General features: G+C 36.5%; 51 protein-coding genes and 1 tRNA gene (1 of these 52 cut by a window edge). 43 read left to right on the top strand and 9 right to left on the bottom strand.

Annotation, left to right across the window (positions count from 1 at the left end; translation table 11 throughout):
* Together metH and metF are read left to right on the top strand one after the other, a co-directional pair.
* Positions 1–469: the 3' end of a methionine synthase gene (metH, locus tag EV197_RS13865; protein ID WP_130287394.1), read on the top strand. 2,225 nt of this gene lie to the left of the window's left edge; only the last 469 of its 2,694 coding nucleotides appear in the window; the start codon falls outside the window, past its left edge; the stop codon is at positions 467–469.
* Positions 470–506: 37 nt separating this feature from the next.
* Positions 507–1,460: a methylenetetrahydrofolate reductase [NAD(P)H] gene (metF, locus tag EV197_RS13860; protein ID WP_130287393.1), complete on the top strand. Its 954-nt coding sequence runs from the start codon at positions 507–509 to the stop codon at positions 1,458–1,460.
* Positions 1,461–1,518: 58 nt separating this feature from the next.
* Here metF and EV197_RS13855 read toward each other — a convergent pair whose 3' ends face one another.
* Both EV197_RS13855 and EV197_RS13850 read right to left on the bottom strand, forming a co-directional pair.
* Positions 1,519–4,476: a G8 domain-containing protein gene (locus tag EV197_RS13855; RefSeq protein WP_130287392.1), complete on the bottom strand. Its 2,958-nt coding sequence runs from the start codon at positions 4,474–4,476 to the stop codon at positions 1,519–1,521.
* 17 nt (positions 4,477–4,493) lie between these two features.
* Entirely contained in the window at positions 4,494–4,913 is a 420-nt protein-coding gene (locus tag EV197_RS13850) for a T9SS type A sorting domain-containing protein (protein ID WP_130287391.1), read from the bottom strand.
* A 281-nt stretch (positions 4,914–5,194) separates the two neighbouring features.
* Between EV197_RS13850 and EV197_RS13845 the strand changes: the two genes are divergently transcribed.
* Together EV197_RS13845 and EV197_RS13840 are read left to right on the top strand one after the other, a co-directional pair.
* Positions 5,195–6,292, top strand: coding sequence for an acyloxyacyl hydrolase (locus EV197_RS13845; RefSeq protein ID WP_130287390.1), 1,098 nt, complete (start codon positions 5,195–5,197; stop codon positions 6,290–6,292).
* Entirely contained in the window at positions 6,289–7,035 is a 747-nt protein-coding gene (locus EV197_RS13840) for a head GIN domain-containing protein (protein WP_130287389.1), read from the top strand. Before EV197_RS13845 ends, EV197_RS13840 begins: the two co-directional genes overlap by 4 nt.
* 4 nt (positions 7,036–7,039) lie before the next feature.
* Here the strand turns inward: EV197_RS13840 and gldA are convergent, their stop codons facing one another.
* Positions 7,040–7,936, bottom strand: coding sequence for a gliding motility-associated ABC transporter ATP-binding subunit GldA (gene gldA, locus EV197_RS13835; protein ID WP_130287388.1), 897 nt, complete (start codon positions 7,934–7,936; stop codon positions 7,040–7,042).
* Positions 7,937–8,006: 70 nt separating this feature from the next.
* Positions 8,007–8,468 carry an Lrp/AsnC family transcriptional regulator gene (locus EV197_RS13830; RefSeq protein ID WP_130287387.1) on the bottom strand — a complete coding sequence of 154 codons (462 nt, stop codon included), beginning with the start codon at positions 8,466–8,468 and terminating at the stop codon, positions 8,007–8,009.
* A gap of 172 nt (positions 8,469–8,640) precedes the next feature.
* Here EV197_RS13830 and EV197_RS13825 point away from each other — a divergent pair, with 172 nt between their 5' ends.
* The 6 genes from EV197_RS13825 to EV197_RS13800 all read left to right on the top strand — a co-directional run bounded on the left by EV197_RS13825 (position 8,641) and on the right by EV197_RS13800 (position 15,331).
* Positions 8,641–9,615, top strand: coding sequence for an NAD-dependent epimerase/dehydratase family protein (locus EV197_RS13825; protein WP_130287386.1), 975 nt, complete (start codon positions 8,641–8,643; stop codon positions 9,613–9,615).
* Positions 9,616–9,664: 49 nt separating this feature from the next.
* Complete coding sequence (gene kbl, locus EV197_RS13820; protein WP_130287385.1) at positions 9,665–10,855, top strand: glycine C-acetyltransferase; 1,191 nt, start codon at positions 9,665–9,667, stop codon at positions 10,853–10,855.
* Between the two features lie 547 nt (positions 10,856–11,402).
* Complete coding sequence (locus EV197_RS13815; protein WP_130287490.1) at positions 11,403–12,224, top strand: prephenate dehydratase; 822 nt, start codon at positions 11,403–11,405, stop codon at positions 12,222–12,224.
* Complete coding sequence (locus EV197_RS13810) at positions 12,221–13,378, top strand: pyridoxal phosphate-dependent aminotransferase (RefSeq protein WP_130287384.1); 1,158 nt, start codon at positions 12,221–12,223, stop codon at positions 13,376–13,378. Before EV197_RS13815 ends, EV197_RS13810 begins: the two co-directional genes overlap by 4 nt.
* Positions 13,375–14,223: a prephenate dehydrogenase gene (locus tag EV197_RS13805; RefSeq protein ID WP_130287383.1), complete on the top strand. Its 849-nt coding sequence runs from the start codon at positions 13,375–13,377 to the stop codon at positions 14,221–14,223. Before EV197_RS13810 ends, EV197_RS13805 begins: the two co-directional genes overlap by 4 nt.
* A gap of 25 nt (positions 14,224–14,248) precedes the next feature.
* The gene (locus EV197_RS13800) at positions 14,249–15,331 is read left to right on the top strand and encodes a bifunctional 3-deoxy-7-phosphoheptulonate synthase/chorismate mutase type II (RefSeq protein ID WP_130287382.1); all 1,083 of its coding nucleotides are present in this window, start codon (positions 14,249–14,251) and stop codon (positions 15,329–15,331) included.
* 47 nt (positions 15,332–15,378) lie between these two features.
* Here EV197_RS13800 and EV197_RS13795 read toward each other — a convergent pair whose 3' ends face one another.
* A complete protein-coding gene (locus EV197_RS13795; protein WP_130287381.1) occupies positions 15,379–15,834 on the bottom strand; it encodes a hypothetical protein in 456 nt (151 codons plus the stop codon).
* Between the two features lie 112 nt (positions 15,835–15,946).
* Here EV197_RS13795 and rsgA point away from each other — a divergent pair, with 112 nt between their 5' ends.
* The 16 genes from rsgA (at position 15,947) to dnaG (ending at position 36,352) form a co-directional block, all read left to right on the top strand.
* Positions 15,947–16,897 (top strand): ribosome small subunit-dependent GTPase A, encoded by a 951-nt coding sequence (rsgA, locus tag EV197_RS13790; RefSeq protein ID WP_130287489.1) that lies wholly within the window; start codon positions 15,947–15,949, stop codon positions 16,895–16,897.
* Between the two features lie 65 nt (positions 16,898–16,962).
* Positions 16,963–17,415: a D-aminoacyl-tRNA deacylase gene (gene dtd / locus EV197_RS13785; protein WP_130287380.1), complete on the top strand. Its 453-nt coding sequence runs from the start codon at positions 16,963–16,965 to the stop codon at positions 17,413–17,415.
* Between the two features lie 23 nt (positions 17,416–17,438).
* The gene (locus EV197_RS13780; protein WP_130287379.1) at positions 17,439–19,355 is read left to right on the top strand and encodes a DUF3857 domain-containing protein; all 1,917 of its coding nucleotides are present in this window, start codon (positions 17,439–17,441) and stop codon (positions 19,353–19,355) included.
* 13 nt (positions 19,356–19,368) lie between these two features.
* Positions 19,369–21,396, top strand: coding sequence for a transglutaminase family protein (locus EV197_RS13775; protein WP_130287378.1), 2,028 nt, complete (start codon positions 19,369–19,371; stop codon positions 21,394–21,396).
* Positions 21,397–21,399: 3 nt separating this feature from the next.
* Entirely contained in the window at positions 21,400–21,726 is a 327-nt protein-coding gene (locus EV197_RS13770) for a nucleotide pyrophosphohydrolase (RefSeq protein ID WP_130287377.1), read from the top strand.
* Entirely contained in the window at positions 21,726–21,971 is a 246-nt protein-coding gene (locus tag EV197_RS13765) for a hypothetical protein (RefSeq protein WP_130287376.1), read from the top strand. Before EV197_RS13770 ends, EV197_RS13765 begins: the two co-directional genes overlap by 1 nt.
* 10 nt (positions 21,972–21,981) lie before the next feature.
* Positions 21,982–23,211, top strand: coding sequence for a 3-phosphoshikimate 1-carboxyvinyltransferase (locus EV197_RS13760; RefSeq protein ID WP_130287375.1), 1,230 nt, complete (start codon positions 21,982–21,984; stop codon positions 23,209–23,211).
* Positions 23,212–23,285: 74 nt separating this feature from the next.
* A complete protein-coding gene (gene queA / locus EV197_RS13755; protein WP_130287374.1) occupies positions 23,286–24,335 on the top strand; it encodes a tRNA preQ1(34) S-adenosylmethionine ribosyltransferase-isomerase QueA in 1,050 nt (349 codons plus the stop codon).
* A 262-nt stretch (positions 24,336–24,597) separates the two neighbouring features.
* Positions 24,598–25,566, top strand: a complete 969-nt coding sequence (locus EV197_RS17110; RefSeq protein ID WP_165389063.1) for a chalcone isomerase family protein — start codon at positions 24,598–24,600, stop codon at positions 25,564–25,566.
* Positions 25,567–25,663: 97 nt separating this feature from the next.
* A complete protein-coding gene (rlmN, locus tag EV197_RS13745) occupies positions 25,664–26,704 on the top strand; it encodes a dual-specificity RNA methyltransferase RlmN (RefSeq protein ID WP_130287373.1) in 1,041 nt (346 codons plus the stop codon).
* 102 nt (positions 26,705–26,806) lie between these two features.
* Positions 26,807–27,784 (top strand): polyprenyl synthetase family protein, encoded by a 978-nt coding sequence (locus EV197_RS13740; protein ID WP_130287372.1) that lies wholly within the window; start codon positions 26,807–26,809, stop codon positions 27,782–27,784.
* Positions 27,785–27,911: 127 nt separating this feature from the next.
* Positions 27,912–28,481 carry an RNA polymerase sigma factor gene (locus tag EV197_RS13735; protein ID WP_130287371.1) on the top strand — a complete coding sequence of 190 codons (570 nt, stop codon included), beginning with the start codon at positions 27,912–27,914 and terminating at the stop codon, positions 28,479–28,481.
* Complete coding sequence (locus tag EV197_RS13730) at positions 28,462–29,259, top strand: hypothetical protein (RefSeq protein ID WP_130287370.1); 798 nt, start codon at positions 28,462–28,464, stop codon at positions 29,257–29,259. Before EV197_RS13735 ends, EV197_RS13730 begins: the two co-directional genes overlap by 20 nt.
* Positions 29,260–29,367: 108 nt before the next feature.
* A complete protein-coding gene (locus tag EV197_RS13725) occupies positions 29,368–30,438 on the top strand; it encodes a PorT family protein (RefSeq protein ID WP_130287369.1) in 1,071 nt (356 codons plus the stop codon).
* Positions 30,439–30,969: 531 nt separating this feature from the next.
* Positions 30,970–34,230, top strand: a complete 3,261-nt coding sequence (locus EV197_RS13720; protein ID WP_130287368.1) for a fibronectin type III domain-containing protein — start codon at positions 30,970–30,972, stop codon at positions 34,228–34,230.
* 154 nt (positions 34,231–34,384) lie between these two features.
* Positions 34,385–36,352 (top strand): DNA primase, encoded by a 1,968-nt coding sequence (gene dnaG, locus EV197_RS13715; protein ID WP_130287367.1) that lies wholly within the window; start codon positions 34,385–34,387, stop codon positions 36,350–36,352.
* Here the strand turns inward: dnaG and EV197_RS13710 are convergent.
* Together EV197_RS13710 and nadE are read right to left on the bottom strand one after the other, a co-directional pair.
* Positions 36,349–36,981 carry a response regulator gene (locus EV197_RS13710; protein WP_130287366.1) on the bottom strand — a complete coding sequence of 211 codons (633 nt, stop codon included), beginning with the start codon at positions 36,979–36,981 and terminating at the stop codon, positions 36,349–36,351. The genes dnaG and EV197_RS13710 overlap by 4 nt on opposite strands.
* A gap of 147 nt (positions 36,982–37,128) precedes the next feature.
* A complete protein-coding gene (gene nadE / locus EV197_RS13705) occupies positions 37,129–37,917 on the bottom strand; it encodes an NAD(+) synthase (RefSeq protein ID WP_130287365.1) in 789 nt (262 codons plus the stop codon).
* 122 nt (positions 37,918–38,039) lie between these two features.
* Here nadE and gldB point away from each other — a divergent pair, with 122 nt between their 5' ends.
* Both gldB and gldC read left to right on the top strand, forming a co-directional pair.
* Complete coding sequence (gene gldB, locus EV197_RS13700; RefSeq protein WP_242610741.1) at positions 38,040–39,029, top strand: gliding motility lipoprotein GldB; 990 nt, start codon at positions 38,040–38,042, stop codon at positions 39,027–39,029.
* Positions 39,029–39,367 carry a gliding motility protein GldC gene (gene gldC / locus EV197_RS13695; protein ID WP_130287364.1) on the top strand — a complete coding sequence of 113 codons (339 nt, stop codon included), beginning with the start codon at positions 39,029–39,031 and terminating at the stop codon, positions 39,365–39,367. Before gldB ends, gldC begins: the two co-directional genes overlap by 1 nt.
* Positions 39,368–39,397: 30 nt before the next feature.
* Here the strand turns inward: gldC and yihA are convergent, their stop codons facing one another.
* Entirely contained in the window at positions 39,398–40,003 is a 606-nt protein-coding gene (gene yihA / locus EV197_RS13690; protein WP_130287363.1) for a ribosome biogenesis GTP-binding protein YihA/YsxC, read from the bottom strand.
* 15 nt (positions 40,004–40,018) lie between these two features.
* Positions 40,019–40,789 (bottom strand): alpha/beta fold hydrolase, encoded by a 771-nt coding sequence (locus EV197_RS13685; RefSeq protein ID WP_130287362.1) that lies wholly within the window; start codon positions 40,787–40,789, stop codon positions 40,019–40,021.
* A 301-nt stretch (positions 40,790–41,090) separates the two neighbouring features.
* Between EV197_RS13685 and mraZ the strand changes: the two genes are divergently transcribed.
* From mraZ to EV197_RS13610, 15 genes are all read left to right on the top strand, one after another.
* Positions 41,091–41,561 (top strand): division/cell wall cluster transcriptional repressor MraZ, encoded by a 471-nt coding sequence (mraZ, locus tag EV197_RS13680; RefSeq protein WP_130287361.1) that lies wholly within the window; start codon positions 41,091–41,093, stop codon positions 41,559–41,561.
* Positions 41,548–42,444: a 16S rRNA (cytosine(1402)-N(4))-methyltransferase RsmH gene (rsmH, locus tag EV197_RS13675; RefSeq protein WP_130287360.1), complete on the top strand. Its 897-nt coding sequence runs from the start codon at positions 41,548–41,550 to the stop codon at positions 42,442–42,444. Before mraZ ends, rsmH begins: the two co-directional genes overlap by 14 nt.
* The gene (locus EV197_RS13670) at positions 42,444–42,755 is read left to right on the top strand and encodes an FtsL-like putative cell division protein (RefSeq protein WP_130287359.1); all 312 of its coding nucleotides are present in this window, start codon (positions 42,444–42,446) and stop codon (positions 42,753–42,755) included. Before rsmH ends, EV197_RS13670 begins: the two co-directional genes overlap by 1 nt.
* A 6-nt stretch (positions 42,756–42,761) precedes the next feature.
* Positions 42,762–44,756: a penicillin-binding protein gene (locus tag EV197_RS13665; protein WP_130287358.1), complete on the top strand. Its 1,995-nt coding sequence runs from the start codon at positions 42,762–42,764 to the stop codon at positions 44,754–44,756.
* Positions 44,753–46,216: a UDP-N-acetylmuramoyl-L-alanyl-D-glutamate--2,6-diaminopimelate ligase gene (locus EV197_RS13660; RefSeq protein WP_130287357.1), complete on the top strand. Its 1,464-nt coding sequence runs from the start codon at positions 44,753–44,755 to the stop codon at positions 46,214–46,216. The genes EV197_RS13665 and EV197_RS13660 overlap by 4 nt, the downstream gene beginning before the upstream one ends.
* A gap of 34 nt (positions 46,217–46,250) precedes the next feature.
* Positions 46,251–47,483, top strand: coding sequence for a phospho-N-acetylmuramoyl-pentapeptide-transferase (gene mraY, locus EV197_RS13655; RefSeq protein ID WP_130287356.1), 1,233 nt, complete (start codon positions 46,251–46,253; stop codon positions 47,481–47,483).
* Between the two features lies 1 nt (position 47,484).
* Positions 47,485–48,819, top strand: coding sequence for a UDP-N-acetylmuramoyl-L-alanine--D-glutamate ligase (gene murD / locus EV197_RS13650; RefSeq protein ID WP_130287355.1), 1,335 nt, complete (start codon positions 47,485–47,487; stop codon positions 48,817–48,819).
* Between the two features lie 15 nt (positions 48,820–48,834).
* The gene (locus EV197_RS13645) at positions 48,835–50,049 is read left to right on the top strand and encodes an FtsW/RodA/SpoVE family cell cycle protein (protein ID WP_130287354.1); all 1,215 of its coding nucleotides are present in this window, start codon (positions 48,835–48,837) and stop codon (positions 50,047–50,049) included.
* Positions 50,046–51,137 (top strand): undecaprenyldiphospho-muramoylpentapeptide beta-N-acetylglucosaminyltransferase, encoded by a 1,092-nt coding sequence (murG, locus tag EV197_RS13640; protein WP_130287353.1) that lies wholly within the window; start codon positions 50,046–50,048, stop codon positions 51,135–51,137. The genes EV197_RS13645 and murG overlap by 4 nt, the downstream gene beginning before the upstream one ends.
* 21 nt (positions 51,138–51,158) lie before the next feature.
* A complete protein-coding gene (murC, locus tag EV197_RS13635; protein WP_130287352.1) occupies positions 51,159–52,505 on the top strand; it encodes a UDP-N-acetylmuramate--L-alanine ligase in 1,347 nt (448 codons plus the stop codon).
* On the top strand, positions 52,502–53,221 hold the full coding sequence (locus EV197_RS13630; protein WP_130287351.1) for a cell division protein FtsQ/DivIB: 720 nt from the start codon (positions 52,502–52,504) through the stop codon (positions 53,219–53,221). The genes murC and EV197_RS13630 overlap by 4 nt, the downstream gene beginning before the upstream one ends.
* Positions 53,222–53,228: 7 nt before the next feature.
* On the top strand, positions 53,229–54,584 hold the full coding sequence (gene ftsA / locus EV197_RS13625; protein ID WP_130287350.1) for a cell division protein FtsA: 1,356 nt from the start codon (positions 53,229–53,231) through the stop codon (positions 54,582–54,584).
* A gap of 113 nt (positions 54,585–54,697) precedes the next feature.
* Positions 54,698–56,671: a cell division protein FtsZ gene (gene ftsZ, locus EV197_RS13620; RefSeq protein ID WP_130287349.1), complete on the top strand. Its 1,974-nt coding sequence runs from the start codon at positions 54,698–54,700 to the stop codon at positions 56,669–56,671.
* 116 nt (positions 56,672–56,787) lie between these two features.
* A complete protein-coding gene (locus EV197_RS13615) occupies positions 56,788–57,237 on the top strand; it encodes a GatB/YqeY domain-containing protein (RefSeq protein ID WP_130287348.1) in 450 nt (149 codons plus the stop codon).
* 11 nt (positions 57,238–57,248) lie between these two features.
* A tRNA-Arg gene (locus EV197_RS13610) sits at positions 57,249–57,322 on the top strand.
* Positions 57,323–57,671 lie beyond the last annotated feature (349 nt).

Raw genomic sequence — 57,671 nt, 5'->3', positions numbered from 1 at the left:
AGCGCTTGCGAATCAATTTGAAGCTGCTAACGATGATTATAATGCGATTATGATCAAGGCTCTAGCAGACCGATTAGCTGAAGCTTTTGCTGAGTTTTTGCATCAAAAGGTGCGTACAAAAGATTGGGGCTATGCATCAAAAGAGACGCTTACCAACGAACAATTGATCAAAGAAGAATACAAAGGCATTCGTCCGGCTCCTGGGTATCCAGCTTGTCCGGATCATCTCGAAAAAGTAACCCTTTGGGATCTGCTCCAAGTGGAGGATAATATTGGCGTAACCTTGACCGAAAGTTTGGCGATGTGGCCAGCCGCTTCCGTATCAGGCTATTATTTTGCTAATCCTGAGGCTAGATATTTTGGGTTGGGTAAAATTAAAGAAGATCAGGTAAAGGATTTTGCGAAACGTAAAGGAATCACTTATGAGTATGCTTCAAAATGGTTGAGACCGAATATAGCAGACCATTAATCACGAAAAAAGACATTAAACATATTAAACCAATTGCATGAAAGTAACCGATCATATTGAGCAAGCTAAAGGCAAAACACTTTTTTCATTTGAATTAATTCCTCCTCAAAAAGGCCGAAGCATAAAGGAGTTATACGATAATATAGATCCTTTAATGGAATTTAAACCGCCTTTTATTGATGTCACCACCTCTAGAGAAGAATATATCTATATCGATCGGGATGGCTTGTTAGATAAAAAATTAACTCGTATGCGGCCGGGTACCGTTGGGATTTGCGCTTCCATAAAACATAAATATGAGGTAGATACCATACCTCACGTATTATGTGGTGGTTTTACCAAAGAAGAAACGGAATACTTGTTGGTAGATTGCCACTATTTAGGAATCCAAAATGTGATGGCACTTCGCGGAGACGCTATGAAAGAGGAAAAATACTTTACACCAACTAAAGGTGGGCACGCCTACGCTAATGAATTGGTACAACAGATTACCAATATGAATAAAGGCCAATTTCTACATGAAGTAATTGAGACTGATAACAAGTCTGATTTTTGTATTGGAGTTGCTGGATATCCAGAGAAACATATGGAGGCTCCTTCTATGGATTCGGATATTCGTAGATTAAAAGAAAAAGTGGCAGCAGGAGCTGATTATGTGGTTACTCAAATGTTTTTTGATAACAAAAAATATTTTGACTTTGTTACCAGAGCAAAAAAGGCAGGAATCACTGTACCGATTATTCCTGGTATTAAGCCCATCGCAATTAAGCGTCATTTACAATTGTTGCCTCAGGTATTTAAATTAGATATACCAGATGAATTGGTAAAGGCGGTTGAGAGTTGTAAAAACAACAAAGAAGTCCGTCAAGTAGGTATCGAGTTCGCGATTCAACAGTCAAAAGAATTGATGGAATTTGGAGCTCCGGTTCTACACTATTATTCTATGGGTAAATCCGATAATATTAAAAAGATAGCAGCCGCTATCTTTTGATAAAGCAAAAAAACGCACGACCTAGTTAGGATCGTGCTCTTAAGAAGTTAAGTATAAATTAGTTGGTGTTTTCTCTTATTTGAATTGAAAATTGCTGATAAACCGAGTCTTCCCAAAAGTCCATATCTGTAAGTACTGCATTTACACGACCTCCCTTTACTTTTAACCAAACCTTATCATTAGGTTTGTCTTGCCAAAAGGCTTCGGTATTGGAGTTAACTACTTCGCTAAAACTAGATACCTGTTGGTATTCGTGTATAATGTCATTGTCAACATGTTGGCGAGAAGCGACGACTTCGGCATCTTTATCTCCTGTATATTCTACAGCAATTACAACTTCATCTTCTTCAGATAGGAAGTTGGTTACACTTCCTATTTTAATATAAAAAGGTTCATCCAGATCAGGATAATTTACTTCATAAATACCTCCTTTTTGGGCTGCAAAATCTTTCATATGCTGAAGTAAATCACTTTGGTTTTGGTAAAGTGTAAATTGATCTATTTGATTAAGGTTATCATCATATCGGGTAAATACCATGGTAGTTCGATTGTCGGTTGTTCCATTTATAGCATTAATTATCGTATCATCAAATCCGTAGAATGGACCAGCTACACTAACACCTTGATATCCTTCTGGATTATTGTTTTGCGTATAGGTTTGATGACCATAGGTATAAAAAGGCCTGTCAAAGACCAAGTAATTATTTTCTGGTCCCCAGAAACCCTTGGGATCCCATAAAGCACCGGCAAGATTAAAATGAGGTTGATCTGGGTCAACTCTGTTTAAACCCCAGCCTTCTGCTGCCGAAAGCTTCAAACCAGGATGACTATTAATCAAGCGATTTCCATTAGTGAGCCAATGCCCTTTTTCAACAGGTCTTAAGTAGTAATCGAAGGTAGAAAAGCTTCCAGATTCCTCACCAAGTGTAGCAGGAAAATTTATGATTTGGTTGCCTTGTAAACTAAAGGTATGATGATAACTGGCAAAAGCTGCAGGTGTGGGCTTGTTGTTATGATTAGAGGCATTCATTCCGTGATTTTCACTTCGTCCTATTATCAAGCCGCCTATGATTAAACCATTTTCACCAGATCCTGAAAAAAACTTATTGTAATTGTCTGCTGCAGTGATTTCTATGGCATTGAGATAGCTCGCTCGCTCCCATATCCCACGAGTTTTCCATATTTTTAAGCCTTTGATATCAAAACGTTGCCAGGTGGTTCTTGGCCATACATTGTTTCTTCCTGTAGCATCAGAGATATAATCTTTAAATCCGCTATCCCCAGTATTACCATCTTCGTCAATTTCTGGATTGTCATTATGAAAACCGTGACCATTAACGGTATGTACTGTGTTGTTTTCAAAAACTCCAAAAGGCATTCTTCGGGGATTCATAATTAATCCATCTTCATATTGCGCCTGTGAGGAACTGCCAAATGGATGTGCAGGAAATGCTAACCAGTACCCAGCACCTTCAATGTCAGCAATATGATTGTTGATAGTAGTGTTATCAGGGTTACTTATCCAAAAACCAGAGGAGCCTCGAGCGTGTCCTCTTAATTCATGATTTTTCAATGCAAACTCAGGCAAAGGATTTCTCACTTTTAATACAAGATTGCCATCAAAAACGGTTCTTCTCTCGGCTGCATCTTCGGTGAATATCGCGTGACCTTTGACATCGAAAACTATATTATTCTTAATAAGCAATCCATTGGTACCATGAACAACTACGCCTCGATTGGCAGAGGTGTTTATCGTAGAATTTTTTAAGTATTGTCCGGTAGCATCCTCAAGGGTTTGAGAACCGCTATAGCTCAGCATGTGCCAATGTACAGGATACCTACGAAGTCTACCACGCTGTCCTGCTCTTTTGATTTCAATACCTTCTATATAGGCACTTGCATCGTGACCCACCATAATATGCGCTCCAAACCTTTCATTTTGCCATAGCGCATCATCAGGTGATTGTATGACGATATTTCGGGTTAAATTTCCAATAGGAGCTCGTTCATCTAGTACGGTTGGGTTGGTAGGTTGTAACCCATAAAGAAAATCCCCCGTTTGGGCTGGCATAGAGTGTCCTGGGGATAAACTGATTCCATCGGCAGTGGCGTACTGCAGCATACCCCAATGAAAACTTTGCAAGGGACTATTCAAGCTTATTTGATTACCATTGACAGCGGCGATAGAAAAACGCTGTGTTATTGAATTTCCATCATCTGCTTCATAATAATCTGTTGGTCCAATTACAATTTCGTCCCCTACACTCCAATCTACGTTCTCTGCCAAGGTTAGTTGAGTTGCACCATCAGTAGCGTGGGCATTTAACTTGGTCCAAGTTACTGTTGGTGATTGGCCATGTAAGTTCAATACCCCTCCATTAGCGACAATGATGCCGCGAGTACCCATGTGCTGCATGATATTGGTATCAGTATTGGTGTCATTTAAAGTTATAATCGCTTTATTTGCAAAAGGCTCACTTTCGGTTCCAACGATAAGACTTCCGCCGTTTATAAATACATAACCACTAGTTAGTGTTACATCTTGATCTTCAAATTTAAGTCCTCCACGTATAGTTAATGAAGCTAAATCTGGGGTGTCTTCATCGAGATAGATGAACTTATCTTCAGGGATAACCACAACATCTCCGGCTTGAGGTTTTCCATCTGTCCCCCAGGTATTAGGGTCTGACCAATATAGTTTATCTGAGCTTGGAGATTCCACCGTTATCAGTTCAGAAAAGATAGCTTCTGAACACTCGGTATCTGTAATTTTAGCTCTAAAGTAAACGGGCAAATTGTTTAGGGTAACCGTAATATTCATGGCATCTCCCTGTGCTAAGTCGCTCCATTCTTGATTATTGGTAGAAGTCTGCCATTGTATGTCTTGATTGCTTTCTAATTGACTAGCTCTTAATTCAATGGTTTCATTAGTGCCTGCAGTAATGTTTTGTTGAGCGGTGATATAGGTGCTAAAAAGTATAAGCCCCATATATAAGCAAGATTGTAAAGGTTTCATAAGTAAAGTAGGTTTGGTTAGTCAATAATAAGTTTATAAACAGCCGTGTTCTTTTCGTGTTTAAATTTTACTAAATACATTCCTATACTTAACTTGGTTAAACTAAGTGAGGGATTGTTTTTGTAAACGGTTTGTTGCTGTACAACTTTACCTGTTAAACTTACTACAGATACTTCAACTTTATCAAAATTGGCTGGAAATTGAATGATACCTTGTTTGTTTTCTAGAGGGTTAGGCCAAACTCTAAATCCCTCAATACCGGTAGGAGTGTCAACGGATAATAAGCAACCTGTTACGTTAGTGTTCACAGTAACGACGTGATCTGCGACTAGTACAGTTTTTTGGGTTGGTGTTTTGGATGATTTTTCTTTTTCTTTGGCTTGTACACTCAATACCATCAATAGCCCTAGGATAGGGAATAGTTTTTTGTAAGTCATTATTCTTACGATTTGGGTTAATAAAAAAACTAATTGATTTAACAGCGCTCTTCAGCGTTGCTTTTTGGGTATAGCGGAAATAAAAAAGGAATTGGTCTCATAAGTGGAATTGAGACACCTTATAATTAATAAATTGATTTTTCCCTTTAAGTATTCAAAGATAGTATAAAAAAATAAAACCTTGCAAATTAAGTGTCAACTTCAGTTTGTACACAGTTACCCTAGGATAATTCTTTTTGCTTTTCTATATGATGTTTTAAATCTATTGTTACTTTTGCCCGATGATAAAGAGAGTACTGTTCTTTTTAATGATTTGCTCCGGGTTTTTGTTTGCGCAAGAACCGAAGTCTGCTTTAACATTAGACGTACATAATTTCTACGGAACCATACTAAAGCATAATCCAGATATTACACATTTAATAACAGGGCATCCCTCTGGTTTAATTGTAGCCGCTCAACGAAAAACCTATGGTGAAAAAGAATGGCAACGCTTATATAACTACCCAGATTATGGAGCTTCTTTTATTTATAATGATTTAGATAATGAGTTTTTAGGTAGTGCTGCAGGACTTTATCTACATTATAATTTTTATTTTTTTAACCGGAACTTATTGTTTAGAGTGGGGCAGGGTATAGCGTATACAGCTACACCTTACCATATTGATGATAATTTTAGAAATATAGCTCACGGATCTCATTTGCTTAGTAGTACTTATTTCTTGTTAAATTATAAAAGAAGTAATCTGATTGATCGTTTCGGACTACAGGCAGGATTGGGTGTGGTTCATTATTCTAATGCAAATTTTAAAGCACCTAATAAAAGCACCAACACATTTATTTTTAATGCTGGTATTACCTATAGTTTAGAAGCGCAGTCGGATCAGAATTATATAGCTAAAGAAACGGGGTTAGTCAAAGGGGCAGAGCCTATGGGTTTTGGATTTTTAGTTCGAAGCGGTATTAATGAAAGTGATGTGGTAGGCTCTGGTCAATTACCTTTTTTGACGTTAACAGCTTTTGCTGATAAACGCTTGAATAAAAAAAGTGCTATTCAGATTGGTGCTGAACTTTTCTTTTCAAAAGCTTTGGAGCGCTATATTGATTTCCGTGCTACAGGGAGATTTAATGATGGAACTACAGGCGATGAGGACGCAAAACGTGCCGGTGCATTTATCGGTCACGAACTTAGAATTAATAAACTTTCTATACTCACTCAGTTAGGGTATTATTTTTACTATCCCTACGATTTTGAAGGGAATGTGTATAACCGAATGGGTTTGCAATATTATATTTCAAAAAATCTGATAGGAGGAGTATCTGTTAGATCACATGCCGCAAAGGCTGAAGCCGTAGAATTTTCAATAGGATATCGATTATGAGAAAGCTAAGTTATGTATTAATTGTACTTATGTTTTTAAGTTGTGATAATGAAAATGCTCCGGATTGTTTTCAGCGTACAGGTGATGTAGTGCGACGAGAAGTTTCTGTACCAAATTTTACCAGGATTTTGGTAAAACCAAATGTAGAAATGGTTTTAAAACAAGCAGATGAAACCTCTGTAATTATTGAAAGTGGCGCAAATTTAATTGATGAAGTAATAGCAACTGTAGTGGACGGACGATTGATCTTAGAAAATACAAATGACTGTAATTTGGTAAGAGATTTTAATCAGACTACAATTTTTGTTACCGCACCTAATATTACAGCAATTCGAAGTGCTACACAATTTGATATATCATCAGACGGGGTTTTGTCTTATTCCAATTTAAATTTGGCTTCCGAAGATTTTAATGAAGATGCTGGGTATACCACTGGTACGTTTAATCTATACGTAAATTGTCAAAAGATAAATGTAGTTGGCAATAACATTGCCTCCTTTTTCATAAGAGGAAATGTTGATGAATTATCTGTTGGCTTTTTTTCAGGTACGGGTCGTTTTGAAGGAGCTGAACTAAGCGCGCAAGAGGTCAGGGTTTTTCATCGAGGGAGCAACAAAATCATTGTAAACCCTTTACAAGCTATCAGAGGAGAAATCCGAAGTACAGGAGATGTTATAGCAGTTAATCGCCCTGAAGTTATAGAAGTTGAAGAATTTTTTACGGGTAGGCTTCGGTTTGAGTAAAAGGCTATGAATTAGTCAATTCCATAAAAAGACTTTCCAGATTCTTATTCTTTCGGCTGAGCTGTAATATTTTCAATTGGTTGTCATGAGCAAAATCAAATACTAAAGGTCGCATATCTGTATTTGTGTCAAAGGTAATATGGTAAACAAATCCACTTACATTAACAACCTCCTTGGCATTCTTTAAGCGCAACAAAAATGCTTCTTCCACCCGATAATCAAACTCCACCTCTATGATTTGAGCTGTGTTTTCCATTAGATCTTTTAGGTTTTTATCAGCAACAATATTTCCTTTATTTATAACGATTACTCGCTCGCAAATTGCTTCTACTTCTTGCAAGATATGGGTAGATAAAAAGACAGTTTTGGTTTTTCCTACTTGTGTAATTAAATCTCTAATTTCTAAAATTTGCTTTGGATCTAAACCTGTAGTAGGTTCGTCTAAAATTAATACCTCAGGATCGTGCAATAAGGCTGCGGCTAAACCAACCCGTTGTCGATACCCTTTAGATAGTTGATCAATCTTTTTATTCGCTTCAGGTGTCAACTTGGTTAGCTCGATTACCTCTTCAATGCGTTCTTTAGTAACTGCAAATACACTTCCACAAAATGCAAGGTACTCTCGCACGTACATCTCTACGTATAATGGATTATGTTCTGGCAGATAACCGATACGGCGCTGAACTTCTATGGGTTCGGTAGTGACGTTGTACCCCGCAACATTAGCGTTTCCTTCAGTAGGCTTAAGGTAGGTGGTCAATATTTTCATTAACGTTGATTTTCCTGCTCCGTTGGGCCCCAGAAAACCTACAATCTCACCTCTTTCAATGGCAAATGAAATACCATCCAATGCTTTTTGATCCTTATAGCTTTTAATAATGCTGGAAACTTTAATGGACATAAAAATTTTTTTCAAAAATAAGGAAATACCCTTAGTTACCTAAACATAAACGATTAGTAATTATTGTAGGTTATATATAAAAAGCTGAGGTGTGTTTAATTTCTTTTAAGACAAAGGCACTATTCAAAACACCTATATTTTCGATTTTAGACAGTTTCGTTTTTACAAATTCGTGATACCCTTCTAAACTTTTCGTATGAATTTTTAAAATAAAATCTACCTGGCCGGCCATATGATAACATTCCTGTACTTCATCAAGTGCTTGAATTTGTTCTTCAAATTTTTCGATAAAAGCTTCATTATGATAGCGCATGGATACTTGGCATATAGTGGTTACTGAACGGTCAATTAATTTTTTATCCAAGATAGCCACATATTTTTGTATGACCCCTTGCTTTTCTAATCTACGAATGCGATCATAAACTGGAGAAATTGTTAGGTTAAGAATCTTAGCGATTTCCTTGGCCGTCTTTTTAGAATCTTTTTGTAAAATTCTTAAAATAGTTCTGTCGATTTGGTCTAATTGCTCCATAAGAAAAAGAATTACTTCAAAATTGAAATGGGTTAAATGTATGCCGTAAAAATAATGGATATATTCTCTTTATTCAATAATATTTACTGCAGTAATCGTGTTTAACATTTTTTAGCATAATAAAACCGTAATTTTGCCCGTAATAAACACGAAGTGTAATTAAAATCGGAATATGGACACGAAAATTTTGGTTATTGGCGCTAATGGTCAATTAGGTTCGGTATTAATACCAGAGCTACGAAAGAAATATGGAGAAGCAAATGTTATAGCCTCTGATTTACAAAAACCGAAACAATCCACTGGATTATTTGAAGTCATTGACGCTACGGATCAAAACAAAATAGACGATGTAGTTAAAGCACATAAGGTTAACCAGATTTATCATTTAGCAGCTATTCTATCTGCGAAAGGGGAACAGAATCCGCTACAAACTTGGGATATTAATATGAAAACATTTTTTAATGTTTTAGAAGTATCTCGTTTGAATAATGTGCAAAAAGTATTTTACCCCAGTTCTATTGCTGTGTTTGGTGATAGAGCAGATCTTAATTGTACTACCGATGAAGCGTACCTTAATCCTGCTACTGTTTATGGAATAAGCAAAGCGGCGGGAGAAAATTGGGGACAATATTACTTCTTAAAATATGGATTAGATGTACGATCTATTCGATATCCTGGAGTTATTGGTTATCAATCGCTACCTGGTGGAGGTACTACCGATTATGCAGTTGACATTTATCATAAAGCTGTAAATGGCGAAGCTTTTGAATGTTTTTTAAAACCCGATGCAGCGTTGCCCATGATATTTATGGAGGATGCTATAAGAGCTACTATTGAACTTATGGAAGCTCCCAAAGAAAATATAACTGTACGAACCTCATATAATTTGGCCGGAGCAAGTTTTGCGCCTCAGGATATGGTCGAAGAAATTCAAAAATTGTATCCAAAATTTGAAGTATCATACGCACCAGACTTTAGGCAGCATATTGCAGAAAAATGGCCTAAAAAGGTTGATGATTCTAATGCAAGAATAGATTGGGGTTGGAAACCTAAGTATGACCTTAAAAGGATAACTTCAGTAATGGTTAGCGAATTGAAAAAACAATACCAGAAAAAATCTGATGATAGCAAAATGCTATTGTTGTAGAATTCCGTAAATTAAAACACACATTTTTAATAAAACTAAATAAAGAAATATGTTTTCTAACATTAAAGCAGATATTCAACAAGAATTAGATGAGATTAGAGAAGCCGGCTTATATAAATCAGAGCGAATTATAACCACACCTCAAGGTGCAGAAATTGATACCACAGCTACTAAAGATGTATTAAACTTTTGTGCTAATAATTACTTAGGTTTATCCTCTCATCCCGATGTCATTGAAGCGGGTAAAGAAGCTATAGATAGCCACGGCTATGGAATGTCATCCGTACGGTTTATATGTGGTACGCAGGATATACATAAAGAGTTAGAACGAAAAACAGCAGAATTCTTGGGTATGGAAGATTGTATCTTGTATGCTGCTGCGTTTGATGCTAATGGTGGATTATTTGAACCGATACTTGGCCCAGAAGATGCTATTATTTCTGATGCTTTAAATCACGCCTCTATTATTGACGGAATTCGATTATGTAAAGCCAAGCGATTTAGGTATGACCATAATAATATGGCAGATCTAGAAGAGAAATTAAAAGAGGCTAAAGGTAGCAGAAGAATACTTATAGTTACGGATGGCTCCTTTTCTATGGATGGAACCATCGCCCAATTGGATAAAATATGTGATCTGGCAGATAAGTATGAAGCTATGGTGATGATTGATGAATGCCATTCTACAGGGTTTTTAGGAAAAACAGGAAGAGGAACGCACGAGTATAAAAATGTAATGGGTAGAGTGGATATCATTACCGGAACTTACGGTAAAGCACTTGGTGGAGCCTCCGGCGGTTTTACTGCAGCCAGAAAAGAGATCGTGGATATGTTGAGACAACGTTCCAGACCATATCTTTTCTCTAATACGCTTGCGCCTTCTATTGTAGGGGCATCAATAAAAGTTTTGAATCTATTAAGTTCCTCTACAGCATTGCGAGACAAATTAGAAGAAAACACCAAATACTTCCGTTCAGAAATGACTAAGGCAGGTTTTGATATTTTACCGGGAGATCATCCTATTGTACCGGTTATGCTTTATGACGCAAAACTAGCTCAGGAATTTGCTACTAAATTACTTGAAGAAGGTATTTATGTTATCGGATTTTTCTATCCAGTGGTGCCTAAAGGAAAAGCAAGGATCAGAGTGCAATTATCCGCTGCACATGATAGAGCACATCTTGAAAAAGCAGTTGCTGCATTTACAAAGATAGGTAAGGAGCTCAATGTAATTAAATAGACATTACTAAAATATAAGTAATACTAAATCCCACTTCATAGCGTGGGATTTGCTTTTTAAGCCTTGTATTCTCACTCTTTTTTAGTGTAACCTCTTCATTTACTATCTTATACAAACGTTTGTTAGTGTTTGAAATAATAAAGACTTACTAGTTAAACGGTGTTTTTAATTATGATAAACCATTAAATCTTCATTTTTTTTGGCAAAATCATTATTATTTAAAGAAATATTGAAAAAGCTATAAAAAGATTTTTAAAATCACCGCTTTTGTCTAACTTAGCCATATTAATAGTAACGACATGAATAACGTATTTACTTGGAACCGATTTTATTTTATCTTCTTTTATTATAAAAGTAGGATCGGGATTGCTATGTAAATACATATTTTAAGATATAAATAGTTGAATCCCGATGCAAATCGGGATTTTTTTTTGACTTTTTTTATAAAAAGAGTTTAGTAGAATAAAGTATAGACAACGCACAAGTGAAACAAGAAAATCAAATACATCGTTTAGAGCAATCAGAATACACATCGACAAATAGGGAGTTGATCGTTGCGATACAAGGAATCAAAGGTTCATATCATCATTGTGTAGCGCAGTCCTTTTTTGGTAAGGATGTTAAGGTCGATGAATGCTTGTCTTTTAGAGATTTGGTGCTTAGTTTAGAAACTGGGAAAAGTACGGATGGCGTAATGGCAATTGAAAATTCAATAGCAGGTTCCATCATACCTAATTATGCTTATATCGACGAACATAATCTGGTGATCAATGGAGAGTTCTTTTTGCCGATTCATCATTGTTTGATGGTGTCCCCAGGCGAAACCTTAGAAACCATACAAGAGGTATGGTCTCATCCGATGGCGTTGCTACAATGCAAAGAGTTTTTAAGAAAATATCCACATATTAAATTAGTAGAAACCTCGGATACAGCAGCGGTAGCAAAACAAATACAGCAGCAAAAACTGAAGGGTATTGCTGCTATAGCTGGTAAACCAGCTGCAGCTATTTATGGTTTGGATATCATCGCTTCAGATATACAGACAATTACCTCAAATACCACGCGCTTTTTTATGTTAAGTAAACATAAGTTAAACCATCATACCGACACTATAAATAAGGCTTCTTTAAAGTTTTTAACGGATCATAAAAGGGGTAGTTTGGCGACAGTTTTAAATGTAATGAGTGATTGTAAATTGAATCTAACCAAAATTCAGTCCTTACCAGTTATTGATAAGCCCTGGAAGTATGCCTTCTTTGTTGATGTTACTTTCGATAGCTATCAGGATTTTGGTAAAGCACTATCGATTTTAGAAATTATGGCGTTGGAACTAAAAGTTCTTGGCGAATATAAAAACATGAATCCATGACAATTACAACTGCAAAGCGATTAGAAACGGTTGAAGAATATTACTTTTCTACTAAGCTTAGAGAAGTAAGAGCTCTTATTGCCGCAGGGAAACCGGTTATTAATATGGCGATTGGTAGTCCTGATCTGGAACCACCCGCCGAGGTATTGGAGGCAATGAAAGATGTAATCGGTGATAAGGGTGTACACAAGTACCAGAGTTACCAAGGTGTGCCTGAGTTAAGAAAGGCAATTGCTAATTTTTATACCAAATATTATAATGTGCAGCTCAACCCAGAAACAGAAATACTTCCTTTGATGGGTTCTAAAGAAGGAATCATGCATATTTCTTTAGCGTATTTAAATCCCGGAGATGAAGTATTGGTTCCTGATCCTGGTTATCCTACTTATACTTCGGTTACGAAACTAGTAGGTGCTCATCCGGTATATTATGATTTAAAACCAGCACTTAATTGGGAGCCTGATTTTACTGAATTAGAAAAACGAGACTTATCCAGAGTCAAAATAATGTGGGTCAATTACCCACACATGCCCACAGGAGCAGCAGGAAATAATCAATTGTTTACTAAACTGGTCAATTTTGCCAAGAAACATAATATTTTGTTAGTTAAAGATAACCCCTATAGCTTTATTCTTAATGAATCTCCTGCAAGCATTTTAGCAGTCCCAGGCGCTAAGGAAGTAGCTTTAGAATTAAATTCACTAAGTAAAACATTTAACATGGCGGGTTGGAGAGTTGGTATGGTTAGTGGAGGAAGTAAAATGATTAATGCCATTCTCAAAGTAAAGAGTAATATGGATAGTGGTATGTTTCTAGGCATTCAAAAAGGAGCTATAGCGGCCTTAAAAATGGATAAGAGTTGGTTCAACGAGATTAATACAATTTATAATAAAAGAAGAGATTTAATTTGGGAAATAGCAACCTCATTAGGATGTTCTTTTGATAAAAACGCAAAAGGAATGTTTGTGTGGGCTAAATTACCCGATGGTGAGGATTCCATAGCATATATCGATGGTTTACTTAAGGAGCATCATATTTTTATAGCTCCTGGAGATATATTTGGAGCCAATGGCAAAGGTTATATCCGATTTTCACTTTGTGTAACAGAAGTTGAAATTCAGCAAGCTATGAATCGACTAAAAGTAAGTGTATGAACGTATTTGTAATAGGAATAGGGCATATTGGGGGGTCTATGGCGATAGATATCAAAGCTGCTTTTAACGAGGCAAAGGTGTACGGTATAGATAAAAATGAAGAACATTTAGACAAATCGCTTTCTTTAGGTGTTATAGATGAAAAATCTACATATTCCTCGCTGTCTGAAGCTGATGTGGTAATTATTGCCATACCTGTTGATGTTACGGTTGCTGAATTACCCAAGGTGTTAGATGAGGTTAATGAGCACTGTTTAGTGTTTGATGTTAGTTCTACAAAAGAACAATTATGTAAAGTTGTGAGCAAGCATAAAAATAGAAGAAACTATTTAGCAACACATCCAATCGCCGGAACCGAATTCTCTGGACCTGAAGCTGCTATCGCAAATCTGTTTAGGGATAAAACTAATATTATTTGCGAAGTAGAAAAGACTGCTTTCAAGTTACAGGAAAAGGCCATGAATATATTTAATCGATTAGGTATGCGTATTCGGTATATGGATCCAGAATCTCATGATAAGCATATTGCATACGTTTCACATTTGTCCCATATCAGTTCCTTTATGTTAGGTAAAACAGTAATTGAGAAGGAAAAGAATGAACGTGATATTTTTGATATGGCAGGCAGTGGTTTTGCTTCTACCGTACGATTAGCCAAAAGCTCACCAGCTATGTGGGCCCCAATATTTGAACAGAACAAAGAAAATGTAATTGAATCCTTAGAAGAGTACATAGCAAACTTAACCCAATTTAAAGAGTTGATGGAGCATAATGACTTCTCTAAAATATTTCAAGAAATGAAAGAAACAAATTACATAAAATCAATCTTAAAAGGTATCGCTTAATAAAAACATTTTTGAAGAAAAAAATATGGAAAATAAAAAAGAATTAAGAGGATGGTTAGATAACTATAATTTGGATCATCCTTTAGTAATTGCAGGTCCTTGCAGCGCAGAAACAGAAGACCAAGTACTAACCATAGCGCATCAGCTCAAAAACTCCGATGCTACTGTACTTAGAGCTGGAATTTGGAAACCAAGAACACGACCTGGTAATTTTGAAGGAGTTGGCGCTTTAGGGTTAAAATGGTTGCAACGTGCCAAAGAAGAGACTGGGATGAAAATTGCCACCGAAGTCGCTAATCCCCACCATGTGGAATTAGCGCTGAATCACGGAGTGGATGTGCTTTGGATAGGAGCTAGAAGTACAGTGTCTCCTTTTATAGTTCAGGATATTGCGGATGCGTGCAAAGGAATTGATAATCCAGTATTGATTAAAAATCCAATAAATCCAGATTTATCTCTATGGTTGGGAGCTGTAGAACGTTTCTATACTGCAGATGTAAAAAACTTAGGGGTTATTCATAGAGGTTTTTCTACTTATCAAAAAACAAAGTATCGAAATATCCCAGAATGGCAAATACCTATCGATTTGCAAAATAGATTTCCGGATCTACCATTAATTCTAGACCCTTCGCACATCGCTGGTAGAAGAGATTTAATTTTTGATCTTTCTCAAACCGCATTAGATTTAAATTTTGATGGATTAATTGTCGAAACCCATTATGATCCGGATAATGCATGGAGTGATGCCAAACAACAAATCGAGCCTAAAACCTTAATTCAGTATATGAAAGATTTAAAAATCAGAAAAGAGGTTGGAGACAATGAAGCATACGAAAAGGCATTAAGTGAGTTACGTGCTCAGATTGATGTTATTGACCACAAGTTGATTGATGTATTGTCTAATCGTATGAAGATTTCGGATGAAATTGGTAAGGTAAAAGCAAAACAAAATGTTGCTATACTTCAATCTAAACGCTGGAATGAAATTTTGGGTAAGATGATACTCGAAGGAGAAGAACACGGGTTGAGCGAAGAGTTTATTTTGAGAATTTTTAAAGCGATACACCAAGAATCTATTAACCATCAGAAAAAAGTAGCACGATCATAAAAAAGGCTCCCTTTTGGGAGCCTTTTTTAGTTTATATAAGAATTGAATTACATTTTTCTTTTAAAAATATACCGAGTAACAAAAATTCCATTACTATCTCCTTTTCCAGAGAAACTTTCAACACCACTATTAACAAAGGCAAGTTCCCATCCCTCACCGGCCATAGTGTTCATTTTTGACATTACAATGGCGTCGTTTGCAGCAATATTTTGAAATCTGATGCCACCAAGGTTGAAAAAGTTTAACAGTTTTGTTTCATCGAACCCTTTGACACGGATATCACCTCGATCCGATTTATTACGAGAGTTGTCTTCTTCAGACCTTGTTGAAGTAAACTCCTTGTAATCTCTGGATTCATTAGCGGTAATCATCCGTGATCTACCAACCCCATTTGGTACAATAGATTCAATTACAGTTACAATTTGATACTCGTACGTTTGCTGAGCAAATGATCCGGTAAAGCTAAGCATAGCTATTGCTACCAATAATAACGATTTTTTCATATTCTAATGGTTTTAAAAAATTGATTTTTCTTGCCACACCATCAGTCCGTGCAGCAGGCTAAAGTATACATATTTTGTTAAATTTTATCTTTTTATTTGCATCTTTGCAATGATGACAGGAATTGTATATAAATCTACGGGGAGTTGGTATACCGTTAAAGCAGAGAACGGTAACATATATCAATGTAGAATAAAAGGAAAGTTTAGGATTCAAGGAATAAAAAGTACGAATCCAATAGCTGTTGGTGATGTAGTTGATTTTTCTTTAGAAACAAAATCAGATGAGGTTACCGGCGTCATTGAAAGTATCCACGAAAGAAAAAATTATATCATAAGAAAGTCTGTAAACCTGTCTAAACAAACTCATATCATTGCGGCCAATATTGACGTTGTTTTTTTATTGATTACAATAAATAACCCAACTACTTTTACAACTTTTATAGATCGTTTCTTAGTTACGGCGGAAGCCTACGATATTAGAGTGGTTTTACTTTTCAATAAAACAGACAACCAATCAGAGGAAGAATTTATGGAAGCTAAGTATTTAGCTTCACTATACAGAGATATTGGTTACGAGTGCCTTGGGATTTCAGCTAAAACTGGTAAAAACGTGGAAAAGGTTAAAGCATTGATGACAGGCAATGTTAGCATGTTTTCTGGGCATAGTGGAGTGGGTAAGTCTACCTTAGTAAATGCTATCGAACCAACATTGAACCTGAAAACAGCCGAAACTAGTGAGCAGCATCAGCAAGGACAACATACGACAACCTTTGCAGAAATGTACGATCTTAGTTTTGATGCAAAAATTATTGATACCCCCGGTATAAAAGGATTTGGAGTGGTTGATATAGCGAAAGAAGAACTTGGAGATTATTTCCCAGAGTTTTTTGAGTTAAAATCCGAATGTAAATTCAATAATTGTTTACATATTAATGAACCACAATGCGCAGTTAAAGAGGCTTTAGAAAACGAAGAAATAGCTTGGTCCAGATATAAAAGTTACTTGCAGATTTTAGAAGGCGAGGATGAAGGTTATAGGAAAAACGTATACGACTCGGAATAAATATTTTAAAATAATAGGGTAACATTTTTCCTGTTATGGACACAGTATAGAAAGCATAATTTAATATGAGAGCTATTATACAGCGCGTTAAAGCATCATCAGTTCAAATTGACGGCAAGGAAGAAGCTAAAATTGGAATCGGGGTTTTAATTCTTTTGGGGGTTGAAGATTCAGATACTCAAGAGGATATAGATTGGTTATGCAAAAAAATCTGTCAGTTAAGAATATTTAACGATGTCGAGGGAGTAATGAATTTAAGCTTATTAGACATTAATGGAGAAGCGTTAGTCGTTAGTCAATTTACCCTACACGCCAGTACCAAAAAGGGTAATCGTCCCAGTTATATCAAGGCATCAAAACCGGATATAGCAATTCCATTATATGAGTCTTTTATAAAAAAAATGGAAAATATCTTACAAAAAACGATAAGTACTGGTATATTTGGGGCCGATATGCAGGTTTTTATACAAAATGATGGACCTGTAACGATTAGCATCGATACCAAAAATAAAGAATAGTATTAAGCCCCAAAATTAATCCTATGAATTATAAAGTACTACTGCAATGTGCAGTATGCCTTTTTTTATATATCTCCAGTAGTTACGCCCAGGAATTCTCTGATCTACAATCAATAGTACTGGATAGTGTTTTGATTCAAGATGCTAATGCAGTGGTCAGAAACGAGGAAATAGTCGTTACTATAAAATCTAAAAATTCGGTTGTTATTACTACATCAAGAACCGTAACGGTTCTAAACAGATATGGTAATGATCTTATACAAGCCTATGAGTCCTATGATAATTCTACTAAGATTAAACGAATTGAAGCTACTATTCATAATTCGGTAGGAGAGGAAATTAAAAAAATCAGAAAAAAGGATTTTATAGATGTTAGTGCGTTTGACGGTTTTTCTTTAGCATCAGATAACCGAGTTAAATATCTGGAATATACTCCTGTTGAATATCCTTACACCGTTTCATATACTAGTGAGGTAGAGCTGACTAACACTGCTTTTATTACTCCGTGGATCCCTATTGCAGATAATAAATTGAGCGTAAATAAAAGTAGCTATACAATTTATAATCTTTCGGATAGTGATTGGCGATTTAATGAAAAGAATCTAGATAAATTTGGGGTCATTAAAAAAGCAGAAGACAATAAGGTAGCGTATAGTATCCAAAAGTCTAAAGCCTATGCTCCTGAGGTCTATAGTTTGGCCTCTAGATATGTTTTTCCATACGTAAGAGTCGCTATGGATCAATTTACTTTAGCAGAGGTAGAAGGAACAGCTTCAGATTGGGATAACCTGGGTAAATGGATGTATGATAAGCTGCTCAAAGGGAGGTCAGAACTGCCACAAGAAACCTTGGACCATGTAACTAAGATGGTAGATACACTAACGACAAAAAAGGAAAAAGTTAAAAGTATCTATAAGTATGTACAGGATAAGACTCGTTATGTAAGTATACAACTAGGGATAGGTGGGTGGATGCCGTTTTTAGCCTCGGATGTAGATCGATTGGGGTATGGTGATTGTAAAGCATTGACGAATTACACCAAGGCATTGTTAAGTAGTCAGGGGATAGAATCGTACTATAGTATTGTATATGCAGATCAGGAAAAACAAGATATAGATACTACTTTTGCGGCTTTTGACGGAAATCACGTCATACTTAATGTGCCCGACGGTGAAGATGATATTTGGTTAGAATGTACCAGCCAAACCATGCCGTATAATTTTTTAGGAGATTTCACAGATGACAGAAAGGTTGTGTTAATAACTCCAACCGGCGGGAAGATAAAGACTACAAAAAAGTATACTACAGAAGAGAATATACTTATTACCCAGGCAGAGATCGAAATTTTTGCGGATAAATCCATGAGGGCCTCAGTAACGCGAAAAGCATCTGGATTAGAATACGACTGGAATCACAATATTATTTTTCAAGATCAAAAAGATCAAAAATTACATTATCAAAAGTTATGGAATTATATCAATGACTTGCAAGTTACAGAGATCGATCTTAAAAATGATAAAGATTCCATTCAGTTTACAGAAAAACTAAAAATTAATACTACCGCTTACTGCAAAAAAGCGGGTAGTAGAATATTGTTTACACCCAATGTATTTTCGCGCTTTACAAATTCATTGCCTAAGTATAAGGATAGAATTTCGCCATTGGATATTTCTAGAGGGTATACTAACGAAGATACCTATGTTATTACGATGCCCGATGGATATGGTATTGATAATTTGCCAAGGGCACAAACAATACGAACTCAATTCGGCTTGTATACATATAGAATACGAAAACTAAGTAATAATCAACTTGAATGCTACCGAAAGTTGATCCTTAAAGACGGTCTTTATCCTAAAGAGGCATATAAGGAGTTTAGACTGTTTTTTGAAAAAATCAAAAATATCGATGACACAAAAATCGTGTTGAAAAAACAATAATCAAACAAGTAACATGAAAAATTGTATCGCAATTTGCAGTATACTGCTAGTATTTACAATTGGGGTAACCCAAGCTCAAGAGTATAAATTTGGTAAAGTTTCGAAAGAGGAATTATTAGAAAAATCGCATCCCTTAGATAGCACTGCTTCTGCTGCAGTACTTTATGAAAATCAAGAGGTATATATAGAATATACACAATCAGAGGGTTTTCGTTTAATAACCGATGTGTTCAAAAGAGTAAAGATTTACGATAAAGAAGGTTTTGAATATGCATCTGATAAACGATATCTCTATAAAAAGGGAGGAGATGATGAGATACTTACTGGTCTAAAAGCCGTAACCTATAACCTTTCTGGTGATAAAATTGAAGAGACTAAACTTAAAAAAGATGGAATATTCAAAAATGAATTTTCAGAATATTATGATGAGGTTAAATTTACTATGCCTGCAATAGATGAGGGTTCAGTAGTAGAGTATAAGTATAAAGTAGTTTCTCCATTTTTGTTTAGTATGGATCGAATTTATTTACAATATGAAATTCCAATTAAAAAATTGGAGGTGAACGTAAAATCGCCAGAATATTTTGTCTACAAAAAATTTACCACAGGTTATTTACCCATAGACTTAAAGACTTCTCAATATAATGATAAGGTAATCTTAACTACTAAAAACAGAAGAGGAGTGGGCTTCAATGGGAATACCACAAGAACAGACTGGTCGAGGGATGAAGTGAATTTTGTAGTGAATAAAGAAAGTATTAGTCTAGAAAATGTACCTGCCTTTAAGGAAGAGCCTTATGCGGGTAATATTGATAATTTTATCTCCTCAATTTTATACGAATTGTCTTTTGTTAATTTCCCACAAGAACCCATAGAGTATTATTCTACTACTTGGGAGGATGTATCTAAACGTATATATTCTAGTAGTAGCTTTGGTGGAGAAATTGATAAATCGAATTATTATAAAGAGGAGTTGGCAAATGTGATCAGCGGCGTTTCAAACCCAGTGGATAAAACAGCGTTGATTTACAATTTTGTTAAAAACAAGGTAACTTGGAATGGTAAATATGGGGTTTTTAGCTCTGAAGGGGTTAAGAAATGCTTTAAAGAAGGAACGGGTAATGTAGCCGAAATAAATCTTATGTTAACCTCTATGCTAAGAACGGCTGGGATCAATGCCTACCCGGTAATAGCAAGTTCTAGTAGTAAGCCTGTTTCACTTTTTCCTAGTATTGATGGCTTCAATTATGTGTTAACCCTGGTAAAATTCAAAGAAGGAGGGTCTATGTTATTAGATGCAACCGATAAGATTGGTTACCCTAACGTATTACCATCAAGAATCATTCGTGGAGTCGGAAGAGTAATTACGGAAGATGGAAACTCAAAAATGGTGAATCTTAGACCTTCAAAACCAACAGTACTTAGAACAGCAGTGCAGTGTCAAATAAGCGAGCAAGGGGTTGTTGAAGGCAAGCTAAGTAACAGGTATGCTACTCAATATGCGCATTCTTATAGATCTTATAATATTTCAAAATCCAAAGCTGATAGTCAAAAAGACATTATTGAAAAATACAACCTTTCGGAGGCTGCAGAGATAGAACTAGAAGGCCTCAACCAAGTAGGTAAAGGAGTGGTTGAAACCTTATCCTTCAAAACAACTAATGAAGTGGAGGTAATTGAGGATGAAATGTATTTTTCACCATTACTTTTTCTCAAAGAAAATGAAAATATTTTCAAAGCCGAAGATAGACAATATCCAGTGGATTTTGGTTACGGTTTTTCAGACTCCTACATGATTAACATTAAGATACCTGAAGGATATGAAGTGGTAGAATTGCCAAAATCTGGCGCATTTAAATTACCAAATAATTTGGGTAGCTTTACATATAGAACTAATTTCGTTAATGGAACCATTCAGGTGGTGGTTAATGAGACTATTGCTACTCCAGTAATTACTTCAAACTATTATCTGGCACTAAAAGAGTTCTATAACCAAATTGTTCAAAAAGAAGGGGAACAGGTAGTGCTTAAAAAAGTTTAAGATATGAATATTGCAAATGCGCAACAAGCCGTGGACGAATGGATTAAAAACCACGGCGTACGTTATTTTAATGAATTAACCAATATGGCGCAACTTACCGAAGAGGTCGGAGAGGTTGCCAGGATAATTGCACGTAGATATGGTGAGCAAAGCGAAAAAGAAAGTGATAAAAATAAAGACCTTGGAGAAGAATTGGCTGATGTTCTTTTTGTAGTTTTATGCTTAGCAAACCAAACTGGTGTGGATCTTCAAAATGCATTTGACAAGAAATTAGATTTGAAGACCAAAAGAGACCATGATCGCCACCACAACAACGAAAAACTAAAATAATGTTCAAAGAGATTATAACATCTAAGCATTATTGGATTCGGGTTTTATTATTAGCCCTTGGTTTTATCATCATCTTTAGTCTTTTAGAACATTTTATGGAGTATGGTGGTATAGATTTTGAAGCGTTTCTGGAGAGTAGAATTAGATATGGTCAATGGAAACGATACCTATTGTCAAGAATTGTTGGAGGAGGTTTGTATGGAATCGTAATGGCCTATTATTTTGAAATCAGAAAAAGAAAATAACGTCTAGAAAATGACAATTAAGCTCCATCAAACTGATCAGTTAACAAATGCAGCAATTGAAATTACGGGCTCTAAAAGTGAAACCAATCGGCTTTTACTGCTGCAAGCACTTTATCCGGAAATCGAAATAGCAAATGTTTCTAATAGTGATGACTCCATTGTTATGAAACAAGCCTTGTCGAGTCATAAAAAAGAGATCGATATCCATCACGCAGGTACAGCGATGCGTTTTTTGACGGCGTATTTTGCGATACAAAATCAACGTGAGGTATTGCTCACCGGGAGCAAAAGGATGCAGGAGCGACCTATTAAAATATTGGTAGATGCGTTACAACGTATTGGAGCATATATTACCTATCAAAAGGAAATTGGGTACCCTCCAATTTTGATCAAAGGAGAACAAAACTTAAAGTCTAAAGTACATATTGATGCTGGTGTCAGTAGTCAATACATTTCCGCTTTGATGCTAATTGGTTCTAGCTTACCCAAAGGATTGACTATACATTTAGAAGGGAAGTTAACCTCGGTGCCTTATATCCAAATGACACTTCATCTTTTGAAGGATATTGGGATAACTGCTAATTTTATTGATAATACAATTACGATTCAACCAAAGCAAGTAGTAACTCCTAAGCGTTTGGTAGTCGAATCAGATTGGAGTTCCGCTTCCTATTTTTATAGTATTGTAGCCTTGTCAAAAGATAATACTTCGATTACATTAAGTAGTTATAAAAAAGATAGCTATCAAGGGGATGCCGTATTAGCAAAAATATATACTGCATTTGGTGTGCAAACCACTTTTACGAACGAAAGCATAACCTTAAAAAAAGAATCTAAACACTTGGTTAAGCCTCCAATTGAGCTCGACTTATCCGATAGTCCAGATATTGCCCAAACAATTGCAGTAACCTGTTTTGGGTTAGGCGTAGAATGTCATCTTACCGGTCTACATACCTTAAAGATAAAAGAAACAGATAGGCTGGCAGCTCTTAAGATCGAACTGGAAAAATTAGGGGCTATAGTTGATATTACTACAGAGGCTCTACATCTTCAGCCTACGGATCATATCCTAGATGGAATTGCGATAGATACCTATCAGGATCATAGAATGGCTATGGCCTTCGCTCCTTTAGCGCTCAAAACCGGCTTACAAATAAACGAAGCCGAGGTGGTGTCTAAATCCTATCCTGATTTTTGGAGTGACCTTAAGAATTTAGGGATAAAAATTTCAGAGTTTTAAATATATCCACGGTTTTACTTGACAACCCCTATTTTGAGGTTGTATATTTGTAGCTTCTAAAAATAATAATAAAAATGAAGCTATCACATTTCAATTTTAATCTACCACAGGATTTACTTGCAGAATACCCTGCAGAAAACAGAGACGAAGCGCGTCTTATGGTTTTGAATAGAAAAGATCAAACTATAGAACATAAAATGTTTAAAGATTTGATTGATTATTTTGAACCACAAGATGTAATGGTGCTTAATAACACCAAGGTATTTCCGGCTAGATTATATGGTAATAAAGAAAAAACCGGGGCAAGAATTGAAGTGTTTTTATTAAGAGAGTTGAATTCTGAAACGCGATTATGGGATGTATTAGTAGATCCAGCAAGAAAGATAAGGATAGGTAATAAATTGTACTTTGGTGATGATGAAAGTCTGGTAGCAGAGGTAATTGATAATACGACCTCTCGTGGAAGAACGCTTCGTTTTTTATATGACGGATCGTATGATGAGTTTAGAGAAAAATTAAACGAATTAGGAGAGACACCATTACCAAAATATATCAAAAGGGATACGGAGCCTGAGGATGAACAACGATACCAAACCATCTATGCTAAAAATGAAGGAGCAGTAGCTGCACCAACCGCAGGGCTACATTTTTCTAAACATTTATTAAAGCGACTAGAAATTAAGGGCATTGACTTTGCAGAAATAACGTTACACGTTGGGTTGGGTACCTTTAGCCCGGTTGAAGTTGAGGACTTGTCTAAACATAAAATGGATAGCGAAGAGGCATTTATAACAAAACAAGCTACTGAAGTTATTAATAAGGGTATTGAAGAAAAAAGAAGAATATGTGCTGTTGGTACTACTGTTATGAGAGCCTTAGAAAGCTCTGTTTCTTCAGATCATACCTTAAATGAATTTAGAGGTTGGACGAATAAGTTTATTTTTCCTCCCTATGAGTTTAGTATTGCAAATAGTATGATAACAAACTTCCATACACCAAAATCTACATTATTAATGATGGTATCTGCTTTTGCAGGTCACGATTTTGTAAAAGAAGCTTATGCCGAAGCAGTAAAGGAAAAGTATAAGTTCTACTCTTATGGAGACGCAATGCTGATTATCTAAAAAAGATTGTTAAGAATAATTAAATAATCCACTTTTTATGAAAAGTGGATTATTTTTTTGTAGATAATTTAAAATTAAGATGTTATATTGTGGATTCGTAAAAAAATTGTATTTTCGCTACTCTTTTTACGGTTTTGCCATAATAAAGGTGTTTCCGACCAAAAAGAAGAGCATAAGTTTGTTTGTAATTGACAAAATAAATTTAGCTAGTTAGAAAAGATTTTTTTCTAAAAAAGCCCCTAATTAAAACCTATTTTGACCCATGAAGAAGATACTTTTTCTGTTTTTAGCGTCCTTTATTTATTATTCAGGTATAGCTCAAACCAAGGTTGGTGAGTTATATTTCAATGACATTGACACTTTTGATGATAAGGAGTTAGTGCTCAATGGCGCTGGAAAGAGAGATAATTTATACGCAGTTGGTTTATACCTAAATTTAGATTTAGAAATTAATGGTCCGCAGGATGGTGTGATGGTTGCCGAAAAAAATTCGGATATGGCTATAACCATAAAAGTTACCGATGGAACCATCGGTTGTACGGAACTAAGAGAAATGCTTCGGCTAGGATTGGAAAGAGCTACCGATGGTAATAGTTACTTGTTAGAGAAAGAGATACGTGACTTTTTAGCAATCTTCCCTTCAGACATAAATAGATACGACATATTTGATATTCTGTACAAAAAGAATGAAGGAATTTTTGTGTTTAGGAACAATAAGCAAATAGGAACCTTAAAGGATCTTGAATTTAAAAAAGCCTTATTTAAAATATGGCTAGGGGATAATCCTATAGACCAAACATTGAAAGAAGAGCTCTTAAAAGCCTATAAACCGAATCCTGTTCTTGGAAAATGGAAGACATATGATAAAGATACTGGAGTAGGGATAAGTATTGTACAATTGTATATGATCGATAAAAAGGTATTTGGATCCATACAACAAATGCTAAGACAATCAGAGCGAGATGCAGTATGCTATAAATGTCAAGGAGCTGATAAAAATCAAAAGGTTGAAGGACTAGTTATCATTAAAAATCTTAAGAAAAAAGATGAGGCTAAGTTTGCAGACGGTACTTTTACTAATATAAATGATGGAGAAGTATCGCCTTGCCAAATATGGGTTGATGAGGATCAGCCGGATATTTTAAAAGTACGCTATCGTGGTGGTGGTGGTGTACACGAATGGAAAAGAATTAAAGAACCCAAAAAAGAAGTTTATACAACTAAGTTTTAAGTAAAATATTGACATCATAAGGCGAGCTCTTTTCTGTTGCTAGAAAAGAGCTCGTTTTGTGTAAAGTAGAATTTTATTCTTAGTATTTTTGCACAGTATGCAAGAGAAGAAAAAGGATATCAGAGCGTTAACCAAGGAACAACTTAGAAATTTCTTTGAATCCCAGGGCGATAAAGCGTTTAGGGGTAATCAGGTTTATGAGTGGTTATGGAGTAAAGGCGCGCATAAATTTGAGGATATGACGAATATCTCAAAGGTAACTCGTCAAATGCTCGAAGATAATTTTGTGATCAACCACATTAAGGTGGATCAAATGCAGCGTAGTAGTGATGGTACCATTAAAAATGCGGTTCGTCTTCACGATGATTTAATAGTTGAGTCTGTACTTATACCTACACCCAAGAGAACTACAGCCTGTGTGTCTTCTCAGGTGGGATGTAGCTTAGACTGTAAATTTTGTGCTACCGCACGACTCAAAAGAATGCGAAACCTTAATCCCGATGAAATATATGATCAGGTCGTAGCTATAGATAACGAAAGTAGACATTACTACGATCGTCCTTTGTCTAACATTGTATTTATGGGTATGGGAGAACCGCTAATGAATTACAATAATGTTTTAAAAGCCATCGATAAAATTACTTCCAAAGAAGGGTTGGGGATGTCTCCTAAACGAATTACCGTATCTACCTCTGGTGTGCCTAAAATGATCAAAAAAATGGCAGATGATGAGGTGAAGTTTAAATTAGCTGTTTCACTCCATTCTGCAATCGATGAAGTTCGTACTTCTATTATGCCTTTTAACAGTACATTTCCTCTCCAAGACTTAAAAGAAGCTTTAGAATATTGGTACGCCAAAACCAAAAGCAGAATTACCTATGAATATGTGGTATGGAAAGGGATTAATGATAGAAAAGAGGATATCGATGCCTTACTGAAGTTTTGCACCTATGTACCGTGCAAAATTAATTTGATAGAGTATAACCCAATTGATGATGGGCAGTTTCAACAAGCATCAAACATAGCCATAGATAACTATATCAATGCATTAGAGTCAAGGGGGTTCGTTGTAAATGTTAGGCGAAGTAGAGGAAAGGACATTGACGCAGCTTGTGGTCAATTAGCAAATAAGCAATAACAGTTCTAGCTTCCTAGTAAGATCTTCGATGTATCTTAGACCCATAATAACATTTTACACTATCTTCGCAAGAGTCAAAGGAATAGTAATCTCAATTTTAGGTTGAAAGTAGTAGAACAAATAAAACTTCCTATAGTAGACGAAATGGAACTTTTCGAAAAAAAGTTCTCCGCCTCTATGTCTTCCAAAGTGGCGCTATTAAATCGTATAACACATTATATTGTCAACAGAAAAGGAAAGCAAATGCGACCAATGTTTGTTTTCTTGGTAGCTAAAATGGTATCCGGTGGCGATGTAAACGAACGAACCTACAGAGGTGCTTCGGTCATTGAGTTAATACATACGGCTACATTAGTTCACGATGATGTGGTAGATGACTCCAACCGCAGAAGAGGTTTCTTTTCTATAAATGCCTTATGGAAAAATAAAATAGCAGTGTTGGTAGGAGATTATTTGTTATCCAAAGGACTTCTGCTCTCTATTGATCACGAAGATTTTGATTTGCTTAAAATAATTTCTGTAGCTGTTAGAGAAATGAGTGAGGGAGAACTGTTACAAATTGAAAAAGCAAGAAATTTAGATATCACGGAGGAGGTATACTACGAAATCATAAGGCAAAAAACAGCAACCTTAATAGCTGCATGCTGTAGCTTAGGTGCTTGTTCTGTTGCTCCTAAAAGTGAGGAGGTAGAAAAGATGAGGAAATTTGGCGAACTTATCGGTATGGCTTTTCAAATTAAAGATGATTTGTTCGACTATGGCGATACGGCTATAGGTAAACCTACTGGCATAGATATTAAAGAACAAAAAATGACCCTGCCACTAATTCATACCCTTAATAATTGTACGGAGGATAAAAAGAAGTGGTTGATAAATAGCGTCAAAAATCATAATAAGAATAAGCAAAGGGTCAAAGAGGTTATAGCATTTGTAAAAGAAAACGGCGGGCTTGATTATGCTATTGAAATTATGCATCAGTTTAAATCCGATGCACTGGCTATTTTAAATACTTTTCCGGAGTCCCAGTATAAATCTTCCCTAGAGTTAATGGTAAATTACGTTATCGACAGGAAAAAGTAGAAAATTAACATATTGATTATAAGTCGATTATAATTAATTTTAAAAATAATCAATACCCCAGACAACCATTTTGTGCTTTACCACGTCTATAGTAATAGAACATCTTGATTAATTTAATATTTTAAAATTGAAAGTAATTCAGTTTTACAAAAGCGAATCGCAACTCATTAAAAAAGCTCGTAAAAACGACAGAGAGGCTCAGCAGGCAATTTACACTAAATATGCCCCTAAGATGCTAAGCGTTTGCAGACAATATGTTAAAGATATTCAGCACGCTGAGGAGGTGATGCTATCCGGATTTTTGAAAGTATTTATCAATTTGCAAAAATTCAAAGCCGAAGGCAGTTTCGAAGGTTGGATTAGAAGAATAATGGTTAATGAATCCATTTCTTTTCTAAGAAGCCAAAAAGAAACAGTGTTTACAGAAGATGTAACTATTTATAAAGATGAAACTTGGAACAATATCTATTCTGCTCTTGAAGTAGAAGATATTCAATCATTAATAGATGATTTGCCACCGGGATATAAGATGGTTTTTGTGCTCTATGCAGTTGAAGGGTATAAGCATAACGAAATTGCCAAAATGCTAAAAATTTCAGAAAACACTTCTAAATCCCAATTGTTTAAAGCCAGAAAGATGCTGCAACAGCAACTAACAAAATTAAATGAAAGAACCAATGGCGCCATTAAAATTTGAAGATAACGTAAAAGAAAAGCTGGATAATAGGGAGATTAATCCCTCAGCAGATAGCTGGGATACCTTAGCCAAACAGCTAGATGATCACCAACAAGAGAAAGCAGGAAAGACTAATTATACGATATGGTATCTTATTGCAGCAAGTATAATAGGTATTGTAATTATTACTTCGGTGGTATTAACCAATAATAATATCACTACGACTACTCCCACACAGCTAGTAAATACTAATAAGGAAACACCTCGTAAGCTCGTACCAAATAATACCGATGCTACTACTGAGGATAGGATTGTAGATCAGTTAAAATCGAATACAAACCTAGCAGTGGATGAGGTAGCTATAGATACCAAGAAGGAAAAAAATGAAATACTATCAAATACAAACGCCAGGAATACTAAATTCCACGAAACGGCTAATGTAAACCGAAGTTCGGATAAAAGATCAGCTATCGTGCTTGCTGATAAGACGAGTGGAGAGATGGACAATGACAACGTAGAAAGCTTAGTAGAAGAAAAGGTAGCCGCGGTTTTTGAGGAGGTTCAACAGCTTGAACAATCAAAAACTCAGGTAACCGATCAAGAAATAGAAGAGTTGCTTCGAAAAGCGCAGCAAGAGATTACCACTCAAAAAATGATGGAAAACCATTCCGTAGATGCAATGGCCTTATTGGATGAGGTGGAAACGGAGATGGAAGAATCCTTTAAAGAAAAAGTATTTGAGGCCTTAAAAACAGGATATCAAAAAGTTAAATCAGCAGTAGCTGAACGAAATAATTAATAATTCATCAATCAAACCCAGAGCAGATGTTTCATAAAGACTACTAGGAAATGTAGTGTGCACATAGTCTTTATAAATTGAGCGAAGGGAAATAAATCCATTAAACAAATGAAAAAAATAATGTTAGCTGCATTTGCGGCCCTGGTATGCTCGTTGCAAATTTTTGCACAGGATTCAACCGTTCAAGACAAAGTAGGACAGTTAGAAAAGCAACGAACTGAATTGATCAACATAGAAAAAGAAGCCCTTCGCAAAGAGGTTGAAGAGATCAACGAACGATTAATAAAAGAGGAGATAAGCCTGGAGGAAGCCACTAAACTTAAGGAAGAAGCTGCAAAGAAACATGCACTCAATATCGAAAACGCTTCGGCAATAATTGATAATAAAATTGCGCTGTTAGAAAGAAATAAAGGTCAGGATATAACGGAGACTAACTCCCAACTCATAGTGGGCATTGGTGCGATCGATGAAGATGGTGAAAATGTTATCTTCGGTATAAATATAAAGGATGGGGAATCAATAAAAAAAGAGGTAAAATATGATCGCAGGACCTATAGTGACCTGGTGATTGCTTTTGGTCTAAATAATGCTCTTTTTGAGGATCAGTCCCTAAACGATTCACCATATAAAATAGCAGGAAGTAGATTTTTTGAAATAGGATATGCCTGGAACACTAGAGTTTTTAATAACAGTAATTTTTTAAGAATTAAATACGGATTCTCGTTTCAGTTCAATGGCCTTAAACCGACGGATAATCGTTATTTCGTTGAAAACGGAAATATTACCGAATTACAGGATTTTCCGATTAATCTAGATAAATCAAAGTTTAGGATGGATAACCTGGTTGTACCAATTCATTTTGAAATTGGACCTTCAAAAGTGAGAAAAACCGAAGAAAAAATCAGGTATTCCACCCATAAACAGTTCCGACTAGGAGTAGGAGGATATGTGGGTGCAAATTTAAGTACACGACAAAAATTAAAGTTTGAAGAAAATGGAGGAGAGGTTAAGGATAAAATAAAAAGAGATTACAATACTAATGATCTGATCTACGGTTTATCCGGATATGCAGGGTTTGGAGATATGACAGTTTATTTAAAGTATGATCTAAATCCAATTTTCAGAAGTCCTAATATAGAACAAAATAATGTGTCACTAGGTTTACGCTTTGATCTTTAGTATAGGAGCTATGCTATAGTTTGATTCAGCCAATAAGTTAAAGCCGATTTGCTATGCAAATCGGCTTTTTGTTTAGTTTTATTCAAGAAGAGTTCTATAACTATTTATAGCTTGAAAAGATGAATATGATGTGGTTAGGGGTTGTTCATTTTGTGGTAAAGTACAAGTGAATTTACCATTGTTACATACGGATTAACCGTAAAAAAATGATATTCAGAGTTTTAGTAAAGTATTTCTTTTCATTTTATTTCTAAAACATTTACATTTAAGACAACCGAACCAACCTCTAATCAAAACTACCTACCTAAAGTCTCTTTTTCCTTAAGAGAGTCCTAAACAGCTATGCCTAATATAGTATAGGATTAATTTAATATAATACGTATGAACAAATCATTGAAAAGGATTAGAGCACCACTTTATCTTTCCAGGCATTAGTAATGAAGGATACAGAAGTCTTTTACCGCTTTTGCCATAAAGACTACCAAGTATTTAACACAATTAAAAATCAACTTAACTCTTAAAACCAAAAAAATGAAAACTACATTTTTCTATGTAGCGTGTATAGCTATGCTATGCTGCTCATTGGGCTCCTATGCCCAAAAACAAGGAATGAAAGCAAGCTCTGTGGGTAAGGCCGAGTATGTACGCGTAATTCCTGCAATTTCTAAAATGGATAACATTATATCTGCTAAGGGTATGATGAAAGACGGTCAGGAAAAAAAGAGGGGACGAAATACTTTTGTTCCGGGTAAAGGTTTACCGGCAGCTGGTCAACAAGATCCATTAATGCAAAAACAACAAAAATCTCAACGAGCTGCGATTTCTACTGAAGTTGCAAATTTTCAATCGCATTCGGGCTTTAGTACACCTACTGATCCAACCGGAGCGGTAGGGCCTAATCATTATGTGTATGCGTTTAACACAGGATTTGGAATTCGAGATAAAAGTGGAAATGTCATTGTGCCCGAAGCATCATTGGCTACAATATTTCCTGGAGAGGATTTAGGAGACCCCATTGTAGTCTATGATAATTATGCAGACCGATTTATAATCATGCAGTTTAGTAATACACCAAATGGGTTTTTAATTGCTGTGGGTCAGGGACCCGATCCGGTCAATGATGGGTGGTTTACCTATAGATTCAACACTGGATCATTTCCCGACTATGAAAAGTTATCTATTTGGAGTGATGGTTATTATATCACAGCAAATAAAGATCAAAATAATCCTAGTGGAAATGATGTAGTTTTTGCTGTGGAACGCGATAAAATGTTAGTCGGCGATGCGAATGCACAGTTTGTGGGTTTCCCATTACCAGGAGCAAGGACTAGCGGTTTTTATAGCCCAGGAGGATCACATAGTACAGGACCTACATTACCGCCTGTAGGAACAGGACACGCATTTTTATATTTACAAGATGATAGCTGGTCAGGTGTTTCACAAGACCATATCAAAGTTTGGACTACAGATGTAGATTGGACCAACCCTGCTAATTCTACCATATCTCAACCTCAAGAAATTATTACATCACCCTTCGACAGTGTGTTTGATGGAGGTTCATTCTCTAATTTACCACAACCGAGTGGTGGAGATATAGACGCGCTACAAGCCACGATGATGTATATGACCAATTATCGTCGTTTTGGAACCCATAACTCTATTATTTTAAATTTTGTAGTAGATTTAAATGGAAATGATAACCTGGCAGGTATTCGTTGGTATGAGCTACGACAAACCAGTGATGGACAACCCTGGACAATTTTTCAAGAAGGAACTTATGTTCAGCCCGATGGACTAAGCGCATTCTGTGGTAGTATGGCGATGGATGCTCAGGGAAATATAGGTATGGCTTATACCGTGGTGAGTAATACTACCGTACCATCGATCAGGTATACAGGACGGTTAGCAAGTGATCCGTTAGGTACCATGACACTTGCGGAGCAATTAGGGGTTAACGGAACGCAAAGTGATCCTTCTACGCGGTATGGTGATTATGGACAGATGACCATAGATCCAACTGATGATGCAACGTTTTGGCATACCGCTGAGTATTTTACTGGGGGATCTAGAAGAAATCATGTGGTAGCTTTTAAGATAGCTCCAGATACTCCAGATACCGAGGCGCCAACACCTCCGACCAATTTATCTGCTTCAAATACCACGGATGTTTCAACTTCTTTGAGTTGGGATGCAGCGTCGGATAATATAGGAGTTACCGGTTACGATGTTTATCAAGATGGAACCGTTATTGCAACGGTAACAAACACCTCGCTTGATGTTAATGGTTTAACGCCGGATACATCGTATGATTATTTTGTAATTGCTACGGATGCTGCTGGTAATGAATCTGCAGCTAGTAATACCATAACGATAACTACTGATGCTCCGGATACCCAGGCACCTTCAGCACCCACTAACTTATCTGCATCTAATACCACAGCTAATACCACAGATTTAACCTGGGATGCCGCTACCGATAATATAGGAGTCAGTGAGTACCGAATTTTGCAAGATGGTATTGTGGTTAATACTACGGCAAGTACTGCAGTGACCATAACCGATTTGGCTCCTGAAACAACCTATAGTTTCACAGTAGTAGCTGTCGATGCAGCAGGAAATATTTCACCGGCAAGTAATGTGGTAAGTGTTACCACCCTTGAAGCTTCAGGATGTTTAAATGGTGTTTTGGCGCCTTATAATGAAAGTTTCGAAAGTTCTATCGGTCTTTGGACCCAAAGTGCCGAGGATGATTTAGATTGGACCAGGGATGCAAATGGTACACCATCCAGAAGCACTGGTCCTTCAAGCGCGGATGATGGTAATTTTTATCTTTATGTTGAAGCTTCGGGTAATGGGGTAGGATACCCCAATAAAACGGCTATTATAAATTCACCTTGCTTTGATTTGGGAGGCGCTGCTGCAGCTACTTTTTCATTCAGTTACCATATGTTCGGTGCTAGTAATTTTGGATCCCTAGCAGTTGAAGCTAGTAATGACGAAGGCGCTAGCTGGACTAGTATTTGGCAACGAAGTGGAAACCAAGGTAATTTCTGGCAAACAGCTTCAATAGACTTGTCTGCATATTTAGGTACCGGTGTGCAATTGCGTTTTGTAAGAATTACCGGTGGAACTTGGAGGGCTGATGCGGCTATAGATAAAATTGCACTAACTACAGGTTCAGACCCCGGAGATGACTGTGCTTCATCCGATCTAACACTTACTATAACTTTAGACAACTATCCTCAAGAAACCTCTTGGAATATTACCAACAGTGCTGGTAACATTGTAGCTTCAGAAGGCTATTCAACTGCTAATCCTGATGGATCTACGATAATAGAAACTATTGACGGTTTATCCTCTGGCGACTACACTTTTACTATTTTTGATTCGTATGGTGATGGAATTTGTTGTCGATATGGTATAGGTTCATATACTTTATCCAGTGCTAATGGAACCATTGTGACAGGGGGAGAGTTCGGTAGTTCCGAAGCGACCAGTTTTTGTGTAACAGCAGATTCAGCTAGACTTGAGACCTATGAGCTAAGTGACCTTGATGAGACGGAATTATTCAAGTTGTATCCCAATCCTGCTAAAAATATTTTGAATGTAACTCTTGGTGATCTACCTATCGATCAGTTAGAGATCTTTTCCATGTATGGACAGCTAGTTAAAAAATCAGGTAATCAGGGACAAAATTCTCAAATTGATATCAGTGATCTTCCTACCGGAACCTATTTTGTTAGGTTTACGGCAGAGGAAGTTATTGTAACAAGAAGTTTTGTAAAAGAATAACAGGTTGATATTATTATGATAAAAGGTTGGCCTTAGTAAGGTCAACCTTTTCTTTTATATCAGTTGTAGGAATTGTATTATTTTTGCCAGGGATAAATTAAATTTGGAAAATCGATTTATTGCCAAAAGAAAAGATACTTATAATTTCTAATTTATGATTGAAAAGTCAACGATTGACGCTGTTTTTGAAACCGCCAGGGTAGAGGAGGTGATCGGTGATTTTGTACAATTAAAAAAATCAGGTAGTAATTTTAAGGGGCTGAGTCCTTTTAGTGATGAACGTACACCATCTTTTATGGTGTCTCCAGTTAAACAGATTTGGAAGGATTTTTCCAGTGGTAAAGGTGGTAATGTTGTAGCGTTTCTTATGGAGCATGAGCATTTTACCTATCCCGAGGCTATAAAATACTTAGCAGAAAAGTATAATATAGAGTATATAGAAACGGAGCAAACCGATGAACAAAAGGAACAAGCAAGTGAAAGAGAAAGCATGTACCTGGTTAGTGAATTTGCCAATACCTTTTTCAAAAATGCCTTACACAATACTCAAGAAGGGAAAGCCATTGGGCTGAGTTATTTCAAGGAGCGAGGATTTACGGAAGAAACCATAAAGAAATTCGAACTAGGCTATTCGCCAGATGCTTGGGAGGCGTTTACCGCTGAAGCAATTCGCAAAGGCTATAAGTTAGAGTTTTTAGAAAAGACTGGGCTTACTATTGTTAAAGAAGAAAAGCAGTTCGATAGGTTTAAGGGTAGAGTTATGTTCCCTATCCAGTCCATGTCTGGTAGAGTTTTGGGATTTGGAGGTAGGACACTTAAAAATGATAAAAAGGTAGCTAAATATTTAAATTCTCCTGAAAGTGAAATTTATCATAAAAGTAAAGTGCTTTATGGTATCTATGCTGCTAAGCAAGCCATTGCTAAAGAGGATAATTGTTATTTGGTAGAAGGGTATACGGATGTTATTCAGTTTTATCAAACCGGAGTAAAAAATGTGGTAGCTTCTTCAGGTACTGCCTTAACAGTGGAACAGATTCGTCTAATCAATAGACTGACCAACAATATCACCGTGTTATTTGATGGGGATGCAGCGGGTATTAGAGCGTCGCTTAGAGGAGTTGATCTGATCTTAGAACAAGGCATGAATGTTAAGGTATGCGGTTTTCCGGATGGAGAAGATCCGGATAGTTTTGCAAAACAAAATACCTTAGAAGAGTTAACTTCATATTTAGAAGAAAATGCGCAGGATTTTATACGATTTAAAGCTTCGTTACTGCAAGAGGAGGCCAAAAATGACCCTATTAAAAAAGCGGAATTAGTGCGTAATATGGTGTTGTCTATTAGCAAAATACCTGATGCCATTAAACGAGAAATCTACGTAAAAGAGTGTGCGGCCATAATGAAGGTTTCAGAAGAAGTGCTCTTTACGACGCTTGCACAGTTACGAAATAAGGAATTAAAGGATCACCGAAAACGAGAACGCCAAGACAAGGCTGACGGGGCTATGGAAGTAGTCAAATCTAAAAAAGATAAGGCGCCACAAGTTAACCAGCAGTATGTTTTAGAAAAAAAGATTATCGAAATCTTATTGTTATACGGGCAGTTTGAAGAAGAGTTTGAAGATTTAGTGCTCAAAGAAAACGAAGAGGGAGAATTGGTTTTAGAACCCGAACGGTATACGGCTAAGGTATTTCAGAAAATCTACCTTGACCTTCAAGAGGATGAAATTGAATTTACGCACGAGGAATTCAAAAACGTATATTCAATACTTATCGAAGAGTTAAATCAAAACTCGGATTTTAAAATTGAAAATTTCATAAACAATGTCAGTCCAGAGGTTGCTGCTGAGATCACAGAAATCATGATGAACGAAGAGAAATACACCTTACATAGATGGCACGATCAGGAAATACACGTAAAACAAAAAGAAATAACCGTTTCGCGCTATGTAAACGATATTATTTTGAACTTACGTCGATTTCTAATCAATAAAAAAGTAAAGGAACTCTCTCAATTGGTAGCGTCCCCAGAGGATATAGACAATGAGGTTACTATGCAGGATATCATGGATTACCTATCACTTCGTAAAGTACTATCCGATAAATTGAACAGAGTGGTTTAAGTAATATGTAACAGTCTGGATTGATGGATCAAGTCTGCTAGATTATCCACCTTCAATTTCTTCAGCAATCTGGTTTTGTAGGTGCTGACCGTTTTTTCATTGATGGATAGCGTCGCTGCAATATCTTTATTTCTTTTGCCAGAAGAAAGTAGATTCAATACTTCAATCTCTCTAGAGGATAGCTTTTTATACTTCACCACCATATTGTTTTCACTAGCATTGCCACTAGCCAATTGTTGGGTTAAGTTATCATTTAAGTAAATTCCTCCTCTTGCTACGCGGTCAATAGCTTTTTTAAGCGTTTTGGTAGCTACAGTTTTAGAGAGATAAGCAGATGCTCCCGCTTTGATAGCACTTAGCGCATACATTTCTTCAGGATGCGAACTAAAGATAATAACCTTTATACCCGAAAACTCTTTTTTAATAGTTCTTAGGGCAGTTATACCATTAATTTGTGGCAGATCTAGCTCCATAATCAATACATCTGGTGTATTGTCTTTGAGCACATCATACATTTCATTCCCATTGCTTACCTTGCCAATGATATCATAATCTTCACCACTACGTAATAAAGATACAATCCCTTTCCTGGTGATAGGGTGATGATCAGCGATTAATACAGTTGTCATTCTTGTTTACTGATTGTTGGTTTTTATTAAATCTTGATGTGTAACGTTAAACATTCTACAAAGTGGGGTAATGAATTGCTTAACACAAAATTAGTAAGAACTTAGTGTCGTAAACTTTTTTTTATCACTTTATCGATAAAATGTGTATTATAATAGACCAACGGGAATATTACATACCGGTATTGGTAACATTTTATGTTGATTTACGGTATTAAATCGCAAAAATATGCTAAATGCCTCTTTTTCTCTGCCTGTAAAATCTTCAGGAGTTTTACCTTCATCTTTCATGCGCATTGCCCATTCTAACTCATCATAACTGGCTCCTAGCTGATCTTCGTCGCTACGGCTATCACCAAACAAACCGTCTGTTGGTGGTGCATCGATAATAGATTGTGGTACTTGTAAAGCTTTTCCTAACTCGTATACTTGACTTTTTAAAAGATCTGCTATTGGGCTTAGATCAACACCGCCATCTCCATATTTAGTATAAAATCCTACGCCAAAATCTTCAACCTTATTACCTGTACCAGCTACTAAATAACGATGCAAACCTGCAAAATAGTAAAGTGTACTCATGCGCAATCTAGCTCTTGTATTGGCTAGGGAAAGATCCAATTGAGGACTAGCCTTTACAACAGGTACAGAGGATTTGAATTCTTCAAAAACTCGAGTGAGATTTACTTCAATATCGGTAACATTAGCAAAACGTTTTCTAAGCTGTTCTATATGTTTTCTAGCCCTGGTAACCTGATCTGGTGCTTGGTGTATAGGCATTTCTACACATAAGGTGCGTAAACCTGTTTTGGCACATAATGAGGAAGTTACTGCACTGTCGATACCACCGCTTACCCCAACAACAAATCCTTCCATGTTAGCTTTTGTCGCATAATCCTTTAACCAGTTTACAATATGATCGATTACTTTTTCTGTTTGCATGTGATGTGTTTTATCTGTTATATTTCTTAGTGAGTCAAAGCAAAATGTAAAAAGAGCTATTTATCTTTGCAAGATAAAATTAATAAAAAAAGATCGCCTTGCTACAATTGAATTTATATTTGATGAGATCCCTAAAGATGAAGAGTAGATTTAAATTATTGTTACTATTACAGCTATTATTTTGCATTTTCTATGCCTGTGATTCCTCATCTAAAATAGAGAAAGAAATAGAAAAAATCCCAGTAAATATAAAAATTGAACGTTTTGACAAAAAATTTGCAGAGCTCACTCCACAGCAACTGCCCAAACTTAAGGCTCAATATCCTTTTCTGTTTCCGCAAATATATTCAGATAGTATTTGGATCGCCAAATCACAGGATACTCTACAGCAGCAGTTAAATGAAGAAGTATTCAAAAAATTTACGGATTTATCCGAATTGGAATTGGATATTATTCAGTTTTTAAAACGAGTTAAATATTATTTTCCGCAGGTCACAGATCCTAGGGTGATTACAGTGACCTCAGATGTTGATTATCGGAATAAGGTTATATTGTCTAACGATTTACTATTAATTTCACTGGATACCTATCTCGGTGAAAAACATTTCTTTTATAAGGATTTGCAGCAGTATATTACCGAAGATCTTATCCCAAGTCAAATTTTACCCGATATGGCCAAGGTGTACGCTAAGCAATTACAAGGTCTGCCTAAAGACAGAACACTACTATCTAATATGGTGTATTATGGTAAGGAGTTGTATTTAACAGATTTGTTTTTACCTAACGTTTCAAATGCTGCTAAAATGGGATATACAGAAGCGCAATGGAATTGGGTGGTTGCTAATGAAGAGGAAATATGGCGCTATTTTATAGACAAACAATTGCTTTATAGTACGGATGCTAATTTGGCATCAAGATTTTTGTACCCCGCACCTTTTTCTAAATTTTATCTGGAGCAGATCGATAAAGAATCTTCAGATCGTGTAGGTCAATATATAGGTTGGCGAATTGTAGATTCATATATGCAAAATAACAACGTATCTTTGCAACAGCTTCTAAAAAATGATGCGGAAACAATTTTCAAAAATTCAAAATATAAACCTGCAAGATAATGGCAACTATACATAAATCAGAAATAAAAGTAGATATAGAACTTGATGAGAATCGAGTGCCCGAAAAACTAAATTGGACTGCAAAAGATGGGGGGGTTGAAAATGAAGAGACCAAAGCCATGTTTTTATCGGTTTGGGATACGAAAAATAAGGAAAGTCTGCGCATAGATCTTTGGACCAAAGATATGCCAGTTGATGAAATGAAGATATTTTTTCATCAAACCTTAATGTCGATGAGTGATACCTATTATAGAGCGACACAAGATGAGAAAATGACCGCTACTATGAAGGACTTTTGTGATTATTTTGCAGAAAAACTGGAGTTAAAAAAACAATAGCTGATTTATAGCTATAGTAGACATTTTGTATCAAGAAGTGCTTATTTCTTGATTTATTTGATCGATGTATGCCAAAACTTCCTCTTTACCCAAACCAGAAGAGGAGGAGGTAATAAAGTAAGGAGGCATTTGTTCCCAATAATTCATCATTTCATGGATGTAATTATTGATCTGTACCGGAAGCTTCGTTTTAGATAATTTATCTGCTTTGGTAAAAATAATACAAAAAGGAATTTGATGTTCTCCCAGCCATTGCATAAACTCTAAATCTATTTTCTGGGGGTCGTGGCGCGAATCCACCAAGACAAAAGCACAAACCAATTGTTTTCGTTTGGCAAAATAGGCGGTTATAAACTTCTGAAAGACTTTTTTAGTAGATTTCGATACTCTGGCATATCCATATCCGGGTAAATCAACAAGAAACCAGTTTTTATTAATTAAAAAATGGTTAATGAGTTGGGTTTTCCCCGGTTTTCCTGAAGTCTTAGCTAAGCTTTTTCTTTGGGTAAGCATATTGATCAATGAGGACTTACCGACATTAGAGCGTCCTATAAATGCATACTCAGGTAATTTGTCATTAGGACATTTGGCAACATCGCTGTTACTTATGACAAACTCAGCGCTGTTAATCTTCATGTTGAATTTCGTTTTTTAAAAATTTCGCTTTTCTAGCCAGTGGTGAAAGATCTTGTTAAACTCATCTGGATGTTCCATCATAGCAGCGTGGCCACATTTTTCAATCCAGTACAAATCAGAGTCTGGTAATAAACGATTGAAATCATCGGCTACCTCTGGTGGAGTTACCGTGTCATCCTTACCCCAAATAATACAGGTTGGTGTTTTCATATTGGGTAAATCCTTTGCCATATTGTGTCTAATGGCGCTTTTAGCAATAGCTAAGGTGCGTATTAATTTATTTCGGTCGTTTACTGTAGCATATACTTCGTCAACTATCTCTTTGGTGGCAATCGCAGGATCGTAGAATACATTTTCTGCCTTTGCTTTGATATATTCATAATCGCCTCGCTTAGGGTAGCTTTCACCCATGGCACTTTCATACAACCCAGAACTACCTGTGATTACAAGGGCTTTTACTTTTTCCGGAAACATTTTAGTGCATAATAAGGCAATATGTCCACCAAGAGAATTTCCTAAAAGAATGACTTCTCTCTCCTTAAAATTCAAGTGATCTATGAACTCTTTTAAATATTTCGCGAAATTTCCTACACTGGTTTTTAGTAAGGACATGGTGTATAGCGGAAGTTCAGGAATGAGTACCCTATATCCACGTTCAGGAAAATAACTACCAACGCCATCAAAATTACTCAGCCCACCCATTAGCCCGTGCAATATAATTATTGGTTTTCCTTCTCCAATATCGAGATAGTTGAATTTTCCGTCTTGTATTAGTTCGTGCTTCATTAATGTTTGTTACCTCAATGAAAAGCAAATATAGCATTTTCAGAATTAGTTTCACGTTTTTTTGTCAATAGTAGATCATCCGTCTGTGATTTGTGTAAACGAAATAACAAAATTGCATAAAATCAGTCTGAGTGCCAGTAATATAAGACAAAACTTATAGTAATGAACTTCAATTTTTTAATATCAAAGCTATACGAGGGGACTTCATTTGAGGCGGAACTTATTAACAATGTGGTAAAATGTGGTAAAAAGTGGTAAAATTTTCAATATATTTGAATTATTAAACCAGAAGGGGACTAAAGTGGTAAATCTAATCGGTACATACGAATGTAAAGCTGACGCAAAAGGTCGGTTAATGATGCCTGCTGCTTTTAAAAAGCAGCTATCCCCAATATTACAGGATGGTTTTGTCTTAAAAAGAGCGGTGTTTCAGCCTTGTTTGGAGTTGTATCCGATGGAGGAGTGGAATCTTTTAATGCAAAAGATGAATAAACTGAATAGGTTTAAGAAAAAGAACAATGATTTTATCAGAAGGTTTACTGCCGGTGTAAAATTAGTAGAAATTGACGCTACTGGCAGATTGTTAATTCCTAAAGACTTAATGGCTTTTGCAGAGGTCAAAAAAGAAGTTGTGTTATCCTCTGCAGTTAATATTATTGAAATCTGGGATAAAGAAAAATACGAACAGACCATAGAGGACACTGCTGTCGATTTTGCAGATTTAGCTGAAGAAGTAATGGGTTTTGAAGATGATAGTGATGGAGTATCATAATACAGTATTATTAAACGAAACAGTAGACGGTTTAGCAATTAAACCCGATGGTGTATATGTAGACGTTACCTTCGGAGGAGGAGGACATTCCAAAGAAATATTGAAACGGCTTGGTCCTAAGGGTAGGTTGTTGGCGTTTGATCAGGATGAGGATGCGCTATCGAATGTTCCAGATGATGAGCGGTTTACATTGATTCGAGAGAATTTTCGTTTTATAAAACGTTTTTTACGATTTCATGGGGTGAAGAAAGTTGATGGTATTTTAGGCGATTTTGGCGTGTCTTCGCATCAATTTGATGTTCCTGAGCGTGGTTTTTCAACACGCTTTGATAGCGACTTGGATATGCGGATGGATCAAACTAAAAACTTGTCAGCGTTTCAAGTCATTAACGAATACGAAGAATCAGATCTTCGAAAAATGTTTTATCAATACGGAGAATTAAAGAATGCACCTAAAATAGCACGTGCAATTGTATCAAAGAGAAAGGAAAAAGAAATTAAAACAAGTCAAGATCTTAAAGAGGTGTTGACTCCCTTTTTACCAAGGCATAGAGAGCATAAGGTGTTAGCGCAAATCTACCAGGCGATACGAATAGAAGTTAATCAGGAGATTGAAGCCTTAAAGGAGTTTTTGGAACAAACTCCGGAGCTTTTAAAAGAAGAAGGACGATTAAGTTTGATTTCGTACCATTCCTTGGAAGATAGATTGGTGAAACGCTATATGCGAAGTGGACTATTTGAAGGTGAACCTGAAAAAGACATGTATGGTAATGTCTCTGTTCCTTTTAAGAAAGTAGGAAAACTAATCGTGCCAAGTGCTGAAGAAATAGAACATAATAATCGGGCGAGAAGTGCAAAATTACGTATAGCAGAAAAGTTATAATGAAACAAACCATATACGATATAGTAAAAGGGAAATTCTTGATCTCAGATGATGCGATGAAGAATTGGCGTATGCTATTGTTTCTTTCGTTACTGGCTATCATTATGATTGCAAGTTCCCATAATGCAGAAAGTAAAGTACACGAAATAGCACGCCTCAATGACGAGGTAAGAGAATTAAGAAGTCAATTTGTGGATGGTAGAACAGAACTGATGCAACTGAAAATGGAGTCTTCCATTATTGATAAAATGCAAAGAAATGGTATAAAACAGCCAACTACTCCACCAAAAAAAATAATTGTCAAGAATTGATAACCCATGGCAGTAAAAGAAAAAAACATATTAAACCGCTTGTATTTTGTAGCAGGATGTATGTTCCTATTTGCTATCGCTGTAGGTATAAAACTTGTCAATATTCAATTTGTTGACGGGGATGAATACCGTAAAAAGGGACAGGAGCGAGTTTTTAAGACCTTTGATATTCCTGCAAATCGCGGAAATTTATACGATAGTAAAGGTAATTTGCTTGCTACTTCTGTTCCCAAGTATGATATCCGATTCGATGCGGTTACGGTATCCGATAAAAATTTTAGAGATAATATTAAAGGACTTTGTGTAGCCCTATCTAAAGAGCTAGGCAAATCTGCTACTTATTATGATCGCATGATCAGAAGAGCGCGTGCCAACAAAAACAGATATTTATTAATCTGCAAAAACCTGGGGTACGCACAATACATGAGAGTCAAGGATTTCCCAATGTTTCGTCTTGGTGCCAATAAGGGAGGTTTTATTGTGGAACAACGAACTGTGAGAGAACATCCAATCGGAAAAATAGCAGAGCGTACAGTTGGATACGAGCGAAAAGATGCGCAAGGCTATTATACGCGCGTTGGGTTAGAAGGCGCATTCGGAACTTTTCTAAGAGGGAAAGAAGGTAAACGTAAAAAACAAAAAATCGCTAAAAACCAATGGAAACCTATTGGTGATGCTAATGAAGTGGAACCTGAAGACGGATACGATGTAGTATCTACAATCGATGTTAATATTCAGGATATTACTCATCACGCTTTACTAGCACAACTCGAAAGGTTTGAAGCCGAGCACGGAACCGCTGTGGTTATGGAAACCAAAACAGGCGAGGTAAAAGCAATAGCTAATCTTGGCCGTACCACAAATGGTAAGTACTATGAAAAATTAAATTATGCAGTTGGGGAATCCCACGAGCCTGGATCGACATTTAAGCTAATGACTATGGTAGCTGCCTTAGAAGATAGGGTTATAGATTCCAGTTATGTAGTTGATACCGAAGATGGGCGGGTGACTTTTTATGACAGAACAGTAAAAGATTCTCGATGGGGTGGTTATGGGGTGATTTCTGCAGCAAAAGCATTTGAGGTATCATCAAATACAGCGTTTGCTAAAATAATTAATGATAATTATAAGAATAACCCAAAACGATTTGTAGATCGTCTTATCAATATGGGGCTGGCAGAACGTTTGGGCTTACCCATTAAAGGTGAAGGGGTACCTAAATTGCCGTATCCAGGAGATTCGGATTGGTACGGTACTACATTGCCGTGGATGGCACACGGCTATGGTGTGTCACTTACCCCATTACAAACCTTAGCATTTTATAACGCAATTGCCAATGACGGTCAGATGGTTAAACCTCGTTTTATAAAGGAGGTAAGAGTTTGGGATAAGACAGAAGAACGCTATGGTAAAGAGATACTAAATCCAGCTGTATGTTCTAAAGAGACTGCCAGGATCGTGCAAGACATGATGAAAAATGTAGTGAAGAGAGGTACAGCAGATAATATACAAACCAGTGCTTTCCAAATAGCAGGTAAAACGGGGACATGTTGGGGTAATTATGGTAAAGATAAGGAGCGCGAGTATATTTCTTCTTTTGCAGGATATTTTCCTGCGGAGAACCCAAAATATTCTATGATTGTGGTGATCCATAAACCCAATAAGGAAAAGGGTTACTACGGAAGCGTAGTAGCTGCTCCGGTTTTTAAGCAAATTGCTTTGAAAATATATAATGATATACCAGTAGAAGTTACGGTGCAGCCAGAAGTGGTAGAAGGAAGTACGGTGAAAAATAGTTATCAGGATTATTATCGAAAAGCTCAGAAGTACAAAACCATAATGCCTAATGTACAAGGTATGCCAGCCATGGATGTAATTTCACTTTTAGAAAATATGGGATTACAAGTGGAGATCAAAGGAGCAGGTAAAGTCATAAAACAGTCCATCCAACCTGGGACTAAAGTAAAAGTTAATCAAACAATTGTATTGGAATTATCGTGAAAGCATTAAAGGACATATTGTATAAAGTAAAGTTGAATGCGGTTATTGGTGATACCTCATTACAGGTCAATACCCTGGCTTTTGATTCGCGTAAAATTTCAGATGGAGATGTATTTATAGCCATTAGAGGAAGTGTGGTTGATGGTCATGATTATATATCAAAAGCAATTGATAACGGAGCAAAAGCAATTGTATGTGAGCAAACACCTGCAGACCCTAAACCGGATATCACTTATATTGAAGTTGAAAATGCACACGCGGCGTTGGCCATAATGGCTTCAAATTATTACAATTCTCCTTCAAAAAACTTGAAGCTGATTGGAATTACAGGTACTAATGGTAAGACCACGGTTTCTACCTTATTGTACAAGCTTTTTAAAGCAGCAGGATATAAAGTAGGATTGTTATCTACGGTTAAGGTATTAGTGGACAACGAAGAATATTCAGCAACGCATACCACTCCGGATCCGTTGAGTATCAATAAATATTTAGCCTTGATGAATGAGAGTGGTGTAGAGTTTTGCTTTATGGAAGTAAGTTCTCACGGCATCCACCAAAAAAGGACAGAAGGGCTTCATTTTACCGGAGGTATTTTCACCAATTTGTCTCATGATCATTTAGATTATCATAAGACCTTTGAGGAATACCGTAATGTTAAAAAGGAATTCTTTGATGGTTTGGGTAAAGATGCTTTTGCTTTAACCAATAAGGACGATAAGAACGGGATGTTTATGCTTCAGAATACAAAAGCTAAACACTATACCTATGCACTTAAATCCTTTGCAGATTACCAAGGTCAGATCTTAGAAAATAGCTTAGAAGGGCTTTTATTGAAGATCAATGAACAAGAAGTGTGGGCTAAACTAATAGGTAGTTTTAATGCCTATAATCTTTTGGCGATTTATGGTGCGGCAGACCTTTTAGGTTTGGAGAAGCTTGAGATATTACAATTACTCAGCAACCTCAAAAGTGTAAGTGGACGATTTCAATATCTGGTTTCTGATCAAAAAATCACTGCAATTGTCGATTATGCACATACGCCTGATGCCCTTAAAAACGTACTACAAACGATCAATGACATCCGTACGAAGAATGAAACTTTAATAACTATTGTTGGGTGCGGAGGAGATCGCGATAAAATGAAAAGGCCCGTAATGGGTAATATCGCAGCCAAGTTGAGTGATAAGGTGATATTTACTAGTGACAATCCAAGGACAGAAGATCCGGATAGTATAATCCAGGATATAGAAAAAGGGGTGGAACCTCAGGACTATAAAAAAACAATTTCGATAACAGATCGAAAGCAAGCCATTAAAACGGCTTGTCAAATGGCAGAAAAAAATGACATCGTACTTATAGCGGGGAAGGGACACGAGACCTATCAGGAAATACAAGGAGTGAAGAGTGATTTTAATGACTTTGAAATTGTAAAAGAAGAATTAATAAAAATGAATAAATAAATTCCTTCGTAATGAATCGGAGGTAGCTATCATTATGCTATACTATCTTTTTGAATATTTAGAAAATGAATATCAATTGCCAGGAGCTTCGTTATTTCGGTTCATAACGTTTAGAGCTGCATTGGCAATCATATGTTCACTACTAATTTCAACAATTTATGGTAAGCGAATTATAGTGTTGCTGCAACGTAACCAAATGGGAGAACGTATCCGAGAGTTAGGACTTGAAGGTCAAGCCGAAAAAGCAGGAACTCCTACTATGGGAGGTATCATAATAATTTTAGCCACGATAATTCCGGTACTGCTGTTTACTCGATTAGATAATATATATGTCATATTGTTAATCGTTACCACAGTGTGGATGGGTGTTATTGGTTTTACCGATGATTATCTTAAAATTAAGAAAAAGAATAAAGACGGGTTAGCAGGTAAATTCAAGGTTTTTGGACAGATTGGATTAGGCGTAATTGTGGGTTGTACGATGTATTTTCATGATGATGTAATTGTAAGACAGGAGCGTGCCATTGATGAGGCAGTAGCCATAGAGATCCCTGCAGAAGATAGGTCAGATTTTAAACCAGCAATGAAGTCTACCAAAACTACGATTCCATTTTTTAAAAATAATGAATTTGATTATGCGAATTTAATTTCTTGGATAAGTGAAGACTTAGTTCCTTATGCGTGGATAATTTTTATTCCTATTGTCATATTTATTGTAACCGCGGTGTCAAATGGAGCTAACCTAACCGATGGTATAGATGGTTTAGCAGCAGGATCTTCTGCCATTATAGCATTAACCTTAGCCTTATTTGCCTGGGTTTCTGGTAACATTATTTTTTCTGATTACCTCAATGTGATGTATATCCCTAATACAGGTGAGATTACCATATTTATTGCAGCTTTTACCGGTGCTTTGGTTGGCTTTTTATGGTACAACACATTTCCCGCTCAGGTTTTTATGGGAGACACGGGCAGTTTAACCATTGGCGGCATTATTGCAGTTATCGCTATAGCTATACGCAAGGAGTTTTTGATCCCAATACTGTGTGGAATATTTTTTATCGAAACCTTATCGGTTATGATTCAGGTAAGTTGGTTTAAGTATACCAAAAAGAAGTTTGGTGAAGGTAGGCGTGTATTTTTAATGTCGCCATTGCATCATCACTATCAGAAGAAAGGAATTCACGAAAGTAAGATTGTAACCCGATTTTGGATCGTTGGTATTTTTTTAGCAATCATTGCTATCGTAACACTTAAAGTAAGGTAGCGTGGAAAAAGTTGTTGTCTTAGGTGCAGGAGAAAGTGGAGTTGGAGCAGCTATTTTGGCGCAACAACAAGGGTATGATGTATTTGTATCAGATAAAGGACAAATAGCAAGTAGCTATAAAGACGTTCTTACAAAATATGAAATTGAATGGGAAGAAGGCGAACATAGTACATCTAGGATTTTTGAAGCCAATACAGTGGTAAAAAGCCCGGGCATCCCAGATCAAATTACTTTGATCAAGGAGCTTAACGCAAAGGGAATTGAAGTAATCTCAGAGATTGAATTTGCTTCAAGATATACCACGGCTTCATTAGTGGGTATAACCGGTAGTAACGGAAAAACGACCACTACGGCTTTGACCCATTACATTCTGGATCAAGCAGGATTAAATGTGGGTTGTGCCGGTAATATAGGGGACAGCTTTGCTAAAAGTGTTGCCCTACAGGATAAAGAGGGCTATGTGTTAGAAGTTAGTAGTTTTCAGTTAGATGGAATTACGAGCTTCAAGCCTCATATTGCTGTGTTAACCAATATCACTCCTGATCATTTAGACCGATATGACTATAAGTTTGAAAATTATATTAAAGCAAAATTTAGAATTGTAGAAAATCAAACCAAGGACGATTATTTTATTTATGATAAAGATGATAAAGTGATCACCGACTATTTAAAAAATAATAAAATAGAGTCAACTCAGCTGCCGTTTTCGTTACACGAAAAAGTAGATGAGGGAGCTTATTTAGATAACGATACGATAACAATAACAATTAATAACGACAAGTTAATTATGTCAGCATCCGCATTAGCACTTAAAGGAAACCATAACGTTAAAAACGCCATGGCTGCAGCTACAGTAGCGCAATTATTAAAAATCAGAAAAGCAACCATAAGAGAGTGCTTAGAAAACTTTCATGGTGTGGAGCATCGCCTGGAAAGTGTGTTGAAAATTAATAATGTTCAATATATTAATGACTCTAAAGCTACTAATGTTAATGCTACGTATTATGCACTTGACGCCATGAAAGCACCAACCATTTGGATTGTCGGCGGAGTGGATAAAGGAAATAATTATGCTGAGTTATTTGCACTGGTCAATGAAAAAGTTAAGGCAATAATTTGCCTTGGAGTGGACAACTCAAAAATCGTGAATGCCTTTGGAAATTGTGTAGATGATATTGTAGAGACACAATCTATGAAAGATGCGGTGAATTATGCATATAAAATTGCTGAGCGCAATGATAATGTCTTGTTATCGCCAGCTTGTGCAAGTTTTGACTTGTTTAAAAATTACGAGGAGCGAGGTCGACAGTTTAAAGAAGCTGTGCGCGAACTATAATATCCTAGTAAACCAATGAATAAAATTCTAGCAAATATAAAAGGAGATCGAGTGATATGGGCAATCGCTGCATTGTTGGCATTGTTTTCATTCTTGCCGGTGTATAGTGCTAGTAGTAATCTGGCGTATTTATATGGGGATGGAGACACCTTTAGTTTTTTAATTAAACACTTTGCACATCTAGTGCTTGGCTTTTTAATAATGTATGGGGTGCATAAAATACCCTATCATTATTTTAAAGGGTTGTCCATTATTATGATTCCTGTGATAATAGTGTTGCTATTAGTGACCATGGCTCAAAACACTACTATAGGCGGAGCTAATGCCAGTAGGTGGATAAGAATACCTTTTGTAGGATTAACATTTCAAACATCCACTTTGGCTTCGGTAGTTTTGATGGCTTATGTGGCTAGATATTTATCTAAGATAAAAGATAGGAAGGTAACGTTTAAAGAAACGCTTTTGCCGTTATGGACTCCAGTATTCCTAATATTAGTATTGATTTTGCCCGCAAACTTTTCTACAACGGCTATTATTTTTTCAATGGTAATGATGCTTGTGTTTTTAGGGGGTTACCCATTTAAATACATACTCACCATTTTATTTTCAGGACTCTTGGCGTTAACTTTTTTTATTCTTTTCGCTAAAGCGTTCCCGGGTGTCTTTCCCAATAGGGTAGATACTTGGGTAAGTAGGGTTGAAACCTTTGTGAATGATGAGGATGTAGAAGAAGGTTATCAAATTGAACGTGCTAAGATAGCTATTGCAAGAGGAGGTGTTGTTGGAAAAGGACCAGGAAAAAGCGTCCAACGTAATTTTTTACCTCAATCATCTTCGGATTTTATTTTTGCCATTATTATTGAAGAGTGGGGACTTGTAGGTGGGGTTTTCCTGATGTTGCTATACTTATTATTATTATTTCGTTTAGTGGTCATTGCGCATAAAAACAGCGATGTTTTTGGTAAGCTACTAGTCATAGGAGTTGGGTTGCCGATTGTCTTTCAGGCATTAATCAATATGGCGGTTGCTGTGGAACTTTTTCCGGTGACCGGGCAGACATTACCTTTAATCAGTAGTGGGGGAACCTCGATCTGGATGACGTGTATGGCTATTGGGATTGTGTTAAGTGTAAGTAGAAAAAATAGTATTGAAGCTCAAAAATCCATTAATCAAGAAGAAGACACAACAACTAATGAAAATCCATTAGATGTTTTACGAGAAGCTATATGAGTAAAAAGTTAACATTCATATTATCAGGAGGCGGTACAGGAGGACATATTTATCCTGCAATTGCTATTGCCAAAGAGTTAGAGAAACGCTTTTCTGGCTGTAAAATACTTTTTGTTGGCGCTAGTGACCGAATGGAAATGCAAAAAGTCCCTCAGGTAGGTTATGAAATAATTGGACTTTGGATCAGCGGAATACAACGAAAGTTAACGCTGAGTAATTTAATGTTTCCATTTAAGCTATTGTCTAGTCTGCTGAAATCTCGAAAAATTTTAAGAAAAACAAAGCCTGATGTAGTCATTGGTACAGGAGGTTTTGCCAGTGGTCCTTTACTTAGAATGGCGAGCGCTGCAAATATCCCAACACTTATTCAGGAGCAAAATTCTTTTCCTGGAATAACCAATAAGTGGCTGGCTAAAAATGCAGACCGTATTTGTGTAGCCTATGATAATCTAGACCGGTTTTTTCCCGCTCAAAAAATTGTAAAAACAGGAAATCCTGTGCGACAGGATTTAATTGAGATAGCTTCCAAGCGAGAAGCGGCATTGTTGAAGTTTGGACTATCTAAAGAAAAGCAAACACTGCTTGTCCTTGGAGGAAGTTTAGGAGCCCGACGGATAAATCAATTAATCGAAAATGAGCTTGATTTTTTGATAGATCAAAACCTTCAAATCATTTGGCAATGTGGTAAGCTTTATTTTGAAGATTATAAAAAGTATGCTGATCACAATGGTGTAAAGGTATTGGAGTTTATCGATACAATGGATTTAGCCTATGCAGCAGCAGATATTATTATTTCAAGAGCAGGGGCTGGATCGGTATCTGAATTATGTATTGTGGGTAAGCCGGTTTTGTTTATTCCGTCGCCTAATGTTGCTGAAGATCACCAAACTAAAAACGCAAAGGCAGTGGTGAGTAAAGGAGGAGCCTTAATGCTAAGAGAACAAGAATTAGATCGCTTTCAGCAGGAATTTAAAAAAGTAATCGAATCCGATGCACTGCAAGAAAAGCTTTCTACCAATATAAAAGAGTTGGCGTTGCCTAATGCAACATCAGCAATAGTAGATGAAATTGAAAAAATTATAAAATAGATCATAGCAGGAGTTGAAAGAATGAAACAAAACTTAGAAGACATACAAAATGTATTTTTTATTGGTATAGGTGGTATCGGTATGAGTGCCTTGGCACGCTATTTTAAGTTTTTAGGAAAAAACGTAGCTGGTTATGATAAAACACCTTCAAAATTAACAGATAGTCTAGTTGCTGAAGGTATTCCTATTTGTTTTGTTGATGATTTGACACGTATTGAGGATCAATTTTTGGGCATTAAGAACACCTTAGTAGTCTTTACTCCGGCCATTCCCAAAGAACATAGTCAACTAAATTACTTCATAACAAAGGGTTTTGATATTCGAAAACGAGCTGAGTTATTGGGCGATATAACGAATTCGATTTATACCCTTGCCGTAGCAGGAACCCACGGTAAAACGACCACTACCACGATTTTGGCACATTTGTTAAAAGAAAGTGGAGCTCCTGTGACCGCATTTCTAGGGGGTATAAGTGAAAATTATGGAACAAATTTAATATTGCAAGGTAACGAGGTGGCAGTTGTAGAGGCAGATGAATTTGATCGATCCTTTCTTCGCTTATCGCCTAATATTGTTGCGATTACATCAATGGATGCAGATCACCTGGATATTTATGGTGAAGCCGAAGAACTAACCAAATCATTCGAGGAATTTTCTGCTAAGGCATCGGATCATTTATTGGTTAAAAATGGGTTGCCGTTAAAGGGAATCACATTTGGTGTTGAGGATGATGCTCAGTACTGTGCAATCAATGTTCGAATTGAAAATGGTTCTTATATTTTTGATTTAAGAACTCCAAGTAAAACAATTAAAGACCTGCATTTAAACCTGCCAGGTAAACATAATCTGTTAAATGCTATAACAGCCTTTGCTATGGCTTTGCTATATGGCTCCCCAACCGAGTCCTTAGCAAAGGCTTTATCAACATTTACTGGAGTGGAAAGACGGTTTAGTTACATTATAAAAACAGATGACTTAGTATTTATTGATGATTATGCTCATCATCCTACTGAGATTCAATATTTATATGAAGCGATACGAGAAATGCATCCTGGTAAACGAATTGTAGCAGTGTTTCAACCGCATTTATATAGTAGAACAAGAGATTTTGGACAAGAGTTTGCCAAAAGTCTCGAGGGGTTTGATAAAATTTTACTATTAGATATTTATCCGGCAAGAGAATTGCCGATTCCTGATATCACTTCTTCTTGGTTGTTGCATAAAATTGACAATGAACATAAAGAATTGGTCGCTAAAAACGAGCTCATAAAAAAGATTAAACAGTCCGCACCCGAAGTACTGGTTACTATTGGTGCTGGTGATATTGGGGCAGAAGTAAGTCGAATAAAAGAAGCGTTGGTCTTATGAAAAAACAATGGGTTACATATTTAAAATTTTTTGGCCTGCTTGCTTTGATGGTGTTTCTTTTTGCGTTTACGAGCAATAGAAATAAAAAGCGAAAAATACATCAGGTTAGTGTAGAATTTATTGAAGAACAGAATCCGTACATCAATGAAAAAACGGTTAATAAATTGTTGATACAAAATCCAGAGCAAGTGACGAGCGTAGGTAAAGAAATTTTAGTTTTGAATACGGTGGAAAAGGAATTGGATACTCACCTGATGGTTGAGGAATCGGATGTTTATGTTACTGTAAGTGGAGAACTTAGGGCAAGAATAAAACAACGCACCCCTATTGCAAGGGTAAATGCGATGACCCCTTTTTATGTGGATTCGAAAGGAGCTGTGATGCCCTTGTCTGATAATTATGCTGCACACGTACCATTAATTTACAATGTGGCAGAAAATGAGGTAAAGGAAATATTTCCATTACTCAAAATTATTAGAGAAGATACTTTTTTGAAAAAACATATAGTTGGGATCATAAGAAATGCCAAAGGAGAATATGAATTAGACTTAAGAGTTTACGATTTTACCTTAGTACTAGGTAAAATTCAGAACCTGAATTCCAAATTCAGAAACTTTAAGGCTTTTTATCAAAAAGCTCTCAAAGATAATTCAATGACGCGATACAGTAAGATAAATCTGCAGTACAAGAACCAAGTGGTTTGCACAATAAAATAATGCCAGTATGGAAAAAGAATTTAACGAAATAGCTGTAGGGTTAGACATAGGAACAACAAAGATTGTTGCTATGGTTGGCAGGTATAATGATTATGGCAAGCTTGAAGTAATGGGGGTTGGCAAGTCCAAAAGTCTTGGAGTACACAGAGGAGTTGTCAATAACATTACCCAGACCATTCAATCCATCCAACAGGCAATTATGGAAGCCGAGAGTGTATCTGGGATTAAAATACAAGATGTTACCGTAGGTATTGCTGGTCAACACATTCGCAGCCTACAACATAGCGATTATATTACCAGGTCTGATGCTGATGAAGTGATTGATGATAGTGATATTGAAAAGCTATGTAACCAAGTACATAAATTGGTCATGCTTCCTGGAGAAGAAATTTTGCACGTGTTGCCACAGGAATATAAAGTGGATGGACAAGCAGAGATTAAAGAGCCTGTAGGTATGTACGGAGGTCGACTCGAAGCTAATTTTCATGTAGTTGTGGGTCAGGTTACCTCGATAAGAAATATTGGAAGATGTGTAAAAAGTGCCGGGCTAGAGCTTTCTGATGTGACCTTGGAGCCTTTAGCATCTGCAAATGCAGTGTTAAGTCAAGAGGAAAAAGAAGCAGGAGTGGCATTGATTGATATAGGAGGTGGTACTACAGACTTAGCCATATTTAAAGATGGAATCATCCGTCATACCGCAGTTATTCCTTTTGGAGGTAATGTAATTACTGAAGATATAAAAGAAGGCTGTTCGATTATAGAGAAGCAAGCTGAATTATTGAAGATAAAGTTTGGATCTGCTTGGCCGGGAGAAAATAGAGATAATGAGATTGTTTCCATTCCTGGATTACGTGGAAGAGAGCCTAAGGAAATTACGCTAAAGAACTTGTCTAAAATAATTCACGCTAGAGTGGTTGAAATCGTAGAGCAAGTATTCTTGGAGATTAAAAATTATGGACACGAGTCCCCTAAAAAGAAATTAATCGCGGGTATTGTACTAACGGGAGGAGGCTCGCAGCTAAATCATCTTAAACAGTTGGTAGAGTATATAACGGGTATGGATACCCGAGTAGGCTATCCAAATGAACATTTAGCTGGGGATAGCGACCCAGAAACTACAAGTCCTATGTACGCAACAGCGGTCGGACTCGTAATGGATGGGCTTTCGCACTTAAAAAAGAAGAAAAATATAGCATCTAAAAAAGAACAGGAAGTTCAACAAGAAGAAGTGGAACAAACACAAGCATCGGATGAATCTACAGTAGAGGAAGATCATACGATTTCAACGCCTAGCATGCCAAGAAAAAATATTCTTGAAAAATGGACCGAAAAGTTTAAAGAGTTTTTGGATAATGCAGAATAGCATTTGGGATACTATTTTTTTTAAATAAAAAGACAATTGATAATGTAACCTCAGGGAAAGAGGTGTAGCATAAAAATATAAAAGTAAAGTAAGAGACCAGAAAATTAGCAATTATGATGAATAACGAGGAGTTTGATAATATTTCGTTTGATCTGCCTAAAAATCAGTCAAATGTAATTAAAGTTATTGGAGTAGGAGGAGGCGGTAGTAATGCCATCAACCACATGTTTCAGCAAGGAATAAAGGGGGTTGATTTTGTGATTTGCAATACGGATGCACAAGCTTTAGAAAATAGCCCAATACCAAATAAAATTCAATTAGGAGTTTCTTTGACCGAAGGACTTGGCGCCGGAGCCAATCCCGAAGTTGGAGAAAAAGCTGCTATTGAGAGCTATGAAGAAATCAGACGAATGTTGGATACCAATACCAAGATGATTTTTATTACCGCAGGTATGGGAGGTGGAACCGGAACCGGAGCAGCACCAATAATTGCAAAAATGGCTAAAGAATTGGATGTGCTTACCGTAGGTATTGTAACTATCCCATTTCAATTTGAGGGTAGAATGCGTAATGAGCAGGCCCATATCGGAGTAGAAAAATTACGAGCTCACGTGGATTCTCTTATCGTCATCAATAACAATAAACTGAGAGAGGTTTATGGTAATCTTGGATTTAAAGCTGGTTTCTCCAAGGCTGATGAGGTTTTAGCCACGGCTTCACGCGGTATAGCAGAAGTAATAACGCATCACTATACGCAAAACATTGACCTTAGAGATGCAAAAACGGTACTAAGTAATAGTGGTACGGCAATTATGGGCTCTGCTAATGCCTCTGGTGCCAAGCGTGCTAACGATGCTATCGTAAAAGCGTTGGACTCTCCTTTATTAAATGATAATAAAATTACGGGAGCAAAGAATGTACTGTTGCTTATCGTTTCTGGTAAAGAGGAAATTACAATTGATGAAATAGGAGAAATCAATGACCATATTCAGCAAGAAGCGGGTCATGGAGCTAATATCATCATGGGGGTAGGTGAAGATGAAGCCTTGGAAGATGCTATTTCGGTAACCGTTATTGCTACAGGTTTCAATACCGAGCAACAAGATGAAATTGTAAATACCGAAGCGAAGAAAATTATTCATACGTTAGAAGATGAGCAACGAGCTGCCATACAGGATTTAACACCTAAGTCAACAGGAACTTCAACCCCTTCTTTTAGCGGTCCTTCTTTTACGCCTACGCAAAAAGAAACTCCTCAAGTCATAAAGCACGAGTTAACTCCTGAAGAAGATGAGGATAATCCATTGATACCTACAACAGAATTTTTGAAAAATCTGGATGTAAATTATGAGGAAGTTAGCGGTATTCAGGATCAAAGTGATTTTGTGATCATTAATGCACAGGATATTCTAAAGGAAATAGAGGTAAATGATGCTAAAGAGGTAACAGAGGATAATAGCAGGGAAGAGCAAGATCAGTTTACACTCAGTTTTGATATGCCTTCTCAACAGAAGGAAGAACCACAACAACACACTAAGACTTCTGTACATACTGAGGTAGAAGAAGAAAAGCCAATTGTGTTTGATCTTTCTGATGATATTTTGGATTTAGAAGTTAATGATCCAATAGAAGTTGTGCCTGCAGTAGAAAAAGCTTCAGAGAACAAAGACGGAATTAAGCGTTATAGCTTAGAGGACTATATGGAAGAAGAAAAACGTCTTACGGAAGCCAAGGCTGAAGATGTTGAAGAAGATGAAGAAGTGCAGTTTCAAAAGAAAACGATTGCTAAAACAGATGAAGCAGATGAAGCGCCTAAGGATGTTGATCCGGTGAATCAACCTATTTCTGAAACCCTTAAAGCAAGAGCCGCTGAGCGCAGAGCAAAAATGAAAGAGTTCAATTATAAGTTCAGAAATAGTTCTAATATCGATGAAATCGAAAAGGAGCCTGCATATAAAAGAGCAGGCCTAGATGTAGATTCTAAACCAAACGACTCTGGGTTATCTCGAACTTCGGTAGGTACTGATAGCAATGATGATATTCAATTGAGAAAAAATAACTCATTTTTACACGATAATGTAGATTAATAAATAGCTCTAAATTCAAAAAGAGTATTTTTCTTATAATTTCTAAACCGATAAACTGTGAAGATTATCGGTTTTATTTTATCTTCGCAGTCCTTAAATAGCAAAAGCAATACATAATGAGTTTACAAGCTAAGGTAATGACCGCAATGAAAGACGCGATGAAGTCCAAAGACACTAACGCGCTTACTTCTTTGAGAGCTATAAAATCTGCTATATTATTAGCGCAAACAGAGAATGGAGCAAAGGAGGAGTTGACGGAAGAGCAGGAACTAAAGTTATTGCAAAAACTTGTGAAACAACGTAAGGATAGCGCCGCAATATTTGCAGAGCAAGGTAGAGATGACTTAGCACAACCTGAGTTAGATCAGGCAGCGTTTATAGAAGAATTTTTACCAGCACAGCTTAGTGAAGAAGAGATAGAAAAAGTGGTTGTTGACATCATCGCTAAAACCGGCGCAGAAGGGATGAAAGATATGGGTAAGGTTATGGGTATGGCTAATAAAGAATTGACCGGTAAAGCAGATGGTAAAACCATTTCTACTATTGTAAAAGCAAAACTTTCTTAAGATAAAAACTTGGCCCAGTAGTTCAACTGGATAGAATATCAGATTTCGGCTCTGAGGGTTGGGGGTTCGAATCCTCCCTGGGTCACATCAAGCACAAAACCTGTAATTTTATTGCAGGTTTTGTTATTTGGAAAAGATCAAAACATAGATTTGCATCTTTGGAAAATAACAAAAAAGCAAAGCGATAGCTTTGAGGGTTTTGTATTTGCAGAAGCGAGCTAGCGAGGATCAACCCTGTTAATCCGAGGTAACATTCACCATAAGAGTTTAATGGCGTTTACATTTTTATGTTGAGTAGTCCGAGAGTTTCTTTTGTTGATATTCAAAGCGGAGCTTTGTGAGGATCAACCCTGTTAATCCGAGGTAACATTCACCATAAGAGTTTAATGGCGTTTACATTTTTATGTTGAGTAGTCCGAGAGTTTCTTTTGTTG

The organism is Aquimarina brevivitae, from assembly GCF_004216895.1.
Lineage (GTDB): Bacteria > Bacteroidota > Bacteroidia > Flavobacteriales > Flavobacteriaceae > Aquimarina > Aquimarina brevivitae.
This window is presented reverse-complemented; position numbering and strand designations above follow the sequence as displayed.

What these genes read in the sequence shown, in the direction of transcription:
- metF (WP_130287393.1), top strand. Translation starts at nt 507, where the DNA reads ATGAAAGTAACCGATCATATTGAGCAAGCTAAAGGCAAAACACTTTTT.
- EV197_RS13855 (WP_130287392.1), bottom strand. Translation starts at nt 4,476, where the DNA reads ATGAAACCTTTACAATCTTGCTTATATATGGGGCTTATACTTTTTAGC.
- EV197_RS13850 (WP_130287391.1), bottom strand. Translation starts at nt 4,913, where the DNA reads ATGACTTACAAAAAACTATTCCCTATCCTAGGGCTATTGATGGTATTG.
- EV197_RS13845 (WP_130287390.1), top strand. Translation starts at nt 5,195, where the DNA reads ATGATAAAGAGAGTACTGTTCTTTTTAATGATTTGCTCCGGGTTTTTG.
- EV197_RS13840 (WP_130287389.1), top strand. Translation starts at nt 6,289, where the DNA reads ATGAGAAAGCTAAGTTATGTATTAATTGTACTTATGTTTTTAAGTTGT.
- gldA (WP_130287388.1), bottom strand. Translation starts at nt 7,936, where the DNA reads ATGTCCATTAAAGTTTCCAGCATTATTAAAAGCTATAAGGATCAAAAA.
- EV197_RS13830 (WP_130287387.1), bottom strand. Translation starts at nt 8,468, where the DNA reads ATGGAGCAATTAGACCAAATCGACAGAACTATTTTAAGAATTTTACAA.
- EV197_RS13825 (WP_130287386.1), top strand. Translation starts at nt 8,641, where the DNA reads ATGGACACGAAAATTTTGGTTATTGGCGCTAATGGTCAATTAGGTTCG.
- kbl (WP_130287385.1), top strand. Translation starts at nt 9,665, where the DNA reads ATGTTTTCTAACATTAAAGCAGATATTCAACAAGAATTAGATGAGATT.
- EV197_RS13810 (WP_130287384.1), top strand. Translation starts at nt 12,221, where the DNA reads ATGACAATTACAACTGCAAAGCGATTAGAAACGGTTGAAGAATATTAC.
- EV197_RS13805 (WP_130287383.1), top strand. Translation starts at nt 13,375, where the DNA reads ATGAACGTATTTGTAATAGGAATAGGGCATATTGGGGGGTCTATGGCG.
- EV197_RS13800 (WP_130287382.1), top strand. Translation starts at nt 14,249, where the DNA reads ATGGAAAATAAAAAAGAATTAAGAGGATGGTTAGATAACTATAATTTG.
- EV197_RS13795 (WP_130287381.1), bottom strand. Translation starts at nt 15,834, where the DNA reads ATGAAAAAATCGTTATTATTGGTAGCAATAGCTATGCTTAGCTTTACC.
- rsgA (WP_130287489.1), top strand. Translation starts at nt 15,947, where the DNA reads ATGACAGGAATTGTATATAAATCTACGGGGAGTTGGTATACCGTTAAA.
- dtd (WP_130287380.1), top strand. Translation starts at nt 16,963, where the DNA reads ATGAGAGCTATTATACAGCGCGTTAAAGCATCATCAGTTCAAATTGAC.
- EV197_RS13780 (WP_130287379.1), top strand. Translation starts at nt 17,439, where the DNA reads ATGAATTATAAAGTACTACTGCAATGTGCAGTATGCCTTTTTTTATAT.
- EV197_RS13775 (WP_130287378.1), top strand. Translation starts at nt 19,369, where the DNA reads ATGAAAAATTGTATCGCAATTTGCAGTATACTGCTAGTATTTACAATT.
- EV197_RS13770 (WP_130287377.1), top strand. Translation starts at nt 21,400, where the DNA reads ATGAATATTGCAAATGCGCAACAAGCCGTGGACGAATGGATTAAAAAC.
- EV197_RS13765 (WP_130287376.1), top strand. Translation starts at nt 21,726, where the DNA reads ATGTTCAAAGAGATTATAACATCTAAGCATTATTGGATTCGGGTTTTA.
- EV197_RS13760 (WP_130287375.1), top strand. Translation starts at nt 21,982, where the DNA reads ATGACAATTAAGCTCCATCAAACTGATCAGTTAACAAATGCAGCAATT.
- queA (WP_130287374.1), top strand. Translation starts at nt 23,286, where the DNA reads ATGAAGCTATCACATTTCAATTTTAATCTACCACAGGATTTACTTGCA.
- EV197_RS17110 (WP_165389063.1), top strand. Translation starts at nt 24,598, where the DNA reads ATGAAGAAGATACTTTTTCTGTTTTTAGCGTCCTTTATTTATTATTCA.
- rlmN (WP_130287373.1), top strand. Translation starts at nt 25,664, where the DNA reads ATGCAAGAGAAGAAAAAGGATATCAGAGCGTTAACCAAGGAACAACTT.
- EV197_RS13730 (WP_130287370.1), top strand. Translation starts at nt 28,462, where the DNA reads ATGGCGCCATTAAAATTTGAAGATAACGTAAAAGAAAAGCTGGATAAT.
- EV197_RS13725 (WP_130287369.1), top strand. Translation starts at nt 29,368, where the DNA reads ATGAAAAAAATAATGTTAGCTGCATTTGCGGCCCTGGTATGCTCGTTG.
- EV197_RS13720 (WP_130287368.1), top strand. Translation starts at nt 30,970, where the DNA reads ATGAAAACTACATTTTTCTATGTAGCGTGTATAGCTATGCTATGCTGC.
- dnaG (WP_130287367.1), top strand. Translation starts at nt 34,385, where the DNA reads ATGATTGAAAAGTCAACGATTGACGCTGTTTTTGAAACCGCCAGGGTA.
- EV197_RS13710 (WP_130287366.1), bottom strand. Translation starts at nt 36,981, where the DNA reads ATGACAACTGTATTAATCGCTGATCATCACCCTATCACCAGGAAAGGG.
- nadE (WP_130287365.1), bottom strand. Translation starts at nt 37,917, where the DNA reads ATGCAAACAGAAAAAGTAATCGATCATATTGTAAACTGGTTAAAGGAT.
- gldB (WP_242610741.1), top strand. Translation starts at nt 38,040, where the DNA reads ATGAGATCCCTAAAGATGAAGAGTAGATTTAAATTATTGTTACTATTA.
- gldC (WP_130287364.1), top strand. Translation starts at nt 39,029, where the DNA reads ATGGCAACTATACATAAATCAGAAATAAAAGTAGATATAGAACTTGAT.
- yihA (WP_130287363.1), bottom strand. Translation starts at nt 40,003, where the DNA reads ATGAAGATTAACAGCGCTGAGTTTGTCATAAGTAACAGCGATGTTGCC.
- EV197_RS13685 (WP_130287362.1), bottom strand. Translation starts at nt 40,789, where the DNA reads ATGAAGCACGAACTAATACAAGACGGAAAATTCAACTATCTCGATATT.
- rsmH (WP_130287360.1), top strand. Translation starts at nt 41,548, where the DNA reads ATGGAGTATCATAATACAGTATTATTAAACGAAACAGTAGACGGTTTA.
- EV197_RS13670 (WP_130287359.1), top strand. Translation starts at nt 42,444, where the DNA reads ATGAAACAAACCATATACGATATAGTAAAAGGGAAATTCTTGATCTCA.
- EV197_RS13665 (WP_130287358.1), top strand. Translation starts at nt 42,762, where the DNA reads ATGGCAGTAAAAGAAAAAAACATATTAAACCGCTTGTATTTTGTAGCA.
- mraY (WP_130287356.1), top strand. Translation starts at nt 46,251, where the DNA reads ATGCTATACTATCTTTTTGAATATTTAGAAAATGAATATCAATTGCCA.
- EV197_RS13645 (WP_130287354.1), top strand. Translation starts at nt 48,835, where the DNA reads ATGAATAAAATTCTAGCAAATATAAAAGGAGATCGAGTGATATGGGCA.
- murG (WP_130287353.1), top strand. Translation starts at nt 50,046, where the DNA reads ATGAGTAAAAAGTTAACATTCATATTATCAGGAGGCGGTACAGGAGGA.
- murC (WP_130287352.1), top strand. Translation starts at nt 51,159, where the DNA reads ATGAAACAAAACTTAGAAGACATACAAAATGTATTTTTTATTGGTATA.
- EV197_RS13630 (WP_130287351.1), top strand. Translation starts at nt 52,502, where the DNA reads ATGAAAAAACAATGGGTTACATATTTAAAATTTTTTGGCCTGCTTGCT.
- ftsA (WP_130287350.1), top strand. Translation starts at nt 53,229, where the DNA reads ATGGAAAAAGAATTTAACGAAATAGCTGTAGGGTTAGACATAGGAACA.
- ftsZ (WP_130287349.1), top strand. Translation starts at nt 54,698, where the DNA reads ATGATGAATAACGAGGAGTTTGATAATATTTCGTTTGATCTGCCTAAA.
- EV197_RS13615 (WP_130287348.1), top strand. Translation starts at nt 56,788, where the DNA reads ATGAGTTTACAAGCTAAGGTAATGACCGCAATGAAAGACGCGATGAAG.